Consider the following 49420-nt stretch of genomic DNA (forward strand, 5'->3'; position numbering starts at 1 on the left):
CAGGTCGCCGACTACGGCCTCGTCGCCGATCTGTTCGAAGCCCTGCCGGAACTGGAAAAGGCGCTCTGAATAGAGCGGCGGCATTAGAGCCGCTCCTCATGATGGATGGGGTCAGCCCGAATTTCGCTCGGATGATTTTCCCCGAAGCACGGTCATCTGTTCGTGCTGCACCTCGTTCGCATCATTCAGTACCGCGCGCCAAAGCCTGTTGCCGAGCCGAAGCGACACCCGTTTGGTACCCTCGTGTTCAGCCGTGCCGATTTCCACGGTGCTGACGAGTGAGCCATGTCGCATGTGACGGCGGAGATCGGCCAGGGACAGCCCGAACCGTTCCGCGAGTTCGGATGAGTCCAGGATAAAATCCCCATTCGGATCGCGCTCGATCAACACCGGCTCATTCCTCCCTCTGCTTGACAATCCACGACCAAAGTTCAGGCCACCGCCGAGATCGGAGCACTGTCGTTCGGCAGCAGCCGCGCCACTGCGCTGAGGAGATCGGTCTGCGATATCAGGCCGAGAATCCGGTAATCGTCATCGACAATGATGACGGCATGCGTGCGCCCGTCCGTCAGAATGGGAAGCAGCGACAGGGCCGGGTCCGAAGGCCTTGCCACCGCCGGTTTTGAAATTGCGCCGGCGATCGTATCGATGCTGGTCGACAATTCCCGCAAGCCGACGCTGCCGATCAGGCGGCCCTCCGGGTCCTTTACCGGCAGCGTGCGGATATTGTGCTTCAAAAGCAGGTGCCGTGCGGCATCCGGTTCCGCAGCTTCGCCGACGGCGATCACGTCGCGCGACATGATATCGGCGCAGCTGATCTTGCCGTTTGAGCGGATTGCCGCCTGCAGCTCGACCTGCTGCAGCAGCCGGCCGAGATCGGCGCGATCGATATCGAAGGTTTCGTCGAGCGCTGCAAGGGCCGCATCGACATCCTCCTCACGAAAACCCACCCGCACGGCGGACGGCAGGTCGATCGTGCGATGGGTGTTCTCAGCGGGTTTTGGAACGACATGCGGATAGTTCCGCCGGGAAAGCTTGTGGAACAGCAGGCCGAGACCGACAAGAAGGCAGGAATTCAGGGCGACCGGCACGAAGGGAAAGAGGAAACCCCAGCCGGCGACGACGGGGCCGCCGAGAACGGCGGTCAGCGCCGCAGCACCTCCCGGCGGATGAAGGCAGCGCGTGAAAGACATGGCGCCGATAGCAAGCGACACGCCGACGCCGGTCGCGATGATCGGATCGCGGATGAAATAGGCGGCAATGATTCCCATCAGGGCGGAAATGGTATTGCCGCCGATGATCGACCACGGCTGCGCAAGCGGGCTCGCGGGCACCGCGAAAAGAAGCACCGCCGATGCCCCCATCGGCGCGACGATCAGGGGAAGGTGCGGCCCCTGCCCGAAGAGATAGCCGCTGATGACGCCGGTAAGGCCGATGGCCAGCAAAGCGCCGAGACATGCGATCAGCCGCTCGCGTAAGGTCGCGCCGGCCAGAATCGGTGAAAACAGACGGAAGCGACGGAAGCGGCTCGGTCCCACCTTCGGGGAAACGGGGTGCGGCATGACAAGACCAATGTTGAGCGAGGATTATCTGGCGGACTGAGGGAAGGCATGAAGGCTAGTTTGTGGCAAGCCTGATATCCCTGCCTTTTGTCGCGCTGAGGACTTCGTGGAAGGCGTTAAAGGCGCTGGGGCGATCGTTCTTGCGGTAGACCAGCAGCGTCTCGACAGGTCCCAGTTGATGGGTCTGGACGGATGTCGGCCAGGGCATGAGGTCGAGAACGGATCTCGGTATGACGCCGGCGGTGTTGCCGGTCGCGACGCTCGCCAGTATCGCATGGTAGGAGCCATGCTCGCTCGTCGGCATGGCGGTCGATTTGCGCGCCCAGTTTTCGGCGATCCGGCGATAGGTGCAGCCAGGCTCCAAAGCGGCAATCGACCCGACACGCAGGTCGGCAGCGGATTTGACGGCGGGATGCCCTGATGGCAGCACGATCAACAGGTCCTCGACAAAGACCGGTTCCATCCCCAGCGCCTTGAGCTCGGCCTCGAAACTCATCTCTTCCCCGCGCATCGCCTTCGGCGGGCGGGCAATCAGCGCACAATCCAGTGCATCGGCCACGACGGCGCGGGCGAGATCGCGGGATGCGCCCATCGTCAGATGAAGCGACACATCAGGCCACATCCGGTTGAATTGCGTCAGCACCGCGGGCAGCCGGCTCGCCGCCGTGCTTTCCATGGTGCCGACGCGCAATGTTCCCGACGGGGCGAGAGGCCGCACGGCCTGGCGCGCTTCGAGTGCAAGCGCCATCAGCCGGTTGGCGTAGGCCAGGAACGTCTCCCCCTCCCGCGTCAACGTCATCTTCTTGCCGTCACGGCTGAACAGGGAAACACCGAGATCGTCCTCCAGCTGCCGGATGCGCGTCGTCACATTCGACGGCACCCGACCGACGGCCTTGGCAGCCTTGGTAACACTGCGATCGCCGGCGACAGCGCGGAATATTTCGAGCGACGAAAGGTCCAATGAAAGATCTCGTTTCCAGAATTATGGAGAAAGATAATTCTCCATACAAAAATCATCGCCGCCACTCAAGTCGTATTGCGATATAATTTGCCGGCGCAAGCGAAGAGGGAACAGTTGCCGAAAAAAACAACGCGGCGCCGAGGAAATAGCCACGGGCGGCCGATATTGCCGCCACTTGGCGGGAATTGCGGTGTTTGCAGCTGGCACGGGGTTTGCATCGGCAATTCCATCTGCAGATCGATCGGCGACGACCCCATGGCGCATCTTGTCTTGACCTGTCTTCTTCTCAGCATCGCTTCCGGCCTGAGCATGCGACGCTTTCTCCTGCCCTATCTCCCGGGAGGCGATCTCGCCGAGAAGTCCGCGCCCGTGACGATCGTCGCAAGCGCCGTTTTTCTGGGGGCGCTGGCCTTTACCGTCTCCGATCAGAATCTCTGGGCGACATCCGCCATCCTGTCGCTCGGCCTGCTGCTGGCAGCCATGTTCGACGATGCCCGACCCAAACTGACGATCGCCCTCTCCGCCATCAGCCTGGCGGTCTATCTCGGCTTTCGTTCGATCAACTGAGCCATTCGGTTTTTCCAGGCGACGATCGAATACTCGCCTATTTGGCGATATCGAAGCCTCTGTCGAGATGCTGCATCCAAAGACGAAAATCATTCGTGAGCAGCGCCACATCATACCGCCACTCCGCCCGCAAAAGCTCCCAGCGGCCTGCGTCTCCACTATCAAGCAAGGCATGACCCCTCTGCCTGAGATTTTCAAACGCCTTATCGGCGGGATAAAGCACGGGGCGGTGCAATACGGGATGCAATCGGCTTTCCAAGCTCACTCCTCAACGATCGGCGCTCTTTAAATATATCGTATTACGATATACATTGACAGCCGTGAACGCGCCGCGATACAGCCAAGGAATTCTCACCCAGCGCGGGAAAACAATCTCTATTGAAGAATGATATTTCATTGTTATTCTTCACTGAGGAATAAATCCGCTGATGGGATCAGGGGCCCATCTAACGAGAAGAAACGTTCCGTGAGCGGCGACAGCAGCAACTTTCACGGCCTGCTTTTCGATCTCATGAACGCCTCCAAGCATGCGGAGTTGAATAATGACCATGGAGAGCAAACAGGCCGGCAAGATCTGGTCTGAATGGTACGCCTGGCATCCGGTCTTGCCGATCGACGACACCGTGTTCTGGCTCGAGACCGTCTACCGGCGGCAATCCCCGGACGGTCTTTGGCAATACCGCTCGTTCCGCCCCGAATCCGAACGCCGGCAGGCTCAGGCCTCCACGCCCGTCTATCCCGGCGCTTGAATCCGCCCGACCGCCGATGAATCCCGCTCAATCGATTTCCGTCGATCCAGATCGCTCGAGAGAATGCACTGGCGATGCCAGTGTAAACCCAACAATCGACCAAATCCCGGTTGCTTTCGGCAAATAAAGTCGGAGCCTTCCTCTACAGTCATTCCGGCACGGCGCAACCCGCAGAGCAAGAATGTGCTGATCAGCCGGTGAGAGGACCTGCCATGAAGACCTACAAGATCGCCCTTCTCCCAGGAGACGGTATCGGCCGCGACGTCACTGAGGCAGCCAAGGCCGTGCTCGAAAAGACGGCTGCGCGGAACGGATTCTCGCTTGTGACGACAAGCTATCCCTGGTCCTGCGACTACTATCTGGAGAACGGCAGCATGATGCCTGGCAATGGCATCGAAACGCTGCGCTCCTTCGATGCCATTCTGCTCGGCGCCGTCGGGTGGCCTCGCAAAGTGCCCGATTCCGTGTCGCTGCACGGGCTTCTGCTGCCGATCCGCAAGGCTTTCGTGCAATATGCCAATATCCGCCCGCACCGGCTGCTGCCGGGTGTGCAGGGACCGTTGCGGTCGGAGAATTTCGACATCCTCTGCATTCGTGAAAATACCGAAGGCGAATATTCCGGCGCCGGCGGCCGCGTCCATCAGGGGACCGACAGCGAGGTGGCCGTGGAGACCTCGATCTTCACCCGCAAGGGCGTCGAGCGTATCCTGCGTTTCGGCTTCGAACAAGCGCGGGCGCGGGGCGGCAAGCTTGCCTCGGTCACAAAGTCCAACGCGCAGAGATATTCGATGGTTTTCTGGGACGAGACCACCGAAAGGCTTTCCGCTGAATATCCCGATGTCGAGGTGACCAGCTATCATATCGACGCCATGGCCGCCCGCATGGTCATGGCGCCTGAGAGCCTCGATGTGGTCGTCGCTTCCAACCTGTTCGGCGACATCCTGACAGACCTTGGCGCCGCCATCCAGGGCGGGCTCGGCTTTGCAGCCTCCGCCAACATCAATCCCGATCGCTCGGCGCCGTCGATGTTCGAGCCCGTCCACGGTTCCGCGCCGGATATCGCCCATCTCGGCATCGCCAATCCGATCGCCGCCATCTGGTCGGGCGCGATGATGCTGGAGCACCTGGGAGAAACGGTCGCCGCCGGCAAGGTGATGGCCGCAATCGAGGCAACGACTGCACGCGGCATCGGTGCAAGTCCCGGCAGGGACAAGACGGACGCAATCACGGCATCGGTGCTTTCGGCGCTCGATTAGGACAAGATGCGGACGAAGTGAGCGGATTGGGTCGCCCGACCTGAATCCGGTTTGGGCCGTTCAATGGTCGTCGTGATCGTGATGCGAAGGAAGGTCGAGGCCGAACGTGTCGACCAAATCTGCCACCTGTCCCGGGCTGAGATAACGGGGATTGAGGTTTCGCAGCAGCAGATAGAGCTTTGCCGTTTCCTCCAGTTCCTCGGTCGCAAAGACCGCCGCTTCCAGGCTATCGCCGGCAACGACGGGTCCGTGATTGGCCAGAAGCACCGACGAATACTTGCCTGCCAGCCCGCGGATGGCGTCGGCCACCGCCGGATCGCCGGGACGATAATAGGGCACCAGAGCGGTTTCGCCGGCGCGCATGAGATAATAGGGTGTCATCGGCGGCAAGGCGGCGCGCGGATCGATCTCCGGCAGCATGGTCAGCGCCACCGCGTGCGTGGAGTGAAGGTGGACGATGGCGCGGGCGCTGCCGCGTGTGTCGTAGAGGGCGGTATGCAGCGGAATTTCCTTGGTCGGCTTGTCGCCGGAGAGCAGCCGGCCTTCGGCATCGAGCCTGGAGAGCCGTGCCGGATCGAGAAAACCGAGCGAGGCGTTGGTCGGCGTCACCAGCCAGCCGCCATCATCGAGCCGCAACGATATGTTGCCCGACGAACCGGGCGTCAGCCCGCGCTCAAACAGCGAGCGGCCGTATCGGCAAATTTCTTCACGCTGGCGCGCGTCGGACATGACATTCCCTCCAAGATTACGCGGTTGCGCCTTCGATCAGCTCAAAACCGAGATCGACGGCCTGGGGCGGCGCGTTGGCGACGACCAGCTGCGCGGCGATCTGTCCGGTCGACACACGCGGCGTTCGGATGGTCGACAAGGGCTGCGGCATCGCCCGGCCGATATCGAGGCCGTTATAGCCGAAAATGGCAAGCTTCGAAGGGATAGGGATCCCCTCGGCCAGACAGTGAAAATAGCCGCCGAGCGCCATATCGTCATTGGAGAAATAAACCGCATCGAGATCCCTCGTCCGGGCAAGCAGCCGCTCCAGCCCAAGCCTGCCGTTTTCCACCGACGAAGGGCCGGCGAGTATTTCGCGCGCGACGAGAGGCACGCCGCCGGCCTCCAGCGTTTCGCAAAAGCTTGAAAACCGCTTGCCGGCGCGGGTGTCACGATTGAGATCGTGACCGACATAGCCGATCCGGCGATAGCCCCGCTTCAGCAGAAAGCCAGCGCTCTCCCGCCCGGCCGCGCGGTTCGAGAAGCCGACCGCGATATCGAGTGCATCTCCGTCGAGATCGAGCAGTTCCACGACCCGGCATCCGCTGGCGCGCAGCATCTTCACTGTCCCGTCGGTATGTTCGTATCCCGCCAGCATGACCGCCGCCGGCCGCCAGGCGAGCATAGCAGCGGCAAGCGCCTCCTCCTTACCCGGATCATAGTCGGTGACGGAGAATACCGCCTGGTACCGGTTCTCCTCCAGGACGGCGCTGGCGCCGCGCAGCACATCGGGGAAGACGATGTTGGACAGCGAGGGGATGACAAAGGCGACCAGGCGCGAGCCGGTGGAGGCCAGCGTCCCGGCGATCCGGTTCGGCACATAGCCCAGCCGCTCAACCGCAGCCATCACCCGCTCCCGCGTCTTGCCGGAAAACGAGCCGTGATTGCGCAGCACGCGCGACACCGTGCTCTCGCCAACACCGGCTGCCTCCGCAACCTCGGCAAGCGTCACCGTCACCTGCGGTTTGAATTCCATCGTATGTCCGAACCCAAGCTCTATTGGAATGGTCTGCCGGTATGTCCGCCGGCAACCGCCGCGCTGCCACCATTTTTCACCGCTCCCATCAAGAAGCAAGGATTTTTTGGCAGCGCTACCAATTTGCTGTTGGCAGCGCTGCCAAAATGGATTAGCAAGAATGGCAGCGCTGCCAAAAATGGCTTGGCGTGCTGCGGGAGGACCGACAGGAGACCGCGGCAACAACAGGAGGAGAAAATCATGACTCTGCAGACACAGGCGCCGCCCGTTGGCGCACTTCCCGCACGGACGGCGGAAGACCGCGCCTATGCCAAGGTGTTCTGGCGCATCGTGCCGTTTTTAATGTTGTGCTACGTGGTTGCCTATCTCGACCGCGTCAATGTCGGCTTCGCCAAACTGCAGATGTCGAGCGAACTCGGCCTCTCGGAAGCTGCCTATGGCATCGGCGCCGGCATTTTCTTCATCGGCTATTTTCTGTTCGAGGTGCCGAGCAACGTCATCATGAACAGGGTTGGCGCCCGGATGTGGATTGCCCGCATCATGGTCACCTGGGGCATCATTTCCGCCGCCTTCATGTTCACCTCATCGGAAACGGTCTTCTATGTGCTGCGCTTCCTACTGGGCGTTGCCGAAGCCGGATTTTTTCCCGGCATCATTCTCTATCTCACAGCGTGGTATCCGGCCGATCGCCGCGCCAGGATCATCACGACCTTCATGTCCGCGATCCCGATATCCGCCATTTTCGGCAATCCGCTTTCGGGTCTCCTGATGGACAGTTTCCATGGCACGCACGGCCTTTCCGGCTGGCAATGGATGTTCCTGATCGAAGCCGTTCCGGCCATTCTTTTCGGCGTCGCGACCTTCTTCTATCTTGATGATACGATCCATGACGCGAAATGGCTGAACGATGAGGAAAAGCGCGTGCTGACGGCCAACATCGAAGCGGAGAACCGGGTCAAGACAACCAGCCCGCACAGCATTGCCGCAACGCTGACCGACCGCCGCGTCTGGCTGATGTGCCTGATCTATTTCTGCTTCGTGCTCGGGCAATACGGCCTGAATTTCTGGATGCCTTCAATCGTGAAAGCCTCAGGCGTCAGCGGAAACCTCAATATCGGCCTGATTTCCGCGATTCCCTATATCTGCACATTCGTCGTCATGCTGGCCCTCGGGCGCTCGGCCGACAGGCTGCGCGAACGCCGGTGGCACCTAGTCGTCCCGGCCGTCGTCGCCGCCGGTGGTTTTGTCGCGGCGACGATAGCGACCAGCACGACGATCTCGATTGTCTGCCTTTCGCTCGCCGCCGCAGGCGCCATCAGTTGCGCCCCGCTCTTCTGGTCGCTCCCGACAGCTTTTCTTGCCGGCACGGGTGCAGCGGCCGGCATCGCCTGGATCAACTCGGTCGGCAACCTTGCCGGCTTCCTAGGGCCATTTCTGGTAGGCTATCTGAAGGACTTCACCGGCACCAACAGCGCCGGCATGTATCTGCTGGCGGCTGCGTTGATCATCGGCTCGCTCGCCGTGTTGACGGTTCCCGCCAAAACCGTAAATCGCTGAACGCGCGCATCCCCCGAAAATCGGAATCGATTTTCGCAAAGGATTATGCGCAAATTCAAAATGTTAGAGCGTCCTTAGCGTGTCTTATGGACGCACGGCGCTCTAAGGCCCCTCCGGGACTGCACCCGGAGGGCACAGAGTTTTTCTCACGAGACCGGAGAACCTCCTGATGTCACCACTTGCTGAAAATCCAGGCCCTGTCGTCGTCGCGGCCGTCATCGGTCTCGGTTCCATGGGGCTGGGGATGGCCCGGTCGATGAAGCGCGCCGGGCTCGATGTCGTCGGATATGACATCACGCCGGCGGCGGTGGATCGCTTCATCGCCGACGGCGGACGTGGGGCGGCGACCCCAGTCGGCGCCGCGAAGGACGCCGACATCGTCGTCTCCGTCGTCGTCAACGGCGCCCAGACCGAAGCCGTGTTGTTCGGGCCGAAAGGCGTCGCGAACACGATGAAGCCCGGGGCCGTCTTCATCTCCTCGGCCACCATGGATCCCGCCGTTGCCCGCGATCTGGCACGAAGGGTACAAGCTCTCGGCCTGCATTATCTCGACGCGCCGATTTCAGGTGGCGCAGCCAAGGCTGCGCTGGGCGAGCTGACGATCATGGCGTCCGGCTCCAGACAGGCTTTCGACGCCGCCCGTCCGGGTCTCGACGCCATGGCCGGCAAGGTCTACGAGCTCGGCGACGCCGCCGGGGCAGGCGCGGCCTTCAAGATGATCAACCAGCTTCTCGCCGGCGTGCACATCGCCGCCGCCTGCGAGGCCATAACATTTGCTGCCAAGCAGGGCCTCGACCTCGACAAAGTCTATGAGGTGATCACCGCCTCAGCCGGCAATTCGTGGATGTTCGAAAACCGCGTGCCGCATGTGCTGGCCGGAGACTATACGCCGCTCAGCAGCATCGAGATTTTCGTCAAGGATCTCGGTATCGTCCAGGACATGGCCCGATCCGAGCGTTATCCGGTGCCGCTCGCGGCGGCGGCGCTGCAAATGTATCTGGCCGCCGCCGGCGCCGGCATGGGCCGTGATGACGATTCCTCGCTCGCACGGCTCTATGCCCAGCTTTCCGGGGCGGAATTGCCCGGTTCCAACAAAGGGGAACGCTAGCCATGCCGGTTTTCGCCGCCAACCTGACGATGATGTTCAACGAATGGGCATTCCTCGACCGCTTCGACGCCGCAGCCGATGCCGGCTTTGCCGCCGTCGAATACCTCTTTCCCTACGAAGCTGCGCCGGAGGCAATCGCCGAACGGCTTGCCCGCAACAATCTGCAGCAGGCCTTGTTCAACCTGCCGCCGGGCGACTGGGCGGCAGGCGAGCGCGGCATCGCAGCCCTTCCCGGACGGTTCGATGCGCTGAAGGCCGATGTCGAACGGGCACTCGACTATGCGGCGGCGACCGGCGTCAAGCGGTTGCACCTGATGGCGGGCATCGCCGACCCTCATGATGAAGCCGCCGCCGCCTCTTATCGGCGCTCCGTTACTTATGCTGCCGGGCGGCTTGCGGACAAAGACATCGATCTCGTGCTCGAGCCGATCAACGGCCGAAACATGCCAGGCTATTTCCTCAAGGACTTCGGCGCCGCCGAAACGCTGATTGCCGAATCCGGCCTGCCCAACCTGAAACTCCAGTTCGACATCTATCATCGCCAGATCATCCATGGCGACGTCACAATAGCGTTGCGGCGCCTGCTGCCGATTACCGGCCATATCCAGATCGCCAGCGTGCCCTCCCGCAACGAGCCGGACGGGGAAGAACTGAACTACCCCTACCTTTTCGGCGAAATCGACCGCCTGGGTTACGACGGGTTCATCGGCTGCGAATACATCCCGCGCGGCCATACACTGGACGGCCTCGGCTGGTTCAGATCTTTTGCACGGAGCTAGACAATGGCCATTTTGCTCGGATCAATCGCCGACGACTATACGGGCGCGTCCGACCTCGCCAATACGCTGACGAAGAACGGGCTGCGCACGGTGCAGACGGTCGGCATCCCCGATCCGTCGCTCGCTCTGCCTGACGTCGACGCCGTCGTCGTTTCCCTGAAGATCCGCTCCGTCCCGGCTTCGGACGCGGTGACTGCCGCAACCAGCGCCGAACGATGGCTGCGCCGGCGCGGCGCGAGCCACGTGCTCTACAAGATCTGTTCGACCTTCGATTCCACCGATGGCGGCAATATCGGACCAGTCACCGAGGCATTGAGCCAGGCTGCAGGCGGCGGCATCGTGCTGGTTACCCCAGCCTTCCCGGAAGCGGGTCGCACCGTCTATCTTGGCCATCTTTTCGTCGGCGGACAGCCGTTGAACGAAAGCCCGCTCAAGGACCACCCCCTCAACCCGATGCACGACGCCGATCTCGTGCGGGTTCTCACCCGGCAATCGCATGGTGCTGTCGGGCTGATCGATCTCACCGCCATCGCGGCCGGACCCTGCGCCGTCAAAGCGAGGCTCGAGGCCCTGCGCGCGGCCGGCGTTACCGCTGCCATCGCCGATGCGATTTTCGAGCGGGATCTTGAAACGCTCGGCGAGATCGCATTGGAAACACCGGTATCCACCGGCGCATCCGGGCTCGGTCTCGGCCTTGCCCGCGCGTTGGTCCGCTCCGGTCGGATATCGTCCGGCGGAGCGGCGCCGGCAGACGTCATTCGCCCGGTCGGCGGGCTTTCCGCGATCGTTGCCGGCAGTTGCTCCAAGGCAACGTTGCGCCAACTCGAGGTCGCCGAACGGTCGATGCCGGTCCTGCGGCTCGATCCGGAACGGCTGCTTGCCGGCCCGGATGAGATCGCCGCGGCGATTTCCTGGGCTGGAGACCGCATCGCCGCCGGCCCCATCGTGGTCGCCGCAAGCGCCGCACCCGAAACCGTGGCCCGGCTGCAATCCCTTTACGGACGGGACGCATCCGGCCATGCGATCGAGACCGCAACCTCGATCATCGCAGCCGAACTGGTGGCAAGAGGCGTCCGGCGCCTCGTGGTTGCAGGCGGAGAAACGTCGGGCGCAGCGGTCGACAGGCTTGCCATTCCAGCATTTCTGATCGGGCCCGAGATTGCGGCCGGCGTGCCGGTGCTGCGCACGGTCGGCAATGCCCAGGGCGACATGCTTCTGGCTTTGAAGTCAGGCAACTTCGGAGGTGAGGATTTCTTTGCGGCAGCGCTGGCGATGATGCACTGACCTATCTCCGGTCTGGCGGAAGTACCGGCGGAAACGGCACCCGCCGGCACCGCCGATTCCCCCGCCAGCACGGCGCTTGAACACGCTGCCTTTGGCCTCGTCATTCCCCGCCTTCGACGATGGCGTCCTTGCCATGCGCTGCCGCGCGCAGCCCGAAACGGCAGACATGATCATCGAGCGCACGGGCGCCCGCCAAGAACAAACCATGAACTACGACGACCGGCGCGTGGGCGATGCAAGCCTCAGAATATCGCGAAACGGTCAGATTCGGTATTTTGTGCCGCCATATGACGCCTTTCAGGAGAATCCGGCGCGGTGCAGGTGACACACTACGATCACTGAAGGGCTCGGATCCCGGCAAATGCGAGGCCTTCCACAGAAGAGCGGGACAACGATCTCGCCCGCGGGAACAGAATATTCTTCTTCGAGACACCATGCTCCCACTGGGAGCCGAACACTGGGGAATTCACGTGAGCAAGAGCCTTCCGGAATTCAAATATATGACATTCGATGTCGTCGGCACGCTCATCGACTTCGAGAGCGGCCTCAAGACCTGCATCAGCGATATCGCCGCCGAGGCGGGAACGACCGTCGACGGCGAGCAAGCGCTTAGCCTCTACCGCGCAGCCCGCTACTCCAAGGATGCCGATCTCTTTCCCGACGACCTCGTGCGCGTCTACCTGGCGATCGCGCCGAAGCTCGGCCTGCCCACTGAGCAAAAATATGGCGAACAGCTGCGGGATTCGGCCAAGGGCTGGAAGGGTTTTGCAGACAGCGCCGCAGCGCTGGCCAGTCTTGCGAAGGATTACCGCCTCGTTGCGATGACCAACGCCCGCCGCTGGGCATTCGATTTCTTCGAGAAAGAGCTCGGCAATCCCTTTTATGCCGCCTTCACGGCGGATGATACGGGCACCGAGAAACCCGATCCCGCATTCTTCGAGAAGGTATTCGCCTACGTCGTCTCGCAAGGACATTCGAAGGACGACATCCTGCATGTCGCCCAGAGCCAATACCACGATATCGGCATTTCCAGGAAACTCGGGCTGACCAATTGCTGGATCGAGCGGCGACATGCTGAGAAGGGTTACGGCGGCACGATCGAACCGGCCGAGTTCACCAAACCCGATTACCATTTCACCTCCATGGCCGGCCTTGCCGATGCCGTGGCCGCCGCGCGCGCCTGACTTTGAAAGCAGATCGGACCTGCCCGGAACGGGCAGCCCGCCACACAAGAAAAGGGGAATGAGATGAACGACAAAATCACCAATTGGACCAGATCCGACGACGCCATGGTCGAAAGCGCCATCCGCCGTGGCGCCACCCGTCGCGAGTTGCTGCATATGATGCTTGCGGGCGGCGTGGCCATGTCGGCCGGCGGGCTCGTGCTTGGCCGCGCCGGCAAGGCGCTCGCCGCCACGCCCGTTTCCGGCGGCTCGCTCAAGGCGGCCGGCTGGTCGTCCTCCACGGCCGATACGCTGGACCCCGCCAAGGCGTCGCTGTCCACCGACTATGTCCGGTGCTGCTCCTTCTATAACCGCCTCACCTTCCTCGACAAATCAGGCACGCCGCAGATGGAGCTTGCCGAAGTGATCGAGTCCAAGGATGCGAAGACCTGGACGGTCAAGCTGAAGAACGGCGTTACCTTCCATGACGGCAAGCCGCTGACATCAGATGACGTGGTCTTCTCGCTGAAGCGCCATCTCGACCCGTCCGTCGGCTCGAAGGTCGCAAAAATCGCCGCCCAGATGACCGGCTTCAAGGCGGTCGACAAACAGACCGTCGAGATCACGCTCGCCAGCCCGAACGCCGACCTGCCGACCATCCTGTCGATGCATCACTTCATGATCGTTTCCGACGGCACGACCGATTTCACCAAGGCCAACGGCACCGGCGCATTCGTCAAGGAGGTCTTCGAGCCGGGCGTTCGCTCGGTCGGGATCAAGAACAAGAATTATTGGAAATCCGGCCCGAACGTCGATTCCTTCGAATATTTCGCGATCAGCGACGACAATGCCCGTGTAAACGCACTGCTTGCGGGCGACATCCATCTTGCAGCCACGATCAATCCGCGCTCTATGCGCCTCGTCGAGGCCCAGGGCGACGGCTTCACCTTGTCTAAGACGACGTCCGGCAACTATACCAATCTCAACATGCGACTGGATATGGAGCCCGGCAATAAGCGGGACTTCATCGAGGGCATGAAGTATCTCGTCAACCGCGAACAGATCGTCAAATCGGCGCTACGCGGTCTCGGTGAAGTCGGCAACGATCAACCCGTTTCACCGGCGAACTTCTATCATGACGCAGAGCTGAAAGCGCGAGCCTTCGATCCTGAGAAGGCGAAGTTCCACTTCGACAAGGCCGGCGTGCTTGGCCAATCCATCCCGATCATCGCTTCCGATGCGGCGAGCTCGTCGATCGACATGGCCATGATCATCCAGGCGGCCGGCGCCGAAATCGGCATGAAGCTCGATGTGCAGCGAGTGCCATCCGATGGTTATTGGGACAATTACTGGCTCAAGGCGCCGATCCATTTCGGCAATATCAACCCGCGGCCGACCCCGGATATCCTCTTCTCCCTGCTCTACACCTCGGACGCTCCGTGGAACGAAAGCCACTACAAGTCGGAGAAGTTCGACAAGATGCTGATCGAGGCGCGTGGCTCTCTCGATCAAGACAAGCGCAAGACAATCTACAACGAGATGCAGGGCATGGTCGCCCAGGAAGCCGGCACCATCATTCCGGCCTATATCTCGAACGTCGATGCCACGACTGCCAAGCTCAAGGGCCTGGAAGCCAACCCGCTCGGCGGCCAGATGGGATACGCTTTCGCGGAATATGTCTGGCTTGAAGCCTGATTAAGCAAAGGAGACTGGGGCAGCAGCCGCGCCCCAGTTCCTCCATCTGCATTGATGGAACTCAACTCGAACGCAAAGGGAAGACACCCGTGAACCGCCAGGTCTTATCCCTTGTACTGAGCAGATTGTTCGTCGCCGTGATAACTCTGGTGATCGTCTCCTTCGCCGTCTTCTTCGCGACAACGCTGTTGCCTGGAGATACGGCGACGATCCTGCTCGGCCAAGCCGCCACGCCAGAAGCCGTCGAGGGCCTGCGCAAGGCCATGCATCTCGACGAGCCGGCGCTCTTTCGTTTCCTGCGCTGGTTAGTCGGGCTGCTGCAGGGCGACCTCGGCACGTCCTATGCCAACAACATGCCGATCGCCGCTCTCATCGCCGGCCGCTTCGTCAACACGCTGAAACTTGCCGGCGTCACCGCGCTTTTCTCAGTGCCGATCGCGCTCACGCTCGGGATCACTGCGGCGATGTTGCGCGGCACCCTTTACGATCGGATTGTCACGGTGATCACGATCGGCGTCATCTCCGTGCCGGAGTTCATGGTCGCGACCTCCGCCGCGCTCATCTTCGCCGTCTATCTGAAATGGCTGCCGGCGCTGTCTTTCGCCAATGAGGTCCATAGTATGACCGACCTGTTGCGCGTCTATGCCATGCCGGTGATCACCCTCACCTTCGTTGTCTCGGCCCAGATGATCCGCATGACGCGCGCAGCTGTTATCGAGACGCTCAACACACCCTATGTCGAGATGGCATTGCTCAAAGGCGCCTCCCGGCCGCGCATCGTGTTTCGCCATGCACTGCCGAATGCGCTTGGCCCGATCGTCAATGCCGTTGCGCTTTCGCTGTCCTATCTGCTCGGAGGCGTGATCATCGTCGAGACCATTTTCAACTATCCCGGTATCGCCAAGCTGATGCTGGATGCCGTCGCCACCCGCGATCTGCCGCTAATCCAGAGCTGCGCGATGATCTTCTGCCTGGGCTACCTGCTGCTGATCACCGTCGCGGATATCATCGCCATCCTTTCCAATCCGAGGCTCCGATGACCATGACCAGTTCCGAAACCACCTCCGGCCGGCTGTCCGGGACCCGGTTTGGCTATCGCTTCAACATCGTCGGCGCGATCGGCTTCACTGTGATCCTCTCCTGGGCGCTCGTCGCGATCTTCGCGCCGTTGATCATCCCCTATCCCGTCGGCGAAATTGTCGATCTCGACTATTTCGGCCCGATGAGCCGGGAACTCTGGCTCGGCTCCGATTATCTCGGCCGCGACATGCTCTCGCGGATTCTGATGGGCGCGCGGTACACGGTCGGCATCTCGCTGGCGGCGGTAACGATCGCCTGCTTCAGCGGCGTCGTGCTCGGCATGATCGCAGCAGTCGCCGGCGGCTGGCTGGACACGATCCTCAGCCGCTTCCTCGACGCCCTCAATTCCATCCCGAGCAAGCTGTTCGGTCTGGTCGTGGTCGCCGCCGTCGGCTCCTCGATCCCGGTTCTGGTCCTGACACTGTCGGTGATCTACATTCCCGGCGCCTACCGCTTCGCCCGGGCGCTGGCCGTCAACATCAATGCGATGGATTTCATCACGGTCGCGCGCATCCGCGGCGAAAGCACCCTCTATCTCATTCGCTCGGAAATTCTGCCCAACATCGTCGGGCCGGTGCTCGCCGACCTCGGGATCCGCTTCGTCTTCATCGTTCTGCTCCTTTCCGGGCTTTCCTTCCTGGGCCTTGGCGTTCAGCCGCCCTATGCCGACTGGGGTGCGCTGGTGCGCGAGAATATCGGCGGGCTGCCGTTCGGCGCGCCGGCGGTGATGTTTCCCTCACTTGCGATCGCCAGCCTGACGATCAGCGTCAACCTGCTGATAGACAACCTGCCGCAGAAGATTCGCGACCGGAGCGTGTCATGAGCAATTTCATTGAAATCCGCGACCTGAAAATCGAGGCCACCACCGATTCCGGCCGACGTGTCGAAATCATCAAGGGTGTCAGCCTCGACGTTGCCGAAGGCGAGATCATCGCGCTGATCGGCGAGAGCGGTTCGGGCAAGACGACCATCGCCCTGACCCTGATGGGCCATACCCGTGCGGGCTGCCGCATCACCGGCGGCAGTGTTTCGGTCGGCGGCAAGGACATGGTCACGCTCAGCGAGAAGCAGCGCGCCAAGGTGCGCGGCACCGAAGTCGCCTATGTCCCGCAATCAGCCGCCGCCGCCTTCAACCCGGCCACAACGATCATGGACCAGGTGATCGAAGTCACCCGTATCCATCAGCTGATGTCGCCGGAGGCTGCGCGCGCCCGGGCGGTCGAGCTCTTCCGGGCGCTGTCGCTGCCGGAGCCCGAAACGATCGGCAGCCGTTACCCGCACCAGGTTTCCGGCGGCCAGCTGCAGCGCCTGGCCGCGGCCATGGCGCTGATCGGCGACCCCACCCTCGTCATCTTCGACGAGCCGACGACGGCGCTCGACGTGACGACCCAGATCGAAGTGCTGCGCGCTTTCAAATCGGTCATGAAGACGGGCGGCATATCAGGCGTCTATGTCTCGCACGACCTCGCCGTCGTCGCGCAGATCGCCGACCGCATCGTCGTGTTGAAAGGCGGGGAGGCCCAGGAAACCGGCACCACCAATGAAATCCTCAACAATGCGAAGCATCCCTATACCAAAGAGCTGCTCGCGGCCTTTGAACCGAAATCGCGCGGCGCGGCAGCACTGGCAGCAAGTGCGACCGCGCCGCTTCTGAAGATCGAAGATCTTGTCGCGGGTTATGGACAGCGCCAGGCCGACGGCCTGCCCCTCGTTCGCGCGGTCGAGCACGTCAGCCTGAAGGTGGAGAAAGGGCGAAATCTCGGCATCATCGGCGAATCCGGGTGCGGCAAGTCAACACTCGCCCGCACCATCGCCGGCATCCTGCCGGCGGCAATCGGCAAGATCGTCTTCGACGGCACGGAGCTGCGCCGCAGCGCTCGCGAGCGTTCGCGCGACCAGTTGCGCGAGATGCAGATCGTCTTTCAATATGCCGATACCGCTCTCAACCCAGCAAAATCGGTCGAGGACATTCTCGCCAGGCCCCTGGTTTTCTACCATCGTATGGATCGGCAGGCGCGAAATGCCCGGATTGATCAACTTCTAGACATGGTGCGCCTGCCCCGCAGCCTGCGCCATCGCCGGCCGGGAGAACTCTCGGGCGGGCAGAAGCAGCGCGTCAATTTCGCCCGGGCGCTCGCCGCCGATCCGAAGCTGATCCTCTGCGACGAGATTACCTCGGCGCTCGACACGGTGGTTGCCGCCGCGGTCATCGACCTGCTCAAGGAATTGCAGCGGGAACTCGGTCTCTCCTACATCTTCATCAGCCATGACCTCTCTGTGGTAGAGGCGATCTGCGACGAGATCGTGGTGATGTATGGCGGCCGGAAGGTCGAGGAAATCACGCCCTCGACGGTGAAGGCGCCGACGCATCCCTATTCGCAGCTGCTCTTCTCCTCAGTACCGACGCTTGATCCGGCCTGGCTCGACGGTCTCCAGCAGGATCCTGAACTGGTGCGGGCGTATTGTCGGCAATGAGGGTCGCCGTCGCGATCGTTTGTCCGGCAACGTTCCACCGGAAATCAGGTAAAAACAAAATGTTAGAGAGGTTCTGCGCTTCGGCGAAAGGCTGAACCGCTCTAGAGTATGAAACGGAGACGACACCATGCCTGCACCGCTCGATCGCGTCGATACCACAGCGGAGCTGCCCGTTGCCGCCGATGCTGTGGTGATCGGCGGCGGTATCGTCGGCATTTTCGCGGCCTATTATCTTGCCCGGCGCGGATTGAAGGTTGCGCTCGTCGAGAAAGGCCTTGTCGGGGCGGAGCAATCGAGCCGCAACTGGGGCTGGTGCCGGCAGCAGAACCGCGACGCCCGGGAACTGCCGATGTCGACGAAGAGCCTCGATCTGTGGGAGCGCTTCGCTGCCGAGACTGGGGAGGATACCGGGTTTCGCCGCTGCGGCCTCTTCTATCTCAGCAATAGCGACGAGGAACTGGCCGGCTGGGCACGCTGGCGCGACTTCGCGCGTTCGGTCGGCGTCACGACGCATATGCTGAGCGGTGCAGAGGCAACCGAACGCGGGCGCGCCACCGGCGCGTCGTGGAAGGGCGGGGTGTTTTCGCCGACCGACGGCACCGCCGATCCGGCACGCGCCGCGCCCGCCGTCGCGCGGGCGATCCTGAAGCTCGGCGGCACGGTGCATCAATCCTGTGCGGCCCGCGGCATCGACATCGAAGGCGGCAGGATCGCCGGCGTCGTCACCGAGCACGGCACGATCCGGACAAAAATCGCGATCCTGGCCGGCGGCGCCTGGGCCTCTACCTTCTGCCGCCAGCTCGGCATTCGATTTCCGCAGGCATCGATCCGTTCGTCGATCCTTTCCGTTTCGCCTGGGGCAAGCGGGCTGCCGGACGCACTCCACACGTCCGCGGTCTCCGTTACGCGGCGCAGCGATGGCGGCTACACGCTGGCGATCAGCGGCCGCGGCCGCGTCGATCCGACCGCGCAGCAGTTCCGCTTCGCCCGAGAGTTTCTGCCGATGTTCGCCCGGCGATGGCGCAGTCTCGCGCCCGGCGGCTTGGAGGGGTTTCGTTCCGGCCACGAGTCTCTTGCACGCTGGCGGCTCGACAGGCCGACGCCGATGGAGCGCATGCGCATCCTCGACCCCGCGATCAATCAGGCGACCATCCGCCTGACGCATGCGCGCGCGCTCGAGCTTCTACCCGCCTTGAAGAAAACCGGCATCAGCGCGGCCTGGGCGGGCTATATCGACAGCACACCCGACGGCGTGCCGGGGATCGGCGAGATCGCCTCCCTTCCCGGCTTCATCCTTGCTGCGGGCTTCAGCGGCCACGGTTTCGGCATCGGGCCGGGCGCCGGTCATCTGATTGCCGATATCGCCGCAGGCGATGAGCCGATCGTCGATCCCCGGCCCTATCATCCGGACCGTTTCGGGACATCCGCCTGGGGCAAAGTGGCCGACTTTTGATTTCGGCTCGGCCGGAGGGACATTGCATGAAAAACGCCCACAAATTCTATATCGGCGGTGAGTGGGTCGATCCCGAAAGGCTGAGAGAGCTTCACGTGATCGATCCGTCGACCGAACAATCCATCGGAACGATAGCGATCGGCAGCATGGCCGATGCAGAGCGGGCGATCGAAGCCGCCCGCGCGGCCTTTCCGATCTTCTCACAGTCGACGAAGGCGGAGCGGCGGGCGCTCCTTGAGCGAGTTCTGATGATCCTGAAGCGCCGTCAGCACGAGATCGGCGACATCATCTCCCGCGAAATGGGTGCCCCGCTGGCCATGGCACGGGCGGACCAAGCGGGGCTGGGTGCGGCGCATTTCGAAGAGACAATCCGGGCTTTCGATGAGTTCGACTTCGAATATCTGCAGGGCTCAACCCGGATCGTTCACGAACCGGTCGGCGTCGTGAGCATGATCACGCCATGGAACTGGCCGATCAATCAGATTGCCTGCAAGGTGGCTCCGGCGCTGGCGACAGGCTGTACGATGGTGCTCAAACCGTCTGAGATCGCGCCCTTCAACGCTCTCGTCTTTGCCGAAGTCATGCATGAGGCGGGTGTCCCGAAAGGCGTGTTCAACCTGGTTCAGGGTGACGGACCGACTGCCGGCGCGGCGCTCGCCGGCCATTCCGATGTCGATATGGTCTCGTTTACCGGATCGACGCGGGCGGGGATCGCCGTCGCGCAGGCAGCGGCGCCGACCGTCAAGCGGGTGCATCAGGAACTCGGCGGAAAGTCGCCGAACATCCTATTGCGAAGCGCCGATCTTGGTTCGGCGGTCGCAGCCGGCCTGCGCCGGTGCTTCGCCAATTCCGGACAGTCATGCAATGCGCCGACCCGGATGCTGGTGCCGGCCGAACGCATGGATGAAGCGAGTGCCATCGCAGCAAGGGCGGCAGCATCGCTGACGGTCGGACCGCCTCATGACCCGGGCACTGATCTTGGTCCGGTGGCGAGCGCTGCCCAATTCGCCAAGATCCAGGCGCTGATCGAGAAAGGCATTGCCGAGGGCGCCGAATTGGTGGCCGGCGGTCCCGGGCGCCCATCCAATCTGAACGCGGGCTATTACGTGCGTCCGACGGTATTTGCGTGCGTGAAGAATTCGATGACCATCGCACGGGAGGAGATTTTTGGCCCCGTACTGTCGATCATCGGCTACGACACCGAGGACGATGCTGTCGCGATCGCCAACGACACACCCTACGGTCTCGCCGCCTATATCCAAGGCGACCCGCAGGAGGCGCGGACGCTCGCCCGTCGGCTTCGCACCGGCATCGTGCGCCTCAATCAATCCGCATGGGATAGCGCAGCTCCGTTCGGCGGCTATAAGCAGTCCGGCAACGGCCGCGAATACGGGAAGTTCGGATTGCAGGAATTCACCGAGATCAAGGGTATTGTCGGGCACGCAGATTAGGCATGCTCTGACGCGCCTGCCGGCTCAAAGTCGCCGTCACTTTCCGACCGACGATATTCGATGCAAAATACGGCGAATCCGCTGCAACCAGTGCATTCTGCCGCACCCTTTTCTTGATGCTGCCGGCTATCATTCACCTTGAGGCCGCCATGTCCCCTTTAATCCACCACATCAGCAGCGATGAAACTCTACCCACGTCATCAGATGTCGTCATCATCGGGGGCGGGATTGTCGGCGCCAGCGCGGCCTATTTCTTGGCACGGCGCGGTCTATCGGTAGCGCTTGTCGAAAAGGGATATGTCGGCTGCGAACAGTCGAGCCGGAACTGGGGCTGGTGCCGTCGGCAGAACCGGGATGAACGTGAATTGCCGCTTGCCAATCTGGCGTTGCGCCTATGGGAAGAGCTGACCGTAGAGATCGGGCATGACCTTGGCTTTCGCCGTTGCGGGCTCCTCTATGCAACCGCTGATCCAAAGCAGCTCGGTGAATGGGAACGTTGGCGCGAGGTTGCCCGAAGGTTTGACGTCAATACCCGAATGCTGACCGCCAGCGAGGCCGCCGCCGCTGTTCCAGCGGCCGACGGCCGCAAATGGCTGGGCGGTGTCCACGCGGTGGACGACGGCAAGGCTGAGCCCTGGCTCGCCGCTCCTCGGATAGCCGAGGGCGCGCGCAAACATGGCGCGACCATTCATCAGAACTGCGCGGCGCGCGGCCTGGATATCACCAATCGCCAAGTAAGCGGCGTCGTCACCGAGAAAGGCCTTATCCGCACCAATAGGGTGCTATGTGCCGCCGGCGCCTGGGCTTCTGCTTTTCTGCGCGTGCATGCGGTTTGCCTGCCGCAGGCCAGTGTCCGTCAGACCGCCTTGCGGACCGGTCCTGCACCCGATTTTGGAGGCGCAATCTATACTTCTGATTGCGCCCTGACGCGCCGGATCGATGGCAGCTACACCATAGCCGTCAGCGGCAGAGCGACGCTCGAGCTCACGCCGCAGAGTATCCGCTATGCTCGCCCGTTTCTGCCGATGTTCCTGAAACGACGGAAGGCCGTCGAGATCGGCATAGGCCGCTCGTTTTTCGAGGGTCCGGAAACACTCGGTCGCTGGCGTCTCGATAGGCCGACCCCCTTCGAACGCATTCGCGTACTCGATCCTGCTCCGGACATTCGGATGACGGCTGCCATAATGGCGCGGATAAGAGCCCTGCTCCCCGCCGTTGCCGAGGCCGGCGTCACGTCTGCTTGGGGTGGATATGTCGACTCCACCCCGGACGCCATACCCGCGATTTCACCGGTGGACAGCATCGGCGGAGTGTTTGTCGCCGCAGGTTGTTCCGGACACGGCTTCGGCGCCGGCCCTGGCATCGGCCATCTGGCGGCGGATCTGGTCGGGGGCGACACGGCAATCGTCGATCCGACACCATTCCGCCTCTCGCGTTTCAGGGACAGATCGAAAATTGAGGTTGGCGCCATCTGACGCAATTCATTCGCGTGGAAGCACAGGCACAGAGCGATTGCGAGCTGGCGCATTTCTATGGGGTCAAAGCGCGATCTTGCCCGATCCGTAACAGAGAAGGATTCGCACACCGAGTTAACGTGATGAACTGCTGCACACTTCCCCCAATCAGTTTCCAACACCCGGATGGGAAATCATATGTCAATTCAAACTGCCAGTGCCTCTGTCAGAAAGCTGGCTTTCATCCACACGGTGTCCGATCTTGTTTCGGAGTTTCGGGCCCTTGCTAAAGAACATTTGCCCGACTGGAAGCCGTTCGCGATCCTCGACGAGAGCCTGTTGAGAAATACCATCGAGCGCGGGTCTTTATGCCATCTGACGAAACGAAGGCTGGCTGCCTACGTATGGTCAGCAGTCGACGCCGGGGCAGATGCGATCGTCGTCACATGCTCAACGCTTGGGCCGGCGGTCGATGCCATTGCGCCGCTTTGTCCTGTGCCGCTGTTCCGTATTGACGAAGGCATGGCCAAAGCCGCTGTCGAGCATGGAAACCGCATAGGCATCCTAGCGACATTATCTACAACGCTGGTGCCGACAGCAGATCTGCTGAGGCGCCAGGCATGCGAGGCGGGCAAAAATGTCGTGATCGACGATGTGCTTGTTCACGGGGCGTTTCAATTCCTCGCCGATGGGAACGTCGGAGCGCATGACGCGCAAATCCGCCGAGCGCTGGAAGAGCTGTCGCAGAAGGTCGACGTGATCGTTTTTGCGCAGGCCTCGATGGCTCGTGCAGTGCAGGGCATGCACCACGGTCTTCCAGTTCTGACAAGCCCGGTACTTGGGATCGAAAACGTGAAACGGCGTTTGGTGGCGCCAAAGGACCAGGGCGGAACCTAACGGGGTCGGGGTGCGGTAGAGCGGAAAATGACACCTCGACGGTCAGCGTCGACGACGCTTGATCACCATGCGGAAGGACTCCGGGAATCTCTTTAGGAGACCGCGGCCATCCGCACGATGCTGGCAGGCGAAGTCCTGCGGCCGTCGGCGGTCTGAAAGTGGGAAATTCTTTCGTTCAACAGTTCCACCTGCTGCCGAAGCCTGTGAATTTCCGCGGTGTTTTCCTCCACCATTGCTGCGTTGTGCTGGGTGATATGCTCGACGTCGCGAACGGCGTTGTTCACCTCGTCGATGCCCTTGTATTGCGTGGTCGTGGAAGCAGAAATGACCTGCACCAGTCCATTAATCGAGGTGAAGTGCTCCATGATGGCAGAAAGCGCATGGCCGGTTTCCTCGACGAGGGTGACGCCGGCGCCAACCTGCGATGCGCTGTTGGAGATGAGGTCCTTGATCTCGCGGGCAGCCTTGGCGCAACGCTGGGCAAGCTCACGCACCTCCTGAGCAACCACGGCAAAACCTCTGCCGGCCTCGCCTGCGCGCGCCGCTTCCACACCCGCGTTGAGGGCAAGAAGATTGGTCTGGAACGCGATCTCGTCGATCACACCGATGATGCTGGTGACCTTCTCGGACGACCGGTTGATGGCGCCCATGGCATCGACGGCCTTCGCCACGACGGCTGCGGAATGCTCGGCCTGGCGGTGTGCTTCCGCAACCGAAAGTGATGTCTGGCGGGCGTTTTCAGCGGTCGTCCGCACGCTGTCGGTCAGTTCACCCAGCACCCGCGAACTCTCCTCGAGCGCTGCGGCCTGCTGTTCCGTGCGCCGCGCCAGATCGTCGGCGGCGCCTGAAAGATTGGTGCTGCCCTCGGCGATCTCGTAGGTCGTGTTGCGGACCTCGGCGAGCGTCAGGCGCAACGCATCGATGGCGTGATTGTAGGTTTGCGCCATCGCGACATAGTCTGCGGCCAGATCCTCGCTCATCTCGGCCGTGAGATTGCCATTGGCAAGCTTGCCCAGCATGTCCGACAGCGCCGTCAGAGCCTCACTCTGTTCCGCCTCGATGCGCGCCTGCTCGGCGGCGCGGCGGGCCTGCTCCCGTTCGTCCCGCGCCCTGTTTGCCTCGGCCACCTCTTCCAGCCTGGTCTTCTCAAGCGCCTGATCGCGGAAAACGGTCACCGAGCGGATCATGTCGCCGATTTCGTCGCCACGCTTGCCGTCGCCGATGGCAACGTTCAGATCGCCGGCGGCAAGCCGCATCATCGTCTGGGTGATCCGCTTCAGCGGCCCGCGCAGAGTTTCGATCAGCATGAGGCCGCCGATGATCGCAAGCACGGTGCCCGCGATCATCGCCGCGAGCGACATCGTCGCCGAGCGCTGGCTGATTTCCTTGCCGCTCTCCTGCGCCGTGCTGACGAACTGTTCGAGCGTATGGCTTGCGTCGGCCACAAGTGCGGTCGCCGCCTCCTTGTCCGCGCGCCACCGGTCGGCGATCGAGATCAGAAGCGAGGTGTCCTTCTCGATCGTCGCAAGCGACGGCTCGATCTTCTTGGCAAGATCCTGCAGCGCGGCATTTTTACCGCTCAAGGGAACAAGCTTTGCAGCGCTTTCGCGCAATGCCTTGAGATCGGCGAGAACCTCATCTCGCGACTCTGCATCGACCCGCCTGTTCAGTTCACTCAGGTGCAGGCGCAGATCGTCGATCGATTTGAAGGCGGTGTTGACGATCGCCACCATCGAACGAAGCGTTGAAATGCTCGCATCCATGCCGGTAAAGCGCTCGATCGCCGTGTCCGCATTGCCGGAGGCGAGTTTTGCAAATTGTTCCTGCAGGCCCTGCAGATCCTGATCGACGGGAGCGTAAGCTTCGAGCGTCAGGCTGCTGGCCATGGGGGCGAGCTTGTCCAGGACCGGCTTCAGCGCAGCGATCTGGCTTTGAGCCTTGTCGGAGGCAAGCGCCCCGCTGTCGGCGACCTCTTTGACCAGCGGCGGCAGAAGGCTGCCGATGGCCTGGCCGAGCTTCTGAGGGTCGGCTGCCGCCGCGGTCGCCTTGCGCAGTTTGGCAATGCGACTCGCGAGATTCTTATAGGCCGAGGCGTCGAGAAGAAGCGCCCGGACGAAGGCCTCCTTGCCATTCGCCTGATCCTGGAGAACGTCGAGCTGTTTGCGCGCCGTCTGGCTTTCCTTAAACAGCCCGGCCACCGCGTCGTCGATCGCCTGTTCGGTATTGACGCGCTCCTGCGACACAGCCCATAGCGCGTCGGCGGCGCCCTGCATCTTAGCCCCGAGTTCGCGCACCGCGGCGATCTGCTGCTTTTGTGCAGGATCGATCAGCATGGCATCGAGCGTCGCCGCGCCCTTCTGCTGATCGGAGATGCTGGCGATCAATCGATCGCGCGTGGCCGCTGTCGGAAGATCGGTAAAGGCGGTCAGCGAGGATCGCAGTTGCTGGAAACTGGAAAGGGTATCGATCGTCTGCCGGGTCAGGGTCATCTGCCCGTTCAGCGTGCCGGCGGTGAAATAACCGAAAAGACCGATGCCGGCGATGAGAACGATCAGCGGCACGACGAAGAAGAGCACCTTCGTCACGATCCGCATACGTTGCAACAGTCGGTCAATCAACGCCATAAGGAAGCCCCCGCCCAGGAAATTGCCTGCTTCTCCGGCGCGACCAATCACATCGACATACAGCTTCAGCGGTCATGTCGATGTGACCGCAATTAGCAGTCGTTGCGCCAGCTTGTCACGATAGCCAGAACTCTTAAAAAAATGGTCAATGGTGTCGAGTTTTTTGGAACATACGAAATAGCGATCGAGGGCGCATTTCTGCGCCCTCGTCTCGTCTTCTCAGCCGATCGCCATCAGGCTGGCATTGCCGCCGGCTGCGGCGGTGTTGATCGACGTGGACACCTCCTCCAGCAGCCAGTTCAGGCAATAGGCCTCGGGATCGCTAGCCAATTCCTCGCTCGTCGCAGCCTGGACCAACAGAAGCGGCCCCGGCAGAGCAGCGATCCTCTGATTGACCACCAGAACCCTGTCGCGATCGCCTTCGACAAGTGCGCCGGAGAACGGCCCGTCTTTCTCCCAATCCGACGTCCAGGAAACCCGGCCGGAGACGGCCGCCGGCAGGCCCGCCAGGACCGATTTCGCGAAGGAACCCGCATCCACGACAACGTGGTTGCCGGTCGACAGGGCTGCGGCGATCTGGCGATAGAGCCCCGTTTCGGTCTGCGGCACGGCTAGAATGCGGCCGCGGGGATGGAGCGCATAGAGATTTCGCTCGCCGACCGGACCGGTGAGTTCGCGTTCGAGCCCGAGCGCCGAACGGCTTGCATATCTGCGCGCCGCTTCCCCTTCGGCCGGCAAACCCTTCTTGTCGAGCCAGACGATATAATCGCGAAGGGCAAGGTCCGTATGGACGGAATCCTGCTGCGGCGGCACGGGAGCGCGCTGCACCAGCCGGCCGATATAGAGCGGACCACCGGCCTTCGGACCCGTTCCCGACAGGCCGCGGCCGCCGAAAGGCTGCACGCCGACGACGGCGCCGATAATGTTGCGGTTGACGTAGAGGTTGCCGGCCTTGATGCGGCTGGTCACATGCGCGATCGTTTCGTCGAGCCGGGTGTGAAGCCCGAAGGTGAGGCCGTAGCCGGATGCGTTGATGTCGTCGATCAGGCGATCGAGGCCGTTTCGCTTGAAGCGGACGACATGCAGGACCGGCCCGAAGATCTCCCGCGTCAGGTCCGACAAGGCCTTGATCTCGATAATCGTCGGCGGAACGAAGGTCCCGACCGCGGCACTTTCGGGCAGCGGCAGCTGGTCCACCTTGCGGCCGGCGCCGCGCATCTGCTCGATATGCTGGTCGATCTCGGCCTTCGCGCCATCGTTGATGACAGGACCGACATCGATGCTCAGCCGATCGGTACGGCCGATCGTCAGTTCTCGGAAGGCGCCCTTCAGCATGGCGAGGGTCCGGTCGGCCACATCATCCTGCAGGCAGAGGACGCGGAGCGCCGAGCAGCGCTGGCCGGCGCTGTCGAAAGCCGAGGCAATGACATCGGCCACCACCTGCTCGGCGAGAGCCGAGGAATCGACGATCATGCCGTTCTGGCCGCCGGTTTCGGCAATCAGCGGGATCGGCTTGCCTGATGAAGACAGCCGTTCGGCGAGCTGCGCCTGGATCATTCGGGCGACTTCGGTCGAGCCGGTAAACATGACGCCTGCCGTTTCCGGGGCACCCACCATGCCGGCACCGAGGCGGCCGCTGCCGGGCACGAATTGCAGGGCGCCGACAGGCACGCCGGCCTCATGGAGGATCTTGACGCTCTCCGAAGCGATGATCGGCGTGACGCCGGCAGGTTTGGCAAGCACGGGATTGCCGGCCACAAGTGCGGCGGCCACCTGCCCGGTGAAAATCGCCAGCGGGAAATTCCACGGGCTGATGCAGACGATGGGCCCGAGGGGCGCATGGGACGGCCCGAGCGTCTTGCGCGCCTGTTCGGCGTAGTAGCGCAGGAAGTCGATTGCCTCGCGCACCTCACCGACGGCATTGGCGGCGGATTTGCCGGCTTCGCGCATGATGATGCCCATCAGCGTCTTGATGCGGGCCTGCATGATGTCGGCCGCCCGCTCCAGGCAGGCAGCGCGCTCGGCCGGCGGCACCGCGGCCCATTGCGGCGCATGCTTGGCCGCCATCGCGACGATCCGGGCCGCCTCTCCGACCTTCAACTCAGTGACCGTGCCGACGACGTCGCGGTGATCGGCAGGATTGAGGACGTCACGCGTCACCCCATCCGTGGAGCCATCGGCAAGGATCGGAAGTGCGTGCCAGGGGTTGGCAGCCGAGGCGGCGAGCGTCTCGGCCAGGTCGAAAAGTGTCGCCTCGTTCGAGAGATCGAGACCGTCGGAATTGGCGCGGGCGCTGCCGTAAAGCGCCTTCGGCGCGGCGATCTGCACGTGAGGTGCGCCGACGACCGGCATGGCGGCGACCGTCTCGGCAGGATCGGCGATCAGCGCCTCGACCGAGACATTCGGATCGGAGATGCGGTGCACGAAGGAGGAATTGGCGCCGTTTTCCAGCAGACGCCGCACCAGATAGGCAAGCAGCGTCTCATGCGTTCCGACAGGCGCATAGATGCGGCAGGGCCGATCGAGCTTTTCCTTGCCGACGACTTCATCATAGAGAGGTTCGCCCATGCCGTGCAGGCACTGGAACTCGTATTTGCCGACGGCGAAATCAGGACCGGCGAGATGATAGATCGTCGCCAGCGTCTGCGCATTATGGCTGGCAAACTGCGGGAAGACGGCGTCGGGCGCGTTCAGCAGCTTGCGCGCGCAGGCGATATAGGCGACGTCGGTATAAATTTTGCGGGTATAGACCGGATAGTCGTCGAGGCCATCCAGCTGGGCGCGCTTGATTTCCGCATCCCAATAGGCGCCCTTGACCAGACGCACCATGACCCGGCGCCCGGAACGGCGGGCGAGATCGATGACATAGTCGAGCACGAAGGGGCAGCGCTTGCCATAGGCCTGCACGACGAATCCCAGCCCATTCCAGCCGGCGAGATCAGGAGCAAAGCAGAGTTCTTCGAGCAGATCGAGCGAAAGCTCCAGCCGGTCGGCTTCCTCGGCGTCGATGTTCAGGCCGATATCGTAGGACTTGGCGAGAACGGCGAGCGCCTTGACCTTCGGCAGCAGCTCTCCCATCACCCGGCCGGCCTGCGCCCTGACATAGCGGGGATGCAGGGCCGAAAGCTTGATCGAAATACCAGGGCCGTCATAGATGCCGCGCCCGTTCGAAGCTTTGCCGATGGCGTGGATCGCCTTTTCGTAATCCTTGAAATAACGTTCGGCATCGGCAGCCGTCGTCGCGGCCTCGCCCAGCATATCGTAGGAATAGCGGAAGCCGCGCGCTTCGAGCGGCCGGGCGCGCTTCAGTGCCTCCTCGATCGTTTCGCCGGTGACGAACTGCTCGCCCATCATGCGCATCGCCATATCGACGCCGCGACGGATGACCGGCTCGCCGGCACGCGCGATCAGCCGCGTCAGCGCCGCAGACAGGCTGCGGTCGTTGACCGTCGACGTCAGCTTGCCGGTGACGACGAGGCCCCAGGTGGCGGCGTTGACGAACATGGATTTGCCGCCGCCGATATGCGAGGTCCAGTTGCCCTCGGCGATCTTGTCGCGGATCAGCGCATCGCGGGTGTCGGTATCGGGAATGCGCAGCAGCGCTTCGGCAAGGCACATGAGCGCCACGCCTTCCTGGCTGGAGAGCGAATATTCCTGCACCAGCCCCTCGACGCCGGTGCCCTTATGCTTGGCGCGCAGCGCCTCGATCAGCATGCGGGCGGTGCTGCGGATGTCGTAGCGCTTCGCCTCGGAAACGCGCGCGGCTGCAACGAGCGGCGGTAGGCATTCGGTTTCCGGACGGCGATAGGCTGCCGTGATCGCCTGGCGAAGTTCCGATTGCGGCCGGATCGGCGGGGCAAAGGCGGCGAAGGGTGCGCCGCCGGCGGGTTCTTTGGAGGAAGCGGTGTCGATCGCTGCGTTCAACATGGGAGTCCCTGATCAGTGAATGTTTCGTCTAACGGATAAATGGAACACCGGGCTCATCGTCCCAGGTGTCATGATCCGTAAAAATCGGGCCGGAATATTCCGTCTCGTGAAGCGGACGCGCATTGGACTTGTCGCGCTTGAGGGTGAAGGCGGCTGCGACCGCTCTTATCGCCACCGGCCGGTAGTGAGCGAGCAGATCCAGTTTTTGATCGCCATCCGCTTTTCTCTCATGCATCTATGATCCCCCTTTCTGCGCGTCGCAGCTACGGATTCCGGCAATGCGCCGAGCGTCCGCGCCCTTCCTCCCATTGCCGACGCATAATCTACCACAGCCGCAAATCGCGATCTCACTTGATTTCAATGGTTTTCAAGCTGTATGAACTTATAAATGAAGTGCTGAGAGTTAAAATGGCCACTGAAGCCGATAATTTTAGTGAATTAGACCAGTTCGATAGAAAGATTCTTGCCGCACTCGCCGAGGACGGCAGGCTGTCGATCACCGATCTCGCCGCGCGCGTCGGGCTTTCGAAGACACCATGCCAGATTCGCTTCAAGCGGCTGATCGGCGACGGCTATATCGAAGGCTTCAAGGCCGTCCTCAATCCGTCGAAAATGCAGCTCGACCACATCGCCTTCGTCGAGGTGAAGCTTTCCGATACCCGCGAGGATGCGCTGAAAAGCTTCAACGAGGCCATCAAGAAGATCCGGGAAGTCGAAGAGTGCCACATGATCGCCGGCAGGTTCGATTATCTCCTCAAGATCCGAACCCGCGATATCGGCCGCTACCGCCGCGTGCTGGGCGAGCGCATCTCGACGCTGCCCCATGTTGCCAACACCTCGACCAATGTGGCGATGGAGACGATCAAGGAAGGCTGGGACAAATTCGGCTCGAGCCTTTCGTGAAGGAAGACGGCTGCCGACGGTCCTGCTAAGCCGATATTCGGCGACTGAAGCTGAGTGCGAGGATCAAGATGGACCAAGCCAATGGCGTCCCATTATCGGCCGACGAACAGCGTGAAGCGCGCCGATTACAATATCTTTCCTGGGAACGCATTGTAGCGGACCTCGATCATCCGGCTCACGTCGCCCGCAAGGCAGCGCTTCGGCGGGCATGCGGCGCGGAGCTTGCCGAAACCTCCTATATTGCCGAGAACGCCGCGATCTTCACCGAGAGCCTGGTGATGGGCGAGCGGTCGTGGATTGCGGGACACGCACTCGTTCGCGGCGATGTGATCCTCGGAGAGGATTGCTCGATCAATCCCTATGCCTGCGTTTCCGGCAAGGTGACGTGCGGCAATGGGGTGCGGATTGCCTCGCACGCATCGATCGTCGGATTCAATCACGGCTTCGACGATCCGGATCGCCCCATCCACCGCCAGGGCGTCGTCAGCCTCGGCATCGTCATCGGCGACGATGTCTGGATCGGCGCCAATTGCGTGATCCTCGACGGCGTCACGATCGGCAACGGCGCCGTCATTGCGGCCGGGGCGGTGGTGACGCAAGATATTCCTGCGCTTGCGATTGCCGGCGGCGTACCGGCAAAGGTGCTGCGGAGCCGGGGCGCACCGGCCAGGAAATCCGGCATCGCGGAGATCGAAGATCGACTGGTCAGGCTCGGGCAGAAGGTGAAGGAACAATGGCCGGATATCCTTGCGCGCTGGAAGACCTCTGAGGGCTATGAATCGCTGGAAGCGGACGGCGTCAGGCGGCCGGCGATCCGGCATCTCTGCGATGCTATCGAGATCGCCGCCGGCTTCGATCAGCTGCCGCCCGGGCTCGATGCCTCGCAAACCGTCGAGCGTCTCCGGGGTCTTCAGGAGCGGGAGACAGGCCTCTTTCCGGAGGCGCATTCGCATGGGCAGGACCGGGCGTTGAGAGAAGATCCGAAGGCACTCTACAACGTGCTTTCGGTCGGCTATGCGCTCGAGTTGCTCGGCTCCAGGCCGCGACACTCGATCCAGGCGGTTCAGATCGATGCGCAGGAACTGGAGCAATGGCTGAGCGCGCTGCCCTGGTTGAGCCGGGCGTGGCACGCCGGCAGCGTCATCGATGCCATCGGAACCGCTATGTATTTCAACGCCAGGTATTTCGGCATCAAAGGGCCACGGCAGGCGCTCTTCGAGTGGCTGAGCCGCAATGCCAACAGAGTCTCGGGCCTATGGGGCGAACCGACGGCGCTCGAAGGATGGCTCCAGCCGGTGAACGGTTTTTACCGTCTGACACGCGGCACCTACGCGCAGTTCGGCGTGCCGCTCCCGCATCCGCACGCCTCGCTCGAAACGGTCCACCTGAATTACCGCAATCACAAGGGCTTCGTTGCTCAGAAATACAATGCCTGCAACCTGCTCGATACGATCCATCCGCTGCTGCTGATTGCCCGGCAGACCGATTACCGGCGGGCCGATGGCGAAGCGATTGCCCGCAATCTCATTTCACGAGCGCTGGATAGATGGCGGGATGGCGAAGGATTCCCCTTCGCCGACGGTGGCGAACCGAGCTTGCAAGGAACGGAAATGTGGCTTTCCGTCATCCACCTGGCGGCCGATTTTGTCGGCCTGTCGGATCGCTTCACCTTTGTTCCGAAGGGCGTGCACCAGACGGCGACTCCGGGATTGGGCTTGTAGCTTTGGCCTTCTCGATCAACCGTGCAATGACGCCGTCAGCCAGGCGGCGGCGAGATCGCGCGCATTGCTTCGCTTGGTCTTGACGGGCACGATGACATTGTAACGCCCTTCGGCGGCAAGCTCACTGCTGTCGGCCTGCACCAGGGTTCCATCCTCCAGAAACGTGCCGACCAGCATGCGCCATCCCAGCGCGATCCCCTGCCCGGCGCGGGCGGCGGCGATGGTTTCGGTATAGTGGTTGAACCGAAGCGATGGCTTGACTTCGATATTGGCGCCAATCAGCGAAACCCATTGCGACCAGTTGTACCAGGACCGATCGACGACGTCCGTTTCGATGAATTCGTCGGCCGAGCCCAGCGGCCCATCTCCCCGACGCCTGAGGTAATCCGGAGAGCAGACGGGGGAAATGACGTCGCCGCGCGAGGCGATGACGGTTCCATCGCTGAAGGGCGGCAGACCGTAGCGGATCGCCACATCGACCTCTCCGCCGTCGAGCGCGATCGGGCTGTCTTGTGAGATCACCCGCACCAGAATGCCGGGATTTGCCCGGCGGAATTCGGCGAGCCGCGGCAGCAACCAGAAGGAAGAGAATGCGACGGTCGCCCCTATCGTCACCACGTCCTGACTGCGCGATTGGAGCGCTTCCACACTCTCGGCGATATCGGCAAAGCTCTTCGCCAGTGTCGCGCCAAGGCTGATGCACGCCGCCGTCGGTTCGATCGCCCGGTGCTTGCGCACGAACAGAGACTGGCCGAACTCCTCCTCCAGCAACGCAATCTGCCTGCTGACCGCCGCCTGGGTGACGCCGAGCTCGGTCGCGGCCAGGGTGAAGCTTTTCCTGCGCAGCACCGCTTCCAGCGTCACCAGCGCCGTCAGTGATGGAAGCCGTCTTCGAAATTGCATCTTGGAGACCTTTTCACATGAGAAAAGATTATGCGAACGTGATTTTTTATGCCGTTGAAAGCCCTGCACTGCAAGTGCAATCTAGGGAAACTCTCGCATAAGAGGTTCTCATGCTAAACAGGCTTCCTTCTTCCATTTCGGCGCTGCTGGACTCCCGCTCGGAAGGCCACTCGCTGCCGGCCGGCCTCTACATCCGCGAAGACGTATTCGAAGCGGATATCGAGGTCTTCTTCCACAAGCACTGGATCTGCGTCGGCCTCGACTGTGATGTTCCGGAGCCCGGCGACGCCACGGTCGTCGATATCGGCAAGACAAGCCTGATCCTGCTGCGCGACGACGACGGTGAAATCCGCGTCCTGCACAATGTCTGCCGCCATCGCGGCTCTCGCCTTCTCAATCCGGGCAAGACGATCGTTTCGAAGCTCGTCTGTCCCTATCACACCTGGACCTATGAGCTCACGGGCGAGCTCAGCTACGCCCCCCATATGGGCAAGGAATTTGACAAGGATTGTCACGGCCTGAAACCCGTCACCTTCAAATCGATCGGCGGCCTGATCTACGTCTGCCTGTCCGACAATCCGCCCGAGGACATTGCCGGACTCGAACAGGCGATGGTCGAGCGCCTTGCTCCCTATGATATCCGCAATGCCAAGATCGCCCACCAGACCGACGTCATCGAGGACGGCAACTGGAAGCTGACGATGGAGAACAATCGCGAGTGTTATCACTGCTCCGCCAACCACCCGGAACTCTGCGTCTCCTTCGTCGATCTCGACTTCGGCTTCGATCCGGAAACGCTGAGCCCTGAGGATCGTGAGCAGGCCGAGGAGCATTTCCGGATGTACGAGGAGCGCACGCAGGCATGGGAGGCCGACGGTTTCCCTTCGGCTGCTGTTGAGCAGCTTTCCGACTGCGCCACGAACTTCCGCACGCAGCGGCTGATCATATCAGGTGCGGGCGAATCCCAGACCCACGACGCCACCGCCGCATCCTCCAAGCTCCTCGGCCAGATGACCCGCAAGGATCTCGGAGACACGCATCTCTGGGGTCATAACAGCTGGAACCACTTCATGGGCGACCATGCTGTCGTGGCAACCGTCATCCCGCTGTCGGCCGGCAAGACGCTGGTGAGAACCAAGTGGCTGGTGCACAAGGACGCCGTTGAAGGGGTCGATTACGACATCGACAAGCTGACGGATGTCTGGGTCGCCACGACGGATCAGGACGCCGATCTCGTCGCCCGTTCCCATGCCGGCGCTCTCGATCCCGCCTATCAGCCGGGCCCCTATTCCCGCTTTTCCGAGACGAACCTCGACAAGTTCGCCAGCTGGTACATCGACCGGATGCGCGCTCATGGATACTAGGACCCCGCAAGCGCTGCTCGCAAGGGCCGCCCGTCACGACGTCTGGAATCCCGAGGAAGACGATGCGCTCGTCTGTCTCGACGTCCAGCAGGAATCCCATGACGTCAAGACTTTCACCTTCGCATCTCCTGACGGGAAGCGGTTCGCCTTCAAGGCCGGACAGTATTTTCTGTTCGACCTCGAGCATAACGGAGAGGCGGAAAGCCGATGCTACAGCATCTCGTCTTCGCCTTATCGCACGAACGCCTTCTCCGTTACGGTAAAACGCGTTCCGGGCGGCAAGATCTCCAACTGGCTTCACGACACCCTGGTTCCGGGAGCGTCCGTCAAGGCGAACGGCCCGCTTGGCAATTTCATCCGGCCTGAGGCGTCGAAGCCGAAACTTCTGCTGCTCTCCGGCGGTTCCGGTATCACGCCAGTCATGTCCATTCTGCGGGAACTCGCCGACAGCTGCGAGCCTGCCGACGTCGTCTTCATGCATGCGGCGCGCACGCCGCAGGATCTGATCTTCCGCGACGAACTCGCCTGCATCGCCCGCAGGCTCAAGGGCCTTCGGCTGCACTTCCTGCCGGAAACAGTTGCGGGCGAGGCGTCATGGCCTGGCCTCACCGGCCGCATTTCGGCGGACTATGTCAGGCTCGCGGTTCCCGATATTGCGGAACGGATGGTGATGTGCTGCGGTCCCGCCCCGTTCATGGCGGCCGCACGCAGCATTTCCGCGGAGCTCGGCGTTCCCGCCGCGCACTATCTGGAGGAAAGCTTCGACGCCGCGGTCATCGACGAGCCTGAAATCCCGGCGATTCAGGAGGCGGCCGCCAAGGTTTTTCAGGTCACTTTCTCGAAGCAGGCCCGCAGCATCGAGGTAACAGGCGACCAGAGCGTGCTCTCCTGTGCGAAGAAGTCAGGCGTCAGGATTCCATCCTCCTGCGCCAACGGCGTTTGCGGCACCTGCAAGTCGAAGCTGACATCAGGCACGGTCGACATGAACCACAATGGCGGCATCCGCCAGAGGGAAATCGACGCCGGCTTTTTCCTGCCCTGCTGCTCGAAGCCGCTCAGCAATCTCGTCATCGAACGCTGAGCGACACCGCACTATTCACCGACAACAGGGGATAACTCGGATGCTGCGAGACGAAAACGAATCCGTCGAGCTGGCCGGCTCAACCGTCTTTAAGGACGAGCGGAAGCAGGCTTACCTCAATCCCGATGGAGCGGACCGGCCTCTCATCAGTCCTGTGCCGGCCACGACACTCGACCGGGCGCGCCGCTACCGCCTGGAGCGGCTGCGCATGAAGATGCTCGAATGGGATTGCGGCGCCCTGCTGCTCTACGATCCCGTCAACATCCGCTACGCCTTCGACTCGTCGAATATGAGCATCTGGACGATGCACAATCCGTCGCGCTACGCGCTGATCCTGGCCGACGGCCCGGCTATTATTTTCGAATTCGAAGGCGCCGAACACGTCAATGACGGGCTGCCCGGCATCGACGAGATCCGGCCGTCGAAATCCTGGATCTTCTTCACCGCAGGCAACCTCGTGGAACCCCGCCTGAAGGCCTGGGCGGACGAGATCACCGACATCGTCAAGGGGAATGGCGCCAACAGACGCATCGCCGTCGACAGGCTCGAACCATCAGGCGCCTTCGAACTCACGGAACGCGGGTTTACCCTCCTCGACGGCCAGGAGCTGGCCGAACGGGCGCGGTCGATCAAAAGCGCTGAAGAAATCGAGCTGATGCGCTGGACGATCCGCGTCTGCGAAGCGGGAATGGCGCGGATGTACGAAGTGTCAGAGCCGGGCCGCACCGAGCGGGAAATCTGGGCCGAGCTGCACTTCGAAAATGCGCGCAGCGGCGGCGAATGGCTAGAAACCAAACTACTGACCGCAGGCCCCCGAACCAATCCCTGGTATCAGGAATGTTCGGACTACGTCATCAAGCGCGGCGAGATGATCTCCTTCGACACCGATATGATCGGCCCCTACGGCTATTGCGCCGACCTCTCGCGCTCGTGGACATCAGGCCATGTGGCGATGAACGCCAAGCAGAAGGAGCTTTACGCGGCAGCCAAGGACCAAATCGAGCACAATCTTTCCATCATCAGGCCGGGCATGACCTTCCGGGAGTTCAACGAACGGTCCTGGCGGATCCCGGAAAAATACCGGCCCTATCGCTATACGCTGGCCCTGCACGGCACCGGCATGGCCGATGAATGGCCGGGCGTGATGCTGCATCCGGATTTCGATCCCGATTTCAGCGGCATCATCGAGGAGAACATGGTGCTCAACGTCGAAAGCCTGATCGCCGAAGTCGGATCGGAAAGCATCAAACTGGAGACCCAGGCCCTGATCACATCAAAGGGCGCGGAGCGGCTGGACACCTTTCCGTGGGAAGAGACCTGAAGTGCGTTCAGTGAGCTCTCAAAGCCGCCGCGCGATGCTGTGATGGGGTCTGCCCAAAGGTCCGCTTGAAGGTTCGCGTGAACTGGGAGGCATTTTCGAAGCCGACGTCAAGCGCGATCTCGATAAGCGGCGCCTTCGACTGGACCAGGATCGATTTTGCCCGCTCCATGCGAACCCGATTATAGGCCTTGGCGGGAGACATTCCCGTCTTGTCGATGAAAATTCTCTCCAACTGCCGCCGTGACAGCCCAACCATCCCGGCAAGCTTCTGGATCGATATGCTGCCGTCGACGAACTGTTCCATCGTAATCATCGCCGCCTTGACGCGGGCGTCGTCATAGTCGTCATACAGCGGGCGGCGGGGCTGGATGTCCGCCGGCGCCCGGGCCTTCTCGATCTGAAGCACCTCAAGCGCATTTCGCTCGGCATCCCGGCTGATATATTTCCTGACCAGCAACGCGGCCATGTCGGCCGAACTGCTGCCGCCGGCGCAGGATCCGCGCTGGCGATCGAGATTGAAGAGCCGGTCGGATCGAACGCCGAGGTCGGGAAACCGCTCGCGAAACTCCTTGTAATGCAGCCAGCTCACGCAGGACTCGTGCCGCTTCATCAGGCCAGCGGCCGCAAGAATGAACGAGCCCGTGCAAACGCCGATCAGCGGGACCTTCTTGGCATCCGCCTGCCTGAGAAAGTTGATGGTCTGCTGGTCGACAGGGTTCTCCACAGTCAGAAGTCCGCCGACGACCACGATGTAATCGAATTTCAACGGATCGACGAAATCGGAGGTCGGGGCAACCTGAACTCCGCAGCTCGAGGTGATCAGATGCCGCGTGCTGCCGATCACCTGCCAATCTGCAAGCACCCTCCCGGAGCGATCCTGCTCGTCGCTGGCAAGCCGCAGCGTATCAATGAAGAGTGCGAAGGCCGACAGCGTAAATGACCGCGACAGCACGAATCCCACTTTAAGCCGAGCACCGGGTTTCGCGGCGCCGTCTCCCTGCCGATGCTGCTCCGGTCGCATAGTCATCTCCTTGCCGCCTCTCAAAACTCGGAAAATGCGCTCATCGAATTTGAAATCCGTGTGCCAGTGGATCACGCTCGTCAACAAAAATGGTGTTGTGGCCGATGACCCGCGCCCAGCCGCCAATGCTTGGAAGGATGCCGCGATAAGGTCCGACCCTCGCCTCGGCTTCGACCCGGCCCTCGAAAATGGTTCCGATCAGGCTTTCATGACGGTATCTCGACCCGACATCGAGCCGCCCCTTGGCGTGGAGCTGCGCCATGCGCGCCGAAGTGCCGGTGCCGCCCGGCGACCGATCGATGGCCTTGTCGCCATAAAAGACCGCACAGCGTCCGTCCGAAACGTCGTTCACCGGACGGTCGCACCAGATCGCATGATGTACGCCGCGGATTCTGGCATCGTCGGGATGAACGGGATCGCAGACATCGGCAAGCGCTGATCTGAGCTTCTGGCTGCAGCCGACGATGTCGGAGGCGCTCATGCCGTCGAGCCCGCTCCAATTCTCTTGCGGCTCGACGACCGCATAATAATTGCCGCCATAGGAGATATCGACGCGCAGACGGCCCATACCAGGCACATCGACCTCGACATCCGCCTCATGGAGATAGCTCGCTACATTGTGGAGACGAACGGAATCGACATAGCCGCCCTTCTCCTCATAGGTCACATCAACCCTGCCCGCTGGCGTTTCGATGGCGACCCTGCCGGGCTTGCGCGGTCTGACCAGCCCCTCCTCGATCGCAGCGGTCACGGTACCGATCGTGCCGGCGCCGCACATCGGCAGGCAGCCGCTGACCTCGATGAAAAGAACGGCGAAATCGCAGTCCTCTCGATAGGGGGGATAGATGATCGAGCCCGACATGATGTCATGCCCCCTCGGCTCGAACATCAGCGCCCTGCGGACCCAGTCGTGGTCGCGGACGAAGATTTCCCGGCGCTCGCCCATCGGCACGTGCGGAAGCAGCGGACCGCCGCCGGCAACAAGGCGGACGGGGTTGCCGCAGGTATGCGCATCGATGCAGAAGAAGCTGTTTCTCATCCTCGGATCCTCCTCATCTCGCCTTCGGCAGCCTGTCGCGGTCGAGCAGGCCGCGGGACAACCGGTCGAGCAGAACGGCGACCGCGACGATTGCCAGGCCGGCTCTCAGGCCAAGCCCCATCTCCATGCGCGTCAGGCCGCGCGTCACCTCGGCGCCGAGACCGCCTGCGCCGACGAGGCCGGCCAGCACGACCATCGCCAGCGACAGAAGAATGCACTGGTTGAGCCCGACCAGCAGCGTCTGCTTGGCCAGAGGGATTTCGATCTTCCAGAGGATCGAGCGCGGCGGCGCGCCGATCGCGCTGCCGAGTTCGATGAACACCTTCGGCACCTGGTTGAAGGCCAGCGTCGTCAGGCGCAGCATCGGCGGAATGCCGTAGACGATGGTGGCGATAATCGCCGGCACGCGCCCAAGGCTGAAGATCATCACCGCCGGAATGAGATAGACCCAGGGCGGCACGGTCTGCATCACGTCGAGAATTGGCCGAACCACCGCCTCCAGCGTCTTGTGCCGCGAGCACAGGACGCCGATCGGAAAGGCGATGAGCACCGAGATCATCACGGCGACGGTGACCAGCGCAAGGGTCTGCATCGATGCCGTCCACAGCCCGACGAGCAGGCAGAAGCCGAGGCAGAGACCGGCAAGGATCGCGGCGCGCAGGCCGACGGCAAAGAATGCCAGGACGACGACGATCGCGATCAGCGCATAGGGCGGCACGAAGAGCAGTGCTGCCTCGATAGCCGAAAGCACCGTTTCCACCAGATAGCTGATGGCCGCAAACAGCGGGTGAAGATTGGTGTTGAGCCAATCGACTGATGGGGCCAGGAAGGCGCCGGGCGAAAACTGCAAGGTCGAAAGATTCATGCTTTCCTCCCTGTTCCCAAGCGAGCGGCACTCTGGGTGATCCGGTCAATCACCATGGTCAATACCACGATGGCGATCGCTCCATTGATTGAAGTGGCGATGTCGAGTGTCCTGATCGCGCCGTAGATCGTCTCTCCGAGCCCGCCGGAGCCGACGATGCCGGCGATGACCACCATGCCGAAGGCCATCATCAGGCTCTGGTTGATACCCGCCATGATGCTCGGCAGGGCAAAGGGAAGACGGATCTTGAAGAACATCTTTGCCGGCGTCACCCCGAGCGCCTCCCCAAGTTCGATGAATTCCTTGGGGGTCATGCGGATACCGAGCGAGGTCAGGCGGATTGCCGGCGGCACCGCGACGATCACGGTTGCGATCAGCGCAGTTGCCGGCCCGTAGCCGAGCAGGGCGATCGCCGGCAGCAGGTAGATATAAGGCGGAAGCGTCTGGATCAGATCGAGGCCCGGCTCCATGAATCGATCGAGGGCGGTGAAGAAGCCGGCGGCGATGCCGATCGGGATGCCGATCGCCAAGGCGATCACAGTCGCGGTCAGAACCAGAGCCAGCGTGCTCATCGTCTCCGGCCAGAGCCCCATCCAAAAACAAAGCGCCAGCGCGATGCCGCTCAAGAGGGCGAACCAGACATTGACCAGCCGCCAGCCGATAAGCGCCACGACCAGGGCGATCAGATAGAAGGGCGGAAGCTGCAGGAGCCAGAGGATGCCGTCATAAAGCCCTTCAAGAACCTGTCTGATATAGTCGAAGAGGGACTCCCCGTTGTCGCTCACCCATTCGAGCGCCGAGTCGGTCCATTCGTCGAAAACATCGGTGAAGGCTGAACTATCCATGTCAATCACCTCCAGTTGGGGTCACGCCGCCGTGAGATCGGGGGCAGACGTTCCCTTGACGCCCATCAGCAGGCTGCGCGGCGTGACCACGCCGACGACCCGATCATTGTCGACGACGGCGATGGCGTCGCCCTCCGACTGCATCGTCAAAGAGATGAGCTCGTCGATATCCGCGTCCGGCGTCGTGCGCGCCAGCGACGCAATGTCGAAGTTCGGCGCGCTTTGCTGGAATTCGGTGACGCTGCGCATGACGGAATGCGCCTTGATCAGGTGAAGGCGGGAGATGCCCGCGACGAATTCGGCGACATAGGCGTCCGCCGGGTTAAGGATGATTTCCTCGGCCGTGCCGGTCTGGATGATGACGCCGTCCTTCATGATCGCGATGCGGTCGCCGATGCGGATCGCCTCATCGAGATCATGAGTGATGAAGACGGCGGATTTGCCGAGCGCTTTGGTCAGCTGGCGGAATTCATCCTGAAGCTGGCGCCGGATCAGCGGGTCGAGCGCGCTGAACGGCTCGTCCATCAGAATGATCTCGGGGTCGGAGGCGAGCGCACGGGCAAGCCCGACGCGTTGCTGCATGCCGCCGGAAAGCTCGTTGGGATAGCGGCTCAGCCAGTCGGCGAGGCCGACCTTCTCGAGCGCGGCAGAAGCAGTCTTGTTTCGCTCCGCCTTCGCAATACCCTGGACTTCGAGGCCGAAGGCCGCATTTTCGAGCACCGTCCGGTGCGGCAGCAGCGCGACGCTCTGGAACACCATGCCGATGTTCTTGGCGCGCATCTGCCTGAGATCAACCGGCGACAGGCTGGCAAGGTCGCGTCCCTTGACGAGGACCTTACCGGAGCTCGGTGTGATCAGCTTATTGAGAAGGCGGATGAGCGTCGATTTTCCGCTTCCCGACAGCCCCATGATGCAGAAGATTTCGCCGCGCCGGACCTCGATGCTTGCATCGGAGACGCCGACGACGCAGTTGAATTCCTTGAGGACCTCATTCTTGCCGAGGCCGCGTTCCTTGATCGATTTCATCGCGGCAGCTGACTTGCTTCCGAAGACCTTCCAGAGGGATTGGCAGTCGATCAGGACATCTTTGGCTTCGATATTGACAGCTTTCATAGCGATCCCCTTTGAGCCAATGGCGCTGGCTTCTTTATTCCGTTCCAAGATGGCCGCCCGACGTGTCGGGCGGCCACGAGATGCTTACTTCTTCTTGATGTTTTCCCAGCGCTTGATCAGGTCGGCATGGCCGCCGATCCAATCCTGCACGGCCTGATCCATAGTCTTGCCGTCCTTGACTTCACCGTTGATGGTGGTGATGTCGGCGATCGGCACGTAGACGCTGGCCATGACTTCGCGGGCGTGCGGGTATTCTTCGGAGAAGCCCTTATGGCCGATCCAGTAATAGCTCTGCGGCGGCGGGAAGACGCCCTTCGGATCCTTCAGGTACTTGACCTCGTACTTTTGGACCATCCATGACGGCTCCCAGATCGTGACCGCGATCCACTCCTTGCGATCGTAGGCGGATTTCAGCGCCGCCGTCATCGCGGCCGTGCTGCCTTCGACGAGCTGGAGCTTGAGGCCGTAATCCTTGACCGCATTCGACGTATCGCGCATCAGGCCGGCGCCCGGTTCGATGCCGATGATCTTGCCGCCAAACTTGTCGGCGTTTTCATTGAGCTGTTCGAGCGAGTCGATCGGAACGTATTTCGGAACGGCGACACCCTGATAGAGGCCGTGCGAAACCGGCGAAATCTTTTCGAGACGGTTCTTGTTCTTGTCCCAATAGTCTTGGGCGACGTAGTCGGTCTGCGAGGTGAGAGCCTGGATATCGCCCTTGGCGAGAGCGGCATAGGCGATGCCCCATTCGGAGAACTCGGTGACCTTCACGGTGTAGCCGGCGTCTTCCAGAACCTTCTTGGTAATGCCGGTGATGGGCGTAAGGTCTTCCCACGACATCGTGCCGAGATTGATCGTCTTTTCCTCAGCGCGAGCCGGAAGGACGCTCATCCCGATTACTGCAGCGGCGCAAAGCGCCTTCCACAAAATCTTCATTGTTCTTACTCCTGGTTTTCGTTCCCATTCTCATTGAAGTCTGCAGGCGGCAGTCTTCATATTGCGCGGCCGAGGGATCATCCCTCGCGGCCTGCCCGCAATTCCTGAAAGCGGATGACCGAGTTGACGCCAAGCCACGCGATGGGCTCGGGCGGCAACCTGGTCGGTTCCGGCTGATTGCTGTATCGGTCGAGTTCGGGGCTGCGGGCGCCGGTCGCGAGATCCGCGGCCATCATGCCCGCAAGCGTGCTCTTGACGGTGCCGAGGCCATTCTCGCAGCAGGCCGAAAAAAGCCCGTCTTCGACCTCGCCGAACGCCGGCACATGATTTCTGCTGAGGCAGAGCGCACCTGCCCAGCTATATTCCAGCGGCAGGCTTTCCAGCCCAGGAAAACGAGCGTCGAACGACCGTCGCTGCTCGGCGGCGATGCCGGCGACGCGCTTTTCCGACACTTTGAGGCTCGGGTCGTAAGTGAACCTCGTCCTGACGACGATCCTCGAAAGCCCGTCCTTGGTGATCTTGCGCACCGTCGCGCCCATCGGGTCGGCCGGCAGCAACGCCCAGCGATCCACACCGGTGACATCGCCTGCGAATTCGTTCTGCGAAAAGGCTGAGGTCATCGACGCATAGGTAAAGATATGCATCAGCCGTCCACGGAAATGGCCGAAGCTTTGAATATGACCGTTCACACCGAGAATGACCTTGGGCGCCGAAACGGAGCCGCGGGCGGTCTTCGCCTTCCAGCTCCTGCCTTCGCGCGAAAGCTCCAGCACCGGCGAGTGCTCGTGGATGGCAACCTTCGAATGGAGCCCGCGCGCGAGGCCCCTGATATAATCGGCAGGCTGGATCATCACCGCGCCCGGCGTGTAAAGGCCGCCGCGATAATAGTGCGAGCCGGTCATCTCCCGCATCTGATCGGCATCGAGAACGCGATGCTCCTCGCCGATCTTCTCAAGCGACTTCCTGTAATTGTCGTTGAGACCCATTCCCCGGTCGGAGGCTGCGGCATTCACCTTGCCAGAGGGATCGAATGTATCCCTGGACAGGCCGTATTCGGCCGCGGCATCGGCTGCGAAAGAGATCGCTAGACGGTTCTGCCGGATCTCGTCCTTGGTCGCTTCCTCGTCGGCCACCGAATACTCGCCCGAGGACAGATTGTGCGGCACGTCGATCATGAAGCCGGAATTCCTTCCGGCCGGGCCCTTAGCGAGTTCGCGGGCCTCGAGGACGACGATCTTGTCCTCAGGCCGCGACTGTGAGAGGCGGCGCGCCGCCGACAGACCGGCAAAGCCGCCGCCGATGATCAGCCAGTCGGCGGTAATGTCGTGTTCAAGCGCCGTTACGGGAAAGGCGCGTTCGCTGGTTGCCTCCCATCCCGAAACGCCGGTGTCAGTCGGCAGGTGCTTGATCACATGGCGGCTCATCGGATCGTCTCGTCGACCGACCGTTCGGAGATGTCGATCCAGATGGTCTTGAGCTCGCAGTAATTGTCGTGGGCGAAGACCGACTTGTCGCGGCCGCCGAAACCGGACTCCTTGTAGCCGCCGAAGGGGGTCGAGGCATCGCCCTCGCCGAAGCAATTGACGGTGACGAGGCCGGCGCGGATGTCGCGGGAGAGCCGGATCGCGTTGCGCAGACTGCCGGTATAGACGGATGCCGTGAGGCCGTAATTGGTGTCGTTGGCCAAAGCGGTCGCCTCGGCGAGCGTGTTGAATGTCGTAACCGACAGGATCGGGCCGAAGATCTCCTCCTGGAACAGGCGGCTAGCTGGTGTTACGCCCTCGACCAACGTCGGCTCGATGAAGATGCCTTTATAGGTTTCGCCGCCCTGGGTGACGGACAGCTTCTCCGTCTTGGCGTCGTCGAGGAAGGATTTCACCTTCTCGAAATGCGACTTGCTGACGAGCGCGCCGATGCGGTTTTCGGGATCGAGCGGGTCGCCGGTCTTCCATTCGCGCATATAGGCGCCGATGCGCTTCATCAGTTCATCCTTGATCTTGGAATGAACGATGAGACGCGACGTGGCCGAGCAATTCTCGCCCATGTTCCAGAAAGCGCCGTTGACGACCTGCTCGGCGACGAGATCGAGGTCTTCGGCATCGTCGAGAACGACGGCGGGATTCTTGCCGCCGCATTCGAGCACGACCTTCTTGAGGTTCGAGTCCGCGGCGTAACGCAGGAAGCGACGGCCGGTCGGCGTCGATCCGGTGAAGGCCACCATGTCGACATCATTATGCAGGCCGATCGGTTCGCCGACTTCCCGGCCGGAGCCGGTGACGACGTTGAACACGCCGGCCGGAATACCCGCTTCATGGGCAAGCTCGGCGACGCGCAGCGTGGTGAGCGTCGTTTCCTGCGCCGGCTTGACGATGACCGAGCAGCCGGCGGCAAGCGCCGGGCCGATCTTCCAGGCCAGCATCAGCAGCGGGAAGTTCCACGGCAAAACACAGCCAACGACGCCGATCGGCTCGCGCACCACCATGGCCAACGCATTGGCGCCGACATTGTTGGTGTTGTCGTAGATTTTGTCGATGAGCTCGGCATGCCAGCGGATCGTATGAATGGTATCGGGAACATCGACCGTCTGGCATTCGCGCACCGGCTTGCCGCTGTCGAGGCTTTCCAGGACGGCGAGCTCGTGTCTGTTCCGCTCCAGGAGCTTGGCGAGCTTCAGCAGCACTTCCTTGCGCTCGCCCGGCGAGCGCAGCCGCCAGCGTCCGTCGTCGAACGCGTCCTTCGCCTTCTGCACCGCGAAGTCGACGTCGCTGGAATCGCAGGCTGCGATTTCGGCAAGGACCTCACCTGTCGCAGGGTTCGTGGTGGTGAAAGTCATGCCGGAATTTGCCGGACGAAATGCGCCGTCAATGAAGGCGTTCGTCGGAAACTGCAGTTCGGCGGCGATCGCCCTATATTCTGCGGCGGTCAAGGGTTCATGCATGATTGGCTCCCGACGTGATCTGGGCGACCGTGCGCTTCAACGTGGAAACGACGGTCTCAAGGGTTCTTTTCTCTTCGGAGTTCAGTCCGCGCAGCGGCGCCCGCACCGGGCCGGCTTTGAGGCCGATGATCTCGCAGCCGTGCTTGATCGATTGGACGAATTTGCCGCATTCGAGGAAATCCATCAGCGGCAGCATCGCGCTCATGATCGCGCGGCCCTTGTCGAAGTTCTTCTCGAGGACGCAGGCCTCGTAGAGAGCGACATGCTCGCGCGGCAGGAAATTGGAGCCGGCGCAGACCCAGCTTTTCGCGCCCCAGGCGAAGAATTCGAGCGCCTGGTCATCCCAGCCGCAGGACAGGGCAATATGCGGAAACTTCCGGGCGAGCCGGTGAAGATTGCCCATGTCGCCGGAGCTTTCCTTGATGGCGATCACGTTCTTCGACTTGCCGACGCGGGAGAAATACTCCTCGCCCATCACCACACCCATACGGGCAGGATAGTTGTAGAGCATGATCGGCAGATTGGCGGCGCGATCGACCGTCAGCGCATGGACCGCATTCTCGCGTTCGGTCGGCAGGGCGTATGGCGGCGACGACACCAGGATCGCATCCGCGCCGATTTCTTTCGCCGCCTTGGCATATTCGACCGAATCTTCTGTGCGCGTGGCGCCGGTGCCGATGATCAGCGGTAGCCGCGTGCCGATGACGTCCTTCGCATAGGCCGCGAGTTCGTGACGTTCCTGGCCGCTCTGGGCGTAGTATTCGCCCGTCGAGCCGCCGACGATGATGCCGTGGACGCCCGCCTCGATCAGCGACTCGAGCACGGCGGCAAATCCGGCCCGGTCGATCTGTCCGTTCTTATCGAGCGGCGTCACTGCCGGCGTATAGATCCCCTCAAATTTCACGACGACTTCTCCAATAATTGCGTGGCTGGACCGCCCACGAAGGCATCAGCCTTGAGGCCTTGCGGGGCGATGAACATCTCCATGTTCTCGCGAGACAATTCCCAGTGTTCGAAAACGAGATCGACGACGGCATCCTCGTCGTGAGCGCCGAGCGCCACGATGAAGCCGTCATGATGGTCGACGGCCAATTGCAGCCGCCGCCGCATATCCTCGTTTCTCGGCCGGAAAAACGTATGACCGATGCGCGCATGGTCGATGAGCAACCGGCCGAGGCTCGGCTGCATGTAGACGTTGCCCGACATCTCGCCGAAGATCTCGTGAAAGCGATTGTTCTCGAGAACCATCGCCATGGCATCCATGCTCTGGCTGGCGGCGCGGAACCGCTCCTGCGTCTGCTTCAGGTCCGACAGCTGGGCGGGCTTGAAGTTCTGGACGGCAAGACGGCCGATCGCCGCATAGATCATCGGCGCAACGAGAAAGAAATTCCGAAGCGTGGAGTGGTTCATCGGGATGACCCGCGCACCCCTGTTCTCACGAATGTCGATATAGCCCTCGCCGGCAAGGCGGCGGAATATGTCGCGCACCGGTGTCCGGGAAAGTCCGTATTTTTCACTCAAACTGGCCTCGTCCAGATCGGCGTCCGGGTCCAGTTCCATCGTCAGAATCTGGCGTTTCAGGTCCTCGTAGAGATTGCTCTTCGGTGTCTTCGCCATCGTCGATCTCCGGCCATTCGTTGCTCTACGCCCTGAAGATGGCACGCCTTTTTAACGGAGTCAAACGATTGTGTACTTTGCGTACACAATTATTATTCGGAGGATACACAATTATAGGCCGTTCCGACGGCCTGTCCAAGCGCATGATCCCTGCGTGGAGAGAAAACGGTTTAGGGGTAGAAAATTGGCGCCACTAATCGAGATGACAGAGATCAAGTGAGAACAGCTCCGCGGCGGTAGCCACCGCGGAGCTTCTTGCCAAACGGGTTATCGTAAAATAGGGCGCGAGAGTTCTCTGCGGCCGGGCATCGGAAAGCCCGGGCGCCGGCAAACCGGCGGCGCGCGGCCATCTGGGATTATCTCTCGATAGCGGCGGCATGTCGGGGGCGCCGGGGTCGGCGCCCCCGATGAAATCACGAGGCCAGAACGCCGCTCTTCTTGGCGGTCCAGGTGGCGATATAGTCCATCAGGCCGGGGTTGAGGCAATCATACGGCTCGATACCGGATGCCTTCAACTGCGCTCTGACGGCGTCCATCTTCGAAGGATCGAAGCCACTTTCGATGATCGACGAGACGAAGGCCGCAAAGCCGGGCTTTGCCCAGCCGGTTTCTTGGAAGCGTTCGGGATGGACGAACGACAATCCCTGGAACGGATGTTCGCGCTCGACCGGCCCATACATATGCACGCCGCATTCCTTGCAGGCATGCCGCTGGATCAGGGCAGCAGGATCGACGACGGCGAGCTTGTCGCCGTTCTCCAGCACTTCGACGTTTTCGGTCGGCGCGACCGCCACGACCGAAAAGGCCGCACCCTCGGGCTTCCAGCACTTCGTGCAGCCGCAGGCGTGATTGTGGGCGATATCGCCCTTGATCCTGACCTTCACGGGATTACTGGTGCATTTGCACACCAGCGTCCCGCCTGAAAAGGCAGCGTCAGTCGCTCGAAAGCCTGAATCCACTGCCGGATGAATGGCTATGCTGCTCATTGCTTTTCTCCCTTCCTCCCTGGCCGTTTGCGTTATGCCCGGCCGAGCTCTGCAATCAATTCGCCAGCCTCTGCGCGTGCCAGCGCAGATGCCCCTCCATGAATGTCGAAATGAAAAAGTAGGAGTGGCCGTAGCCTTCCTGCATGCGAAGCCTGAGCGGAATGCCCGCCGCCTCGCAGGCTTGCCTGAGTTCATCGGGACGCAAGCCGTCCTCCAGGAAGCTGTCCGCCGTCCCCTGGTCGACGAAGAGTTCCGGGAACCGGTGCCCGTCTTCGATCAACGAGAAAGCGTCATAAGCCCGCCAGGTCTTTTCATCGGGCCCAAGATATTTCCGCAATGCCGGTTTCGACCAGCCGGACACCGAGGGATGGCTGATCGGCGCAAAGGCCGAGCAGCTGCGGAAGCGGTCCGGGTTCTTGAGCGCGATGGTGATTGCGCCATGTCCGCCCATTGAGTGGCCGAATATCCCCTGGCGGTCCATATCGACGGGAAATTCTGCGGCAAGGAGGCGCGGCAGCTCGTCGGTGATGTAGCTGTACATGCGATAATTCGCCGAAAACGGCGGCTCGGTGGCGTCAACGTAAAAGCCGGCGCCCTTGCCGAACTGCCAATTGTCCGATTCATCCGGAACGTGGTCACCGCGGGGACTGGTATCCGGGCAGACGACGATCAGTCCGAGCTCGGCCGCAAGCCGCCGATATTCGCCCTTGTCCATGACATTGGCATGCGTGCAGGTCAGGCCGGACAGATACCACAGCACCGGGCAATTGCCCTTGGCCGCCTGCGGCGGCACGTATACCGCAAAGGTCATGTCGCAGTCGCAGGCCTCGGAGCGACTGACATAGACCCCTTGAGTGCCGCCATGAGATTTCTCGGTCGAGATGGTTTTCATGGCTCAGTAGACCACCACGCCGCGAATGCTTTCGCCCTTGTGCATCATCTCGAAGCCCTTGTTGATGTCGTCGAGCGGCATGGTGTGGG

Annotated in this window: 44 protein-coding genes; 22 read left to right on the forward strand and 22 right to left on the reverse strand. The window is 61.9% G+C overall.

Annotated features, from left to right (window positions below; genetic code table 11):
- Positions 1–111: 111 nt before the first annotated feature.
- Genes OS035_RS30525 through OS035_RS30535 form a run of 3 tightly spaced genes read right to left on the reverse strand, consistent with a single transcriptional unit; the run spans position 112 to position 2523 of the window.
- Complete coding sequence (locus OS035_RS30525) at positions 112–390, reverse strand: DUF6522 family protein (RefSeq protein WP_097629787.1); 279 nt, start codon at positions 388–390, stop codon at positions 112–114.
- A gap of 41 nt (positions 391–431) precedes the next feature.
- Positions 432–1562, reverse strand: coding sequence for an HPP family protein (locus OS035_RS30530; protein ID WP_097629786.1), 1131 nt, complete (start codon positions 1560–1562; stop codon positions 432–434).
- A gap of 55 nt (positions 1563–1617) precedes the next feature.
- On the reverse strand, positions 1618–2523 hold the full coding sequence (locus OS035_RS30535) for a LysR substrate-binding domain-containing protein (RefSeq protein ID WP_331814797.1): 906 nt from the start codon (positions 2521–2523) through the stop codon (positions 1618–1620).
- Between the two features lie 255 nt (positions 2524–2778).
- Here OS035_RS30535 and OS035_RS30540 point away from each other — a divergent pair, with 255 nt between their 5' ends.
- Positions 2779–3090, forward strand: a complete 312-nt coding sequence (locus tag OS035_RS30540) for a hypothetical protein (protein ID WP_131711836.1) — start codon at positions 2779–2781, stop codon at positions 3088–3090.
- Positions 3091–3127: 37 nt separating this feature from the next.
- Here OS035_RS30540 and OS035_RS30545 read toward each other — a convergent pair whose 3' ends face one another.
- Positions 3128–3349, reverse strand: a complete 222-nt coding sequence (locus tag OS035_RS30545) for a hypothetical protein (protein ID WP_097629782.1) — start codon at positions 3347–3349, stop codon at positions 3128–3130.
- 289 nt (positions 3350–3638) lie between these two features.
- On the opposite strand from OS035_RS30545, the gene OS035_RS30550 reads away from it, so the two are divergent.
- Positions 3639–3839, forward strand: coding sequence for a hypothetical protein (locus tag OS035_RS30550; protein WP_097629788.1), 201 nt, complete (start codon positions 3639–3641; stop codon positions 3837–3839).
- A gap of 212 nt (positions 3840–4051) precedes the next feature.
- On the forward strand, positions 4052–5095 hold the full coding sequence (locus OS035_RS30555; protein ID WP_331814801.1) for a tartrate dehydrogenase: 1044 nt from the start codon (positions 4052–4054) through the stop codon (positions 5093–5095).
- A 60-nt stretch (positions 5096–5155) separates the two neighbouring features.
- Here OS035_RS30555 and otnC read toward each other — a convergent pair whose 3' ends face one another.
- Complete coding sequence (otnC, locus tag OS035_RS30560; protein WP_183782351.1) at positions 5156–5824, reverse strand: 3-oxo-tetronate 4-phosphate decarboxylase; 669 nt, start codon at positions 5822–5824, stop codon at positions 5156–5158.
- A 16-nt stretch (positions 5825–5840) separates the two neighbouring features.
- Positions 5841–6839, reverse strand: a complete 999-nt coding sequence (locus tag OS035_RS30565) for a LacI family DNA-binding transcriptional regulator (RefSeq protein WP_331814805.1) — start codon at positions 6837–6839, stop codon at positions 5841–5843.
- Positions 6840–7079: 240 nt separating this feature from the next.
- On the opposite strand from OS035_RS30565, the gene OS035_RS30570 reads away from it, so the two are divergent.
- From OS035_RS30570 to OS035_RS30635, 14 genes are all read left to right on the forward strand, one after another.
- A complete protein-coding gene (locus tag OS035_RS30570; RefSeq protein WP_097629778.1) occupies positions 7080–8396 on the forward strand; it encodes an MFS transporter in 1317 nt (438 codons plus the stop codon).
- Between the two features lie 169 nt (positions 8397–8565).
- A complete protein-coding gene (gene ltnD, locus OS035_RS30575) occupies positions 8566–9504 on the forward strand; it encodes an L-threonate dehydrogenase (RefSeq protein ID WP_097629777.1) in 939 nt (312 codons plus the stop codon).
- A gap of 2 nt (positions 9505–9506) precedes the next feature.
- A complete protein-coding gene (gene otnI / locus OS035_RS30580; protein ID WP_097629776.1) occupies positions 9507–10283 on the forward strand; it encodes a 2-oxo-tetronate isomerase in 777 nt (258 codons plus the stop codon).
- Positions 10284–10286: 3 nt separating this feature from the next.
- Positions 10287–11567 (forward strand): 3-oxo-tetronate kinase, encoded by a 1281-nt coding sequence (gene otnK, locus OS035_RS30585; protein ID WP_183782348.1) that lies wholly within the window; start codon positions 10287–10289, stop codon positions 11565–11567.
- 76 nt (positions 11568–11643) lie between these two features.
- On the forward strand, positions 11644–11892 hold the full coding sequence (locus OS035_RS30590) for a hypothetical protein (RefSeq protein ID WP_143541942.1): 249 nt from the start codon (positions 11644–11646) through the stop codon (positions 11890–11892).
- A gap of 145 nt (positions 11893–12037) precedes the next feature.
- Positions 12038–12751: an HAD-IA family hydrolase gene (locus tag OS035_RS30595; protein ID WP_183782345.1), complete on the forward strand. Its 714-nt coding sequence runs from the start codon at positions 12038–12040 to the stop codon at positions 12749–12751.
- Between the two features lie 63 nt (positions 12752–12814).
- Positions 12815–14425 (forward strand): ABC transporter substrate-binding protein, encoded by a 1611-nt coding sequence (locus tag OS035_RS30600; protein WP_183782342.1) that lies wholly within the window; start codon positions 12815–12817, stop codon positions 14423–14425.
- Positions 14426–14514: 89 nt separating this feature from the next.
- A complete protein-coding gene (locus tag OS035_RS30605) occupies positions 14515–15465 on the forward strand; it encodes an ABC transporter permease (protein WP_097629771.1) in 951 nt (316 codons plus the stop codon).
- Positions 15462–16328 (forward strand): ABC transporter permease, encoded by an 867-nt coding sequence (locus OS035_RS30610; RefSeq protein WP_097629770.1) that lies wholly within the window; start codon positions 15462–15464, stop codon positions 16326–16328. The genes OS035_RS30605 and OS035_RS30610 overlap by 4 nt, the downstream gene beginning before the upstream one ends.
- Positions 16325–17980, forward strand: a complete 1656-nt coding sequence (locus OS035_RS30615; protein ID WP_183782339.1) for an ABC transporter ATP-binding protein — start codon at positions 16325–16327, stop codon at positions 17978–17980. Before OS035_RS30610 ends, OS035_RS30615 begins: the two co-directional genes overlap by 4 nt.
- Positions 17981–18107: 127 nt before the next feature.
- A complete protein-coding gene (locus OS035_RS30620; protein ID WP_183782336.1) occupies positions 18108–19433 on the forward strand; it encodes an NAD(P)/FAD-dependent oxidoreductase in 1326 nt (441 codons plus the stop codon).
- Positions 19434–19459: 26 nt separating this feature from the next.
- Positions 19460–20884 (forward strand): aldehyde dehydrogenase family protein, encoded by a 1425-nt coding sequence (locus OS035_RS30625; protein ID WP_222134772.1) that lies wholly within the window; start codon positions 19460–19462, stop codon positions 20882–20884.
- Positions 20885–21033: 149 nt separating this feature from the next.
- Positions 21034–22359 carry an NAD(P)/FAD-dependent oxidoreductase gene (locus OS035_RS30630; RefSeq protein WP_097629766.1) on the forward strand — a complete coding sequence of 442 codons (1326 nt, stop codon included), beginning with the start codon at positions 21034–21036 and terminating at the stop codon, positions 22357–22359.
- A gap of 177 nt (positions 22360–22536) precedes the next feature.
- The gene (locus OS035_RS30635) at positions 22537–23235 is read left to right on the forward strand and encodes an aspartate/glutamate racemase family protein (protein ID WP_183782331.1); all 699 of its coding nucleotides are present in this window, start codon (positions 22537–22539) and stop codon (positions 23233–23235) included.
- 92 nt (positions 23236–23327) lie between these two features.
- On the opposite strand, the gene OS035_RS30640 is transcribed toward OS035_RS30635, so the two are convergent.
- From OS035_RS30640 to OS035_RS30650, 3 genes are all read right to left on the reverse strand, one after another.
- Complete coding sequence (locus OS035_RS30640; RefSeq protein WP_183782328.1) at positions 23328–25859, reverse strand: methyl-accepting chemotaxis protein; 2532 nt, start codon at positions 25857–25859, stop codon at positions 23328–23330.
- A gap of 219 nt (positions 25860–26078) precedes the next feature.
- The gene (gene putA / locus OS035_RS30645; protein WP_183782325.1) at positions 26079–29786 is read right to left on the reverse strand and encodes a trifunctional transcriptional regulator/proline dehydrogenase/L-glutamate gamma-semialdehyde dehydrogenase; all 3708 of its coding nucleotides are present in this window, start codon (positions 29784–29786) and stop codon (positions 26079–26081) included.
- Between the two features lie 28 nt (positions 29787–29814).
- The gene (locus OS035_RS30650) at positions 29815–30021 is read right to left on the reverse strand and encodes a hypothetical protein (protein WP_131711823.1); all 207 of its coding nucleotides are present in this window, start codon (positions 30019–30021) and stop codon (positions 29815–29817) included.
- A 173-nt stretch (positions 30022–30194) separates the two neighbouring features.
- Here OS035_RS30650 and OS035_RS30655 point away from each other — a divergent pair, with 173 nt between their 5' ends.
- Together OS035_RS30655 and OS035_RS30660 are read left to right on the forward strand one after the other, a co-directional pair.
- A complete protein-coding gene (locus OS035_RS30655) occupies positions 30195–30689 on the forward strand; it encodes an Lrp/AsnC family transcriptional regulator (RefSeq protein WP_183782323.1) in 495 nt (164 codons plus the stop codon).
- Between the two features lie 68 nt (positions 30690–30757).
- On the forward strand, positions 30758–32410 hold the full coding sequence (locus tag OS035_RS30660) for an acyltransferase (RefSeq protein WP_183782320.1): 1653 nt from the start codon (positions 30758–30760) through the stop codon (positions 32408–32410).
- Positions 32411–32425: 15 nt separating this feature from the next.
- On the opposite strand, the gene OS035_RS30665 is transcribed toward OS035_RS30660, so the two are convergent.
- Positions 32426–33313 carry a LysR substrate-binding domain-containing protein gene (locus OS035_RS30665; RefSeq protein WP_097629759.1) on the reverse strand — a complete coding sequence of 296 codons (888 nt, stop codon included), beginning with the start codon at positions 33311–33313 and terminating at the stop codon, positions 32426–32428.
- Between the two features lie 110 nt (positions 33314–33423).
- Between OS035_RS30665 and OS035_RS30670 the strand changes: the two genes are divergently transcribed.
- From OS035_RS30670 to OS035_RS30680, 3 genes are read left to right on the forward strand one after another with little or no spacing between them, the layout of a single operon-like run.
- On the forward strand, positions 33424–34677 hold the full coding sequence (locus OS035_RS30670) for an aromatic ring-hydroxylating oxygenase subunit alpha (protein ID WP_131711821.1): 1254 nt from the start codon (positions 33424–33426) through the stop codon (positions 34675–34677).
- The gene (locus OS035_RS30675; RefSeq protein WP_183782313.1) at positions 34667–35758 is read left to right on the forward strand and encodes a hybrid-cluster NAD(P)-dependent oxidoreductase; all 1092 of its coding nucleotides are present in this window, start codon (positions 34667–34669) and stop codon (positions 35756–35758) included. Before OS035_RS30670 ends, OS035_RS30675 begins: the two co-directional genes overlap by 11 nt.
- Positions 35759–35798: 40 nt before the next feature.
- Positions 35799–37079, forward strand: a complete 1281-nt coding sequence (locus OS035_RS30680; RefSeq protein WP_131711819.1) for a M24 family metallopeptidase — start codon at positions 35799–35801, stop codon at positions 37077–37079.
- Positions 37080–37086: 7 nt separating this feature from the next.
- On the opposite strand, the gene OS035_RS30685 is transcribed toward OS035_RS30680, so the two are convergent.
- From OS035_RS30685 to fghA, 12 genes are all read right to left on the reverse strand, one after another.
- Positions 37087–38100, reverse strand: coding sequence for a GlxA family transcriptional regulator (locus tag OS035_RS30685; protein ID WP_097629755.1), 1014 nt, complete (start codon positions 38098–38100; stop codon positions 37087–37089).
- Positions 38101–38140: 40 nt separating this feature from the next.
- Entirely contained in the window at positions 38141–39139 is a 999-nt protein-coding gene (locus OS035_RS30690) for a 4-hydroxyproline epimerase (protein WP_097629754.1), read from the reverse strand.
- Between the two features lie 13 nt (positions 39140–39152).
- Entirely contained in the window at positions 39153–40004 is an 852-nt protein-coding gene (locus tag OS035_RS30695; RefSeq protein WP_097629753.1) for an ABC transporter permease, read from the reverse strand.
- Positions 40001–40849 (reverse strand): ABC transporter permease, encoded by an 849-nt coding sequence (locus tag OS035_RS30700; RefSeq protein ID WP_097629752.1) that lies wholly within the window; start codon positions 40847–40849, stop codon positions 40001–40003. The genes OS035_RS30695 and OS035_RS30700 overlap by 4 nt, the downstream gene beginning before the upstream one ends.
- Before the next feature lie 21 nt (positions 40850–40870).
- Positions 40871–41962 (reverse strand): quaternary amine ABC transporter ATP-binding protein, encoded by a 1092-nt coding sequence (locus tag OS035_RS30705; RefSeq protein ID WP_331814833.1) that lies wholly within the window; start codon positions 41960–41962, stop codon positions 40871–40873.
- A gap of 84 nt (positions 41963–42046) precedes the next feature.
- Positions 42047–42898, reverse strand: a complete 852-nt coding sequence (locus tag OS035_RS30710; protein ID WP_097629750.1) for a glycine betaine ABC transporter substrate-binding protein — start codon at positions 42896–42898, stop codon at positions 42047–42049.
- 77 nt (positions 42899–42975) lie between these two features.
- Positions 42976–44322 (reverse strand): NAD(P)/FAD-dependent oxidoreductase, encoded by a 1347-nt coding sequence (locus OS035_RS30715; protein WP_331814837.1) that lies wholly within the window; start codon positions 44320–44322, stop codon positions 42976–42978.
- Positions 44319–45836 carry an aldehyde dehydrogenase gene (locus OS035_RS30720; RefSeq protein ID WP_183782304.1) on the reverse strand — a complete coding sequence of 506 codons (1518 nt, stop codon included), beginning with the start codon at positions 45834–45836 and terminating at the stop codon, positions 44319–44321. The genes OS035_RS30715 and OS035_RS30720 overlap by 4 nt, the downstream gene beginning before the upstream one ends.
- Positions 45829–46740, reverse strand: a complete 912-nt coding sequence (locus OS035_RS30725) for a dihydrodipicolinate synthase family protein (RefSeq protein WP_131711814.1) — start codon at positions 46738–46740, stop codon at positions 45829–45831. The genes OS035_RS30720 and OS035_RS30725 overlap by 8 nt, the downstream gene beginning before the upstream one ends.
- A complete protein-coding gene (locus OS035_RS30730; protein WP_131711813.1) occupies positions 46737–47453 on the reverse strand; it encodes a GntR family transcriptional regulator in 717 nt (238 codons plus the stop codon). Before OS035_RS30730 ends, OS035_RS30725 begins: the two co-directional genes overlap by 4 nt.
- A gap of 413 nt (positions 47454–47866) precedes the next feature.
- Positions 47867–48439 carry an S-(hydroxymethyl)glutathione synthase gene (gene gfa / locus OS035_RS30735; protein WP_097629745.1) on the reverse strand — a complete coding sequence of 191 codons (573 nt, stop codon included), beginning with the start codon at positions 48437–48439 and terminating at the stop codon, positions 47867–47869.
- 55 nt (positions 48440–48494) lie between these two features.
- On the reverse strand, positions 48495–49331 hold the full coding sequence (gene fghA / locus OS035_RS30740) for an S-formylglutathione hydrolase (protein WP_097629744.1): 837 nt from the start codon (positions 49329–49331) through the stop codon (positions 48495–48497).
- Positions 49332–49420: the final 89 nt, after the last annotated feature.

This window comes from Rhizobium sp. 268 (assembly GCF_036571585.1).
In the GTDB taxonomy this organism is placed as follows: domain Bacteria; phylum Pseudomonadota; class Alphaproteobacteria; order Rhizobiales; family Rhizobiaceae; genus Rhizobium; species Rhizobium redzepovicii.

Coding starts and splice junctions, on each gene's coding strand:
- OS035_RS30670 (WP_131711821.1), top strand. CDS start 33,424: ATGCTAAACAGGCTTCCTTCTTCCATTTCGGCGCTGCTGGACTCCCGC.
- OS035_RS30540 (WP_131711836.1), top strand. CDS start 2,779: ATGGCGCATCTTGTCTTGACCTGTCTTCTTCTCAGCATCGCTTCCGGC.
- OS035_RS30655 (WP_183782323.1), top strand. CDS start 30,195: ATGGCCACTGAAGCCGATAATTTTAGTGAATTAGACCAGTTCGATAGA.
- OS035_RS30550 (WP_097629788.1), top strand. CDS start 3,639: ATGGAGAGCAAACAGGCCGGCAAGATCTGGTCTGAATGGTACGCCTGG.
- fghA (WP_097629744.1), bottom strand. CDS start 49,331: ATGAAAACCATCTCGACCGAGAAATCTCATGGCGGCACTCAAGGGGTC.
- putA (WP_183782325.1), bottom strand. CDS start 29,786: ATGTTGAACGCAGCGATCGACACCGCTTCCTCCAAAGAACCCGCCGGC.
- OS035_RS30695 (WP_097629753.1), bottom strand. CDS start 40,004: ATGAATCTTTCGACCTTGCAGTTTTCGCCCGGCGCCTTCCTGGCCCCA.
- ltnD (WP_097629777.1), top strand. CDS start 8,566: ATGTCACCACTTGCTGAAAATCCAGGCCCTGTCGTCGTCGCGGCCGTC.
- OS035_RS30675 (WP_183782313.1), top strand. CDS start 34,667: ATGGATACTAGGACCCCGCAAGCGCTGCTCGCAAGGGCCGCCCGTCAC.
- OS035_RS30615 (WP_183782339.1), top strand. CDS start 16,325: ATGAGCAATTTCATTGAAATCCGCGACCTGAAAATCGAGGCCACCACC.
- otnI (WP_097629776.1), top strand. CDS start 9,507: ATGCCGGTTTTCGCCGCCAACCTGACGATGATGTTCAACGAATGGGCA.
- OS035_RS30620 (WP_183782336.1), top strand. CDS start 18,108: ATGCCTGCACCGCTCGATCGCGTCGATACCACAGCGGAGCTGCCCGTT.
- otnC (WP_183782351.1), bottom strand. CDS start 5,824: ATGTCCGACGCGCGCCAGCGTGAAGAAATTTGCCGATACGGCCGCTCG.
- OS035_RS30660 (WP_183782320.1), top strand. CDS start 30,758: ATGGACCAAGCCAATGGCGTCCCATTATCGGCCGACGAACAGCGTGAA.
- OS035_RS30705 (WP_331814833.1), bottom strand. CDS start 41,962: ATGAAAGCTGTCAATATCGAAGCCAAAGATGTCCTGATCGACTGCCAA.
- OS035_RS30650 (WP_131711823.1), bottom strand. CDS start 30,021: ATGCATGAGAGAAAAGCGGATGGCGATCAAAAACTGGATCTGCTCGCT.
- OS035_RS30555 (WP_331814801.1), top strand. CDS start 4,052: ATGAAGACCTACAAGATCGCCCTTCTCCCAGGAGACGGTATCGGCCGC.
- OS035_RS30680 (WP_131711819.1), top strand. CDS start 35,799: ATGCTGCGAGACGAAAACGAATCCGTCGAGCTGGCCGGCTCAACCGTC.
- OS035_RS30720 (WP_183782304.1), bottom strand. CDS start 45,836: ATGCATGAACCCTTGACCGCCGCAGAATATAGGGCGATCGCCGCCGAA.
- gfa (WP_097629745.1), bottom strand. CDS start 48,439: ATGAGCAGCATAGCCATTCATCCGGCAGTGGATTCAGGCTTTCGAGCG.
- OS035_RS30530 (WP_097629786.1), bottom strand. CDS start 1,562: ATGCCGCACCCCGTTTCCCCGAAGGTGGGACCGAGCCGCTTCCGTCGC.
- OS035_RS30690 (WP_097629754.1), bottom strand. CDS start 39,139: ATGAGAAACAGCTTCTTCTGCATCGATGCGCATACCTGCGGCAACCCC.
- OS035_RS30715 (WP_331814837.1), bottom strand. CDS start 44,322: ATGAGCCGCCATGTGATCAAGCACCTGCCGACTGACACCGGCGTTTCG.
- OS035_RS30730 (WP_131711813.1), bottom strand. CDS start 47,453: ATGGCGAAGACACCGAAGAGCAATCTCTACGAGGACCTGAAACGCCAG.
- OS035_RS30685 (WP_097629755.1), bottom strand. CDS start 38,100: ATGCGACCGGAGCAGCATCGGCAGGGAGACGGCGCCGCGAAACCCGGT.
- OS035_RS30610 (WP_097629770.1), top strand. CDS start 15,462: ATGACCATGACCAGTTCCGAAACCACCTCCGGCCGGCTGTCCGGGACC.
- OS035_RS30700 (WP_097629752.1), bottom strand. CDS start 40,849: ATGGATAGTTCAGCCTTCACCGATGTTTTCGACGAATGGACCGACTCG.
- OS035_RS30665 (WP_097629759.1), bottom strand. CDS start 33,313: ATGCAATTTCGAAGACGGCTTCCATCACTGACGGCGCTGGTGACGCTG.
- OS035_RS30635 (WP_183782331.1), top strand. CDS start 22,537: ATGTCAATTCAAACTGCCAGTGCCTCTGTCAGAAAGCTGGCTTTCATC.
- OS035_RS30640 (WP_183782328.1), bottom strand. CDS start 25,859: ATGGCGTTGATTGACCGACTGTTGCAACGTATGCGGATCGTGACGAAG.
- OS035_RS30625 (WP_222134772.1), top strand. CDS start 19,460: ATGAAAAACGCCCACAAATTCTATATCGGCGGTGAGTGGGTCGATCCC.
- OS035_RS30570 (WP_097629778.1), top strand. CDS start 7,080: ATGACTCTGCAGACACAGGCGCCGCCCGTTGGCGCACTTCCCGCACGG.
- OS035_RS30565 (WP_331814805.1), bottom strand. CDS start 6,839: ATGGAATTCAAACCGCAGGTGACGGTGACGCTTGCCGAGGTTGCGGAG.
- OS035_RS30710 (WP_097629750.1), bottom strand. CDS start 42,898: ATGAAGATTTTGTGGAAGGCGCTTTGCGCCGCTGCAGTAATCGGGATG.
- OS035_RS30600 (WP_183782342.1), top strand. CDS start 12,815: ATGAACGACAAAATCACCAATTGGACCAGATCCGACGACGCCATGGTC.
- OS035_RS30630 (WP_097629766.1), top strand. CDS start 21,034: ATGTCCCCTTTAATCCACCACATCAGCAGCGATGAAACTCTACCCACG.
- otnK (WP_183782348.1), top strand. CDS start 10,287: ATGGCCATTTTGCTCGGATCAATCGCCGACGACTATACGGGCGCGTCC.